This window comes from Pseudomonas sp. JZ114 (assembly GCF_051027705.1).
Lineage (GTDB): Bacteria > Pseudomonadota > Gammaproteobacteria > Pseudomonadales > Pseudomonadaceae > Chryseomonas > Chryseomonas luteola.
In genome coordinates, this window is the sequence record NZ_CP069256.1 from 574,739 (window position 1) to 631,446 (window position 56,708).

At 57.1% G+C, this 56,708-nt stretch carries 51 protein-coding genes, 1 tRNA gene and 1 riboswitch (2 of these 53 running past the window's edge); of the genes, 32 read left to right on the forward strand and 20 right to left on the reverse strand.

What is annotated here, in order from left to right; genetic code table 11:
* The 4 genes from ispA to JQR90_RS02805 all read right to left on the reverse strand — a co-directional run.
* Positions 1-406: the 5' portion of a (2E,6E)-farnesyl diphosphate synthase gene (gene ispA, locus JQR90_RS02790; RefSeq protein WP_010796885.1), read on the reverse strand. It extends 473 nt beyond the left edge of the window; the window shows 406 of its 879 coding nt (coding positions 1-406); the start codon lies at positions 404-406; the stop codon falls past the left edge of the window.
* The gene (locus JQR90_RS02795) at positions 403-645 is read right to left on the reverse strand and encodes an exodeoxyribonuclease VII small subunit (RefSeq protein ID WP_010796886.1); all 243 of its coding nucleotides are present in this window, start codon (positions 643-645) and stop codon (positions 403-405) included. Before JQR90_RS02795 ends, ispA begins: the two co-directional genes overlap by 4 nt.
* Positions 646-1,074: 429 nt before the next feature.
* Positions 1,075-1,806, reverse strand: a complete 732-nt coding sequence (locus tag JQR90_RS02800; protein ID WP_010796887.1) for a TrmH family RNA methyltransferase — start codon at positions 1,804-1,806, stop codon at positions 1,075-1,077.
* Positions 1,806-3,455, reverse strand: coding sequence for an NAD(P)/FAD-dependent oxidoreductase (locus JQR90_RS02805; RefSeq protein ID WP_434140389.1), 1,650 nt, complete (start codon positions 3,453-3,455; stop codon positions 1,806-1,808). Before JQR90_RS02805 ends, JQR90_RS02800 begins: the two co-directional genes overlap by 1 nt.
* Positions 3,456-3,695: 240 nt before the next feature.
* On the opposite strand from JQR90_RS02805, the gene rlmE reads away from it, so the two are divergent.
* The gene (gene rlmE, locus JQR90_RS02810) at positions 3,696-4,316 is read left to right on the forward strand and encodes a 23S rRNA (uridine(2552)-2'-O)-methyltransferase RlmE (protein ID WP_019366818.1); all 621 of its coding nucleotides are present in this window, start codon (positions 3,696-3,698) and stop codon (positions 4,314-4,316) included.
* Positions 4,317-4,571: 255 nt separating this feature from the next.
* Here rlmE and ppa read toward each other — a convergent pair whose 3' ends face one another.
* Positions 4,572-5,099, reverse strand: coding sequence for an inorganic diphosphatase (gene ppa, locus JQR90_RS02815; RefSeq protein WP_010796890.1), 528 nt, complete (start codon positions 5,097-5,099; stop codon positions 4,572-4,574).
* A gap of 190 nt (positions 5,100-5,289) precedes the next feature.
* Between ppa and JQR90_RS02820 the strand changes: the two genes are divergently transcribed.
* Positions 5,290-6,399, forward strand: a complete 1,110-nt coding sequence (locus JQR90_RS02820) for a mechanosensitive ion channel family protein (RefSeq protein ID WP_074823385.1) — start codon at positions 5,290-5,292, stop codon at positions 6,397-6,399.
* Here the strand turns inward: JQR90_RS02820 and JQR90_RS02825 are convergent.
* Both JQR90_RS02825 and JQR90_RS02830 read right to left on the reverse strand, forming a co-directional pair.
* Positions 6,339-7,172, reverse strand: coding sequence for a zinc-dependent peptidase (locus JQR90_RS02825; protein WP_434140391.1), 834 nt, complete (start codon positions 7,170-7,172; stop codon positions 6,339-6,341). The two genes, JQR90_RS02820 and JQR90_RS02825, sit on opposite strands and share 61 nt — an antisense overlap.
* 3 nt (positions 7,173-7,175) lie before the next feature.
* On the reverse strand, positions 7,176-7,832 hold the full coding sequence (locus JQR90_RS02830) for a DedA family protein (protein ID WP_010796893.1): 657 nt from the start codon (positions 7,830-7,832) through the stop codon (positions 7,176-7,178).
* Positions 7,833-8,103: 271 nt separating this feature from the next.
* Here JQR90_RS02830 and mpl point away from each other — a divergent pair, with 271 nt between their 5' ends.
* The 5 genes from mpl to ribB all read left to right on the forward strand — a co-directional run bounded on the left by mpl (position 8,104) and on the right by ribB (position 11,985).
* Entirely contained in the window at positions 8,104-9,453 is a 1,350-nt protein-coding gene (mpl, locus tag JQR90_RS02835) for a UDP-N-acetylmuramate:L-alanyl-gamma-D-glutamyl-meso-diaminopimelate ligase (RefSeq protein ID WP_434140393.1), read from the forward strand.
* Between the two features lie 45 nt (positions 9,454-9,498).
* Entirely contained in the window at positions 9,499-10,137 is a 639-nt protein-coding gene (locus JQR90_RS02840) for a LemA family protein (RefSeq protein WP_074823375.1), read from the forward strand.
* A 9-nt stretch (positions 10,138-10,146) separates the two neighbouring features.
* Complete coding sequence (ubiX, locus tag JQR90_RS02845) at positions 10,147-10,776, forward strand: flavin prenyltransferase UbiX (protein WP_074823373.1); 630 nt, start codon at positions 10,147-10,149, stop codon at positions 10,774-10,776.
* Positions 10,769-11,053, forward strand: coding sequence for a YceK/YidQ family lipoprotein (locus JQR90_RS02850; protein WP_010796896.1), 285 nt, complete (start codon positions 10,769-10,771; stop codon positions 11,051-11,053). Before ubiX ends, JQR90_RS02850 begins: the two co-directional genes overlap by 8 nt.
* A gap of 47 nt (positions 11,054-11,100) precedes the next feature.
* A riboswitch (FMN riboswitch) is annotated at positions 11,101-11,244 on the forward strand.
* Between the two features lie 81 nt (positions 11,245-11,325).
* Complete coding sequence (gene ribB / locus JQR90_RS02855) at positions 11,326-11,985, forward strand: 3,4-dihydroxy-2-butanone-4-phosphate synthase (protein ID WP_434140395.1); 660 nt, start codon at positions 11,326-11,328, stop codon at positions 11,983-11,985.
* Between the two features lie 21 nt (positions 11,986-12,006).
* On the opposite strand, the gene JQR90_RS02860 is transcribed toward ribB, so the two are convergent.
* Both JQR90_RS02860 and JQR90_RS02865 read right to left on the reverse strand, forming a co-directional pair.
* Positions 12,007-12,477 (reverse strand): YbaK/EbsC family protein, encoded by a 471-nt coding sequence (locus tag JQR90_RS02860; protein WP_404625242.1) that lies wholly within the window; start codon positions 12,475-12,477, stop codon positions 12,007-12,009.
* Positions 12,478-12,540: 63 nt separating this feature from the next.
* Entirely contained in the window at positions 12,541-13,917 is a 1,377-nt protein-coding gene (locus tag JQR90_RS02865) for an L-serine ammonia-lyase (protein WP_404625243.1), read from the reverse strand.
* A gap of 128 nt (positions 13,918-14,045) precedes the next feature.
* Here JQR90_RS02865 and JQR90_RS02870 point away from each other — a divergent pair, with 128 nt between their 5' ends.
* Positions 14,046-14,981 (forward strand): LysR substrate-binding domain-containing protein, encoded by a 936-nt coding sequence (locus JQR90_RS02870; protein ID WP_404625245.1) that lies wholly within the window; start codon positions 14,046-14,048, stop codon positions 14,979-14,981.
* Here JQR90_RS02870 and JQR90_RS02875 read toward each other — a convergent pair.
* From JQR90_RS02875 to JQR90_RS02885, 3 genes are all read right to left on the reverse strand, one after another.
* Positions 14,961-15,602: an oxidoreductase gene (locus tag JQR90_RS02875; protein ID WP_010796901.1), complete on the reverse strand. Its 642-nt coding sequence runs from the start codon at positions 15,600-15,602 to the stop codon at positions 14,961-14,963. The two genes, JQR90_RS02870 and JQR90_RS02875, sit on opposite strands and share 21 nt — an antisense overlap.
* 121 nt (positions 15,603-15,723) lie before the next feature.
* Entirely contained in the window at positions 15,724-17,487 is a 1,764-nt protein-coding gene (locus tag JQR90_RS02880) for a C13 family peptidase (RefSeq protein ID WP_286788253.1), read from the reverse strand.
* Complete coding sequence (locus tag JQR90_RS02885; RefSeq protein ID WP_010796903.1) at positions 17,417-18,979, reverse strand: HAMP domain-containing protein; 1,563 nt, start codon at positions 18,977-18,979, stop codon at positions 17,417-17,419. The genes JQR90_RS02880 and JQR90_RS02885 overlap by 71 nt, the downstream gene beginning before the upstream one ends.
* A gap of 167 nt (positions 18,980-19,146) precedes the next feature.
* Between JQR90_RS02885 and serB the strand changes: the two genes are divergently transcribed.
* The gene (serB, locus tag JQR90_RS02890) at positions 19,147-20,343 is read left to right on the forward strand and encodes a phosphoserine phosphatase SerB (protein WP_010796904.1); all 1,197 of its coding nucleotides are present in this window, start codon (positions 19,147-19,149) and stop codon (positions 20,341-20,343) included.
* Positions 20,344-20,394: 51 nt separating this feature from the next.
* Here serB and JQR90_RS02895 read toward each other — a convergent pair whose 3' ends face one another.
* From JQR90_RS02895 to JQR90_RS02915, 5 genes are all read right to left on the reverse strand, one after another.
* Complete coding sequence (locus JQR90_RS02895; protein WP_010796905.1) at positions 20,395-22,479, reverse strand: EAL domain-containing response regulator; 2,085 nt, start codon at positions 22,477-22,479, stop codon at positions 20,395-20,397.
* Between the two features lie 56 nt (positions 22,480-22,535).
* The gene (locus JQR90_RS02900) at positions 22,536-24,332 is read right to left on the reverse strand and encodes a hypothetical protein (protein WP_010796906.1); all 1,797 of its coding nucleotides are present in this window, start codon (positions 24,330-24,332) and stop codon (positions 22,536-22,538) included.
* Between the two features lie 103 nt (positions 24,333-24,435).
* Positions 24,436-25,329, reverse strand: coding sequence for an archaetidylserine decarboxylase (asd, locus tag JQR90_RS02905; RefSeq protein WP_037030727.1), 894 nt, complete (start codon positions 25,327-25,329; stop codon positions 24,436-24,438).
* Positions 25,330-25,479: 150 nt separating this feature from the next.
* The gene (rhdA, locus tag JQR90_RS02910; protein WP_010796908.1) at positions 25,480-26,292 is read right to left on the reverse strand and encodes a thiosulfate sulfurtransferase; all 813 of its coding nucleotides are present in this window, start codon (positions 26,290-26,292) and stop codon (positions 25,480-25,482) included.
* A 42-nt stretch (positions 26,293-26,334) separates the two neighbouring features.
* Positions 26,335-27,885, reverse strand: coding sequence for an HDOD domain-containing protein (locus tag JQR90_RS02915; protein WP_407362797.1), 1,551 nt, complete (start codon positions 27,883-27,885; stop codon positions 26,335-26,337).
* A 114-nt stretch (positions 27,886-27,999) separates the two neighbouring features.
* Between JQR90_RS02915 and motA the strand changes: the two genes are divergently transcribed.
* Positions 28,000-28,851, forward strand: a complete 852-nt coding sequence (motA, locus tag JQR90_RS02920; protein WP_010796910.1) for a flagellar motor stator protein MotA — start codon at positions 28,000-28,002, stop codon at positions 28,849-28,851.
* Positions 28,852-28,863: 12 nt separating this feature from the next.
* A complete protein-coding gene (gene motB / locus JQR90_RS02925) occupies positions 28,864-29,973 on the forward strand; it encodes a flagellar motor protein MotB (protein ID WP_010796911.1) in 1,110 nt (369 codons plus the stop codon).
* Positions 29,974-29,996: 23 nt separating this feature from the next.
* On the opposite strand, the gene rsgA is transcribed toward motB, so the two are convergent.
* On the reverse strand, positions 29,997-31,016 hold the full coding sequence (gene rsgA, locus JQR90_RS02930; protein WP_073449592.1) for a small ribosomal subunit biogenesis GTPase RsgA: 1,020 nt from the start codon (positions 31,014-31,016) through the stop codon (positions 29,997-29,999).
* Positions 31,017-31,144: 128 nt separating this feature from the next.
* Between rsgA and JQR90_RS02935 the strand changes: the two genes are divergently transcribed.
* Both JQR90_RS02935 and orn read left to right on the forward strand, forming a co-directional pair.
* Complete coding sequence (locus tag JQR90_RS02935; protein ID WP_073449590.1) at positions 31,145-31,915, forward strand: trans-aconitate methyltransferase; 771 nt, start codon at positions 31,145-31,147, stop codon at positions 31,913-31,915.
* 71 nt (positions 31,916-31,986) lie between these two features.
* Positions 31,987-32,529, forward strand: a complete 543-nt coding sequence (gene orn / locus JQR90_RS02940) for an oligoribonuclease (protein WP_434140402.1) — start codon at positions 31,987-31,989, stop codon at positions 32,527-32,529.
* On the opposite strand, the gene queG is transcribed toward orn, so the two are convergent.
* Positions 32,526-33,590 carry a tRNA epoxyqueuosine(34) reductase QueG gene (queG, locus tag JQR90_RS02945; RefSeq protein ID WP_010796915.1) on the reverse strand — a complete coding sequence of 355 codons (1,065 nt, stop codon included), beginning with the start codon at positions 33,588-33,590 and terminating at the stop codon, positions 32,526-32,528. The two genes, orn and queG, sit on opposite strands and share 4 nt — an antisense overlap.
* 58 nt (positions 33,591-33,648) lie before the next feature.
* Here queG and JQR90_RS02950 point away from each other — a divergent pair, with 58 nt between their 5' ends.
* The 11 genes from JQR90_RS02950 (at position 33,649) to JQR90_RS03000 (ending at position 46,592) form a co-directional block, all read left to right on the forward strand.
* Positions 33,649-35,136 (forward strand): NAD(P)H-hydrate dehydratase, encoded by a 1,488-nt coding sequence (locus tag JQR90_RS02950; protein WP_312270583.1) that lies wholly within the window; start codon positions 33,649-33,651, stop codon positions 35,134-35,136.
* A complete protein-coding gene (gene tsaE, locus JQR90_RS02955) occupies positions 35,124-35,612 on the forward strand; it encodes a tRNA (adenosine(37)-N6)-threonylcarbamoyltransferase complex ATPase subunit type 1 TsaE (RefSeq protein ID WP_010796917.1) in 489 nt (162 codons plus the stop codon). Before JQR90_RS02950 ends, tsaE begins: the two co-directional genes overlap by 13 nt.
* A gap of 5 nt (positions 35,613-35,617) precedes the next feature.
* Entirely contained in the window at positions 35,618-36,895 is a 1,278-nt protein-coding gene (locus tag JQR90_RS02960) for an N-acetylmuramoyl-L-alanine amidase (protein ID WP_010796918.1), read from the forward strand.
* 122 nt (positions 36,896-37,017) lie between these two features.
* Positions 37,018-38,982, forward strand: a complete 1,965-nt coding sequence (gene mutL / locus JQR90_RS02965; RefSeq protein ID WP_010796919.1) for a DNA mismatch repair endonuclease MutL — start codon at positions 37,018-37,020, stop codon at positions 38,980-38,982.
* A 42-nt stretch (positions 38,983-39,024) separates the two neighbouring features.
* Positions 39,025-39,993 carry a tRNA (adenosine(37)-N6)-dimethylallyltransferase MiaA gene (gene miaA, locus JQR90_RS02970; RefSeq protein WP_037029960.1) on the forward strand — a complete coding sequence of 323 codons (969 nt, stop codon included), beginning with the start codon at positions 39,025-39,027 and terminating at the stop codon, positions 39,991-39,993.
* An 83-nt stretch (positions 39,994-40,076) separates the two neighbouring features.
* Positions 40,077-40,325 carry an RNA chaperone Hfq gene (hfq, locus tag JQR90_RS02975; protein ID WP_026003896.1) on the forward strand — a complete coding sequence of 83 codons (249 nt, stop codon included), beginning with the start codon at positions 40,077-40,079 and terminating at the stop codon, positions 40,323-40,325.
* A gap of 13 nt (positions 40,326-40,338) precedes the next feature.
* Positions 40,339-41,643 carry a ribosome rescue GTPase HflX gene (hflX, locus tag JQR90_RS02980; protein ID WP_010796922.1) on the forward strand — a complete coding sequence of 435 codons (1,305 nt, stop codon included), beginning with the start codon at positions 40,339-40,341 and terminating at the stop codon, positions 41,641-41,643.
* 99 nt (positions 41,644-41,742) lie between these two features.
* Positions 41,743-42,933, forward strand: a complete 1,191-nt coding sequence (gene hflK / locus JQR90_RS02985; protein ID WP_010796923.1) for an FtsH protease activity modulator HflK — start codon at positions 41,743-41,745, stop codon at positions 42,931-42,933.
* On the forward strand, positions 42,933-43,802 hold the full coding sequence (hflC, locus tag JQR90_RS02990) for a protease modulator HflC (RefSeq protein WP_010796924.1): 870 nt from the start codon (positions 42,933-42,935) through the stop codon (positions 43,800-43,802). The genes hflK and hflC overlap by 1 nt, the downstream gene beginning before the upstream one ends.
* Positions 43,803-44,063: 261 nt before the next feature.
* Positions 44,064-45,251 carry an ATP phosphoribosyltransferase regulatory subunit gene (locus JQR90_RS02995; RefSeq protein WP_010796925.1) on the forward strand — a complete coding sequence of 396 codons (1,188 nt, stop codon included), beginning with the start codon at positions 44,064-44,066 and terminating at the stop codon, positions 45,249-45,251.
* 48 nt (positions 45,252-45,299) lie between these two features.
* The gene (locus JQR90_RS03000) at positions 45,300-46,592 is read left to right on the forward strand and encodes an adenylosuccinate synthase (RefSeq protein ID WP_010796926.1); all 1,293 of its coding nucleotides are present in this window, start codon (positions 45,300-45,302) and stop codon (positions 46,590-46,592) included.
* Between the two features lie 145 nt (positions 46,593-46,737).
* On the opposite strand, the gene JQR90_RS03005 is transcribed toward JQR90_RS03000, so the two are convergent.
* A tRNA-Leu gene (locus tag JQR90_RS03005) sits at positions 46,738-46,824 on the reverse strand.
* A gap of 205 nt (positions 46,825-47,029) precedes the next feature.
* Between JQR90_RS03005 and rnr the strand changes: the two genes are divergently transcribed.
* The 8 genes from rnr to dnaB form a co-directional block, all read left to right on the forward strand.
* Positions 47,030-49,696 (forward strand): ribonuclease R, encoded by a 2,667-nt coding sequence (gene rnr / locus JQR90_RS03010; protein ID WP_112297612.1) that lies wholly within the window; start codon positions 47,030-47,032, stop codon positions 49,694-49,696.
* On the forward strand, positions 49,693-50,436 hold the full coding sequence (gene rlmB, locus JQR90_RS03015) for a 23S rRNA (guanosine(2251)-2'-O)-methyltransferase RlmB (protein ID WP_010796928.1): 744 nt from the start codon (positions 49,693-49,695) through the stop codon (positions 50,434-50,436). The genes rnr and rlmB overlap by 4 nt, the downstream gene beginning before the upstream one ends.
* 36 nt (positions 50,437-50,472) lie before the next feature.
* On the forward strand, positions 50,473-52,989 hold the full coding sequence (locus JQR90_RS03020; protein WP_434140407.1) for a response regulator: 2,517 nt from the start codon (positions 50,473-50,475) through the stop codon (positions 52,987-52,989).
* A 171-nt stretch (positions 52,990-53,160) separates the two neighbouring features.
* Entirely contained in the window at positions 53,161-53,583 is a 423-nt protein-coding gene (gene rpsF, locus JQR90_RS03025; protein WP_010796930.1) for a 30S ribosomal protein S6, read from the forward strand.
* Positions 53,584-53,609: 26 nt separating this feature from the next.
* A complete protein-coding gene (gene rpsR / locus JQR90_RS03030) occupies positions 53,610-53,840 on the forward strand; it encodes a 30S ribosomal protein S18 (RefSeq protein ID WP_007161145.1) in 231 nt (76 codons plus the stop codon).
* A gap of 35 nt (positions 53,841-53,875) precedes the next feature.
* Positions 53,876-54,766 carry a hypothetical protein gene (locus JQR90_RS03035; RefSeq protein ID WP_010796931.1) on the forward strand — a complete coding sequence of 297 codons (891 nt, stop codon included), beginning with the start codon at positions 53,876-53,878 and terminating at the stop codon, positions 54,764-54,766.
* A 21-nt stretch (positions 54,767-54,787) separates the two neighbouring features.
* Entirely contained in the window at positions 54,788-55,234 is a 447-nt protein-coding gene (gene rplI, locus JQR90_RS03040) for a 50S ribosomal protein L9 (RefSeq protein ID WP_010796932.1), read from the forward strand.
* A gap of 149 nt (positions 55,235-55,383) precedes the next feature.
* Positions 55,384-56,708, forward strand: the 5' portion of a protein-coding gene (gene dnaB / locus JQR90_RS03045) for a replicative DNA helicase (RefSeq protein WP_010796933.1). It continues 70 nt past the right edge of the window; the window shows 1,325 of its 1,395 coding nt (coding positions 1-1,325); its start codon is at positions 55,384-55,386; the stop codon falls past the right edge of the window.

Sequence of the window (56,708 nt, forward strand, 5' to 3'; positions counted from 1 at the left end):
CCAAACGTGTCTCGGCCGTTTGCGGTGCGTTGGTCAGTATTTCAACTGCAAATGTTTGCAGTGCATCGCCTGCCAGAATGGCACACGCTTCGTCGTAAGCCTTGTGCGTAGTCGGACGGCCACGACGCAAGTCGTCGTCATCCATAGCCGGCAAGTCGTCATGCACAAGTGAGTATGCGTGGATCAGCTCGACGGCGCACGCAGCATTGTCGGCCTGAGAGGGCTCTCCCCCAAGGGCTTCGCAGGCGGCATAAACCAACAGGGGGCGCACACGCTTGCCGCCACCCATGACGCTATAACGCATTGCCTCATACAGGCGATCGAGCTCCGGACGTGGCGAGACGAACAGGGTGTCCAGCATGGCGTCGACACGTGCCTGACTGCGAGCCTGATAATCCTTGATCATGTGTCGTCGCCCTGTACGTCGAAGGGGGCTTCGGTCATGACTCCGTCGCGCTCGAGCAGAATCTGGACTTTCTGCTCAGCCTGACTCAGTGCACTCTGGCATTCACGGGTCAGGCGAATACCCTGTTCGAAGGCGCCCAGTGATTCTTCGAGGGAAAGCTCACCGCTTTCCAGGCGCTCGACCAGGGTTTGCAGTTCTGCCAGGGAGTGTTCGAAATCGGGAGCTTTCTTGCGGGCCATTGGCAATCTCGGGGGTGATACACAATCGCGGGACACTAGCAGAGGCGTGGAAGCCGAGTAAATACTTGCAGCGGAAATAAGAACGGCCCTGTCCAGGAGCCGATGGGGTAAGCGCCAGGACAAGGCCGTATACGGCTGGACAGACGCCAAGGCATCGGTCCGGGAGGAAGTGCACTCTATAAGGTGTTACCAAGCGAAACTGTTTGCTCGCTGGCCAATACACATAGCAACTATCGCGCCAGGGCATGACAATTTGATTTCAGGGGCTTTCTACCTGAAAAAATAGAAAACAGATGCGCTTTTGTGGAGCAAAAACCGCTGTCTGAGTATTTCATGGCGCAGTTGAAACTATCTCCTCGCTACAGCGTTACGTGAGCGTCGAGCACGGGATCTGCTTTTTGCTAAGCGAGGTGACGTTCCTGATATCGGCTATCGACTCAGCTCATACGCACACATGTTGACTGTTGATGCCAGGTTCAGCGATTCGATAGCGCCGCATCCGGGAATGGTAAAAGGTCGCGCATTAAGTACGGTCAATTGCTCATGGGGTACGCCGCGTGCTTCATTGCCGAACAGATAGCAATCGAATGTCTTAAACGCTGCCGATTGAACGTGATCACCACTCATATCCAGACAGGCAATGCGGTCAAACCGTGTGCGCAGCGAATCTATTTTCACGTCCAACTCAATGGATGCATGAAAAATGGCGCCCATGCTGGAGCGAACAACTTTAGGGTTGTACGGATCAACACTGCCAGGGCTAAGCAAGCAGCGAAAGTTACCGAACCATACCAGCGTGCGCAGGATGGTGCCGAGATTGCCCGGATCCTGAATTTCATGCAGGTAAATGGCGCGCTCGTTATCAGCAAGCGCGCAACCCGGTGCGTTAGTGGCCGGCATCGGTACCAGCGCAATAACGCCTTGCGGTGTTTTGGTATCGGATATCTGCGCCATTTGGCGGTCACTGATCACATGGGTTTCAAACGAGCTTGCCCAGTGTTCATAGGCCTCGGTTACATAGAGCTGACTGCTCTGTAGCAGCGGATTCTGTAGCGCCGCCTTTTGTAACTCCAGCAGCAGGTGTTCGCCCTCCACCAGAAAATAACCGAACTCGGCCCGGTATTTCTTCTGGTGAAGTTTTTTGACGTCATCGAATTTCATCAAGACGCCGCTCGGCTGGGCTGCATGTTCGCCATCTCAAAGTCCGATAGAAGCGATTTGGCCAAAGCCTCGGCAACTTTAATTCCATCTACGCCCGCCGACAAAATGCCCCCCGCATAACCGGCACCTTCACCAGCCGGATACAGGCCGCGCAGGTTGAGGCTTTGCAAGGTCTCGTTGTCGCGAGTAATGCGGACTGGAGAGGACGTGCGGGTTTCGATACCTGTGAGAATGGCATCATCACGATCAAAGCCACGAATCTGCTTGCCGAATGCCGGCAACGCTTCGCGGATGGCCTCGATGGCATAGTCTGGCAGCGAGGGCGCAAGATCACCCAAGCGTACGCCGGGTTTGTAGGAGGGCTCTACCTCGCCAAGTTCGGTCGACGGCACTCCACGGATGAAGTCGCCCACCAATTGTGCTGGTGCGCAGTAATCGCTGCCCCCCAGCTCGTAGGCCCGGGACTCAAGGCGTTCTTGCAGATCCAGGCCAGCCAACGGGTCGCCTGGGAAATCCTGCTCCGGGTTGATACCCACAACAATGCCTGAGTTTGCATTGCGCTCGTTGCGCGAGTACTGGCTCATGCCATTGGTCACGACGCGCCCCGGCTCGGAGGTGGCGGCCACTACGGTTCCGCCGGGACACATGCAGAAACTGTAGACGGCACGACCGTTTTTGGCGTGATGCACTAATTTGTAATCGGCGGCGCCCAGCTCCGGATGGCCGGCGTATTTGCCCAGGCGAGCCTGATCGATCATGCCTTGCGGATGCTCGATGCGGAAACCCACCGCAAAAGGTTTGGCTTCGATATATACGCCCTGGCGATGTAGCATGCGGAAGGTATCGCGAGAGCTGTGGCCCAGCGCGAGCACCACATGGCGGCTGCGGATTGTCTCGCCATTGGCTAACACCACACCTTCAAGCTGGCCGTTGTCGATCAGCAGATCGGTCACTTTACTCTCGAAGCGCACCTCGCCACCCAAGGCGATGATCTCCTCACGCATCGCTGCGACCACGCCAGTGAGACGGAAGGTGCCGATATGCGGCTTGCTCACATACATGATCTCTTCCGGCGCGCCAGCGCGGACGAACTCGTGCATCACTTTGCGGGCGTAGAACTTGGGGTCCTTGATCTGGCTATAAAGTTTACCGTCCGAGAACAGGCCGGCTCCTCCCTCACCAAACTGCACGTTGGATTCCGGCGTCAGGATCTTTTTACGCCACAGCGCCCAGGTATCCTTGGTGCGTTTACGTACATCCTTGCCGCGCTCCAGTACGATGGGCTTGAATCCCATCTGTGCGAGCAGCAGCGCTGCGAACAATCCACAAGGACCAAAGCCTACGATTATCGGGCGCTCCCACAAGTGGGCGGGCGCCTGAGCTACTGGGTAGTAGTGGGTATCCGGTGCTGGACGTACATGATTGTCATCGGCAAAGCGCGCCAGGATTGCCGCCTCGTTGCGTGCCTCTAGATCGATGATATAGATGAACAGAATGACGCTGTTTTTCTTGCGTGCATCGTAGCTGCGCTTGAATACAGTGAAGTTCAGCAAGTCGGCGTCGCTGATGCCCAGGCGTTTGACAATAGTCTTGCGCAACTCATCCGAGGAGTGATCAAGAGGCAGGGACAGTTCGTTGATGCGAATCATGGCGGTAATCCTGGCCGGTGACTCCGGCAAAGGAAGCTTTAGAAGGGATGGGGTAAGAGGAGAATTATACATCTCTCTATCCATCCCCGACAGCCCTGCCTAAGAAAGTGCTGCACGATCCCCGCCCACCAGTCGTGCATTATCGGTTTATAATTATCGCTATTGTGCGTCCAATCGCTTTCTGTTTTTTCCAGGCGTTGGTCTGCTTCTCCCATTGAATTTTCCGTGCTTGGCTCCCTCATGAAACGATCCAAAAGCAGCCGCCGTTGGCTGGATGAACACGTCAACGATCCTTATGTTAAGCGGGCTCAGAAGGATGGCTTGCGTTCTCGTGCCAGTTACAAGCTGATCGAGCTGAACGAGAAGGACAAGCTGATACGTCCCGGCATGCTGGTCATGGACCTTGGCTCCGCACCGGGCGGTTGGTCACAGGTGGCTGGCGGTCTCGTAGGCGAGAAGGGACGGGTTCTGGCTAGTGACATTCTGCCGATGGACCCGCTGGAGAACGTCGACTTCATCCAGGGCGATTTCACCGACGACGCGGTGTTCCAACAGATCCTCGACAAGCTCGATGGCAATCAACCTGATCTGATCATTTCTGACATCGCTCCCAATATCAGTGGCATCGCTGCTGCCGACCAGGCGTCCTCGATGTATCTGGTCGAGCTCGTCCTTGATATGGCGCGTCAGGTCCTCAAGCCCAACGGCAATCTTGTAGCCAAGGTATTCCAGGGAGAGGGCTCCGACGAGTTTCTGAAAGACGTTCGCACCTCATTCGAGAAGGTGATGATACGCAAGCCAGAGGCATCTCGGCCGCGCTCAAGGGAGGTCTATCTGGTGGCAAAGGGGTTTAAAGGATAAGGCCCCGCGGTGTGCTCTTCAGAGCTTGACGCATCGCTGGATTGCGCACAGTCCAGCGATGACAAAAAAACAAAAGGGCACCTTTCGCTGAGCGTTATGCCCTCCCGCACTATTCGCTAGATGACCGCCTTGGATAGCGCTCAACGAGTCGATGCAGAACTAAAGGTCTGGCTTTGTTCAGGTTTGACCGAAACCGGGTAAAACGATAGGCATTAAAAAGCCGGCTTGTGGCCGGCTTCGTGAGGTAGTAGCGACTTATTTTTGGTAAGCCGCGACTGCCTTTAAGATCTCCGCACGGGCTTCTTCAGCATTGCCCCAGCGTTCAACTTTTACCCACTTGCCTTTTTCAAGATCCTTGTAGTTCTCGAAGAAGTGCTTGATCTGCTCCAACAGCAGAGCCGGCAAGTCGGTATATTCCTTTACATCATGGTACAGCACAGACAGTTTGTCATGCGGAACGGCAACTAATTTTGCATCGCCACCGGCTTCGTCGGTCATGTGCAGTACGCCAACCGGACGTGCGCGAATGACGGCGCCTGGTGTAACCGGGTAAGGCGTTACGACGAGCACGTCGAGGGGATCGCCATCATCAGCCAGCGTGTTGGGGATATAGCCATAGTTGGCCGGATAGAACATCGGGGTCGCCATGAACCGGTCGACAAACAGAGTATCGCTATCCTTGTCGATTTCGTATTTGATGGGTGCATGGTTAGCCGGGATTTCAATCGCGACGTAGATGTCGTTCGGCACGTCTTTGCCGGCCGGAATCTTGCTATAGCTCATAGAGCGACTCACCTTTGTTGGTAGGCCAAATTGATGTGGTTTGGAGTATAGGCATATTTGACTCGCGATTCGAGCCTTGGGGTGGGATAAGGTTCAAAGCAGGAACTTTGTAACGGTAAAGGACCCGAAAAAAGAGGCCTGCCTGTTAGAGGGTGGGGCAGCTTTCCTCTGAATCGGAGACAACATCGGCATGTTCCAATGGATCAATGAGGCGACAGCCATCAACTTGGCGCTTGCACTTGTCATTACTATCATCAGCTATGGCGTCATTCGCCGGCTCGTTACAGCCGTTACCAGTCGCGTTGTGAATTGGTCCTCCCGAGCAAACAGCGGTTGGGCACATTACGTAGGCGAGATCATTGGTCGAACCAGTCGCTTGCTGATTCTGCTCATGGCTATTCAGATCGGACTGTATGTCATTGATCTGAGCCCAAGCTGGGAGGCACGCGTCAGCCATATCTGGTTCCTGGTCCTGGCTCTACAGTTCGGGCTGTGGGTCGATGGCGCAATTCTGCTGTGGGCACGTTCGGCACTGCAGAACAGGAATGGCCATCAGCGCAGTCAGCTCACCATGACCATGATTTCGCTGATGGTCCGGGTAGCCTTGTGGACGGTGGTTCTGCTTGCAGTACTCTCCAACCTGGGTGTGGATATCACGGCGTTCGTCGCCAGCCTGGGTATTGGTGGTATTGCCGTCGCGCTGGCCGTTCAGAATGTGCTGAGTGACCTGTTTGCCTCGCTGTCCATTGGTATCGACAAGCCTTTCGAACAGGGTGATTTCGTCGTATTTGGCGATATTGCCGGCTCCATTGAATACATCGGTCTCAAGACCACGCGGATTCGCAGCCTTAGCGGTGAGCAGGTGGTTTGCTCCAACACGAAGCTGCTGCAGCAGACGATCCATAACTATAAGCGGATGTCCGAACGGCGGGTGCTGTTCCAGTTCGATATCAGTTACCGTACACCTGCCGATCAAGTGGGTGAAATTGCTCCACTCGTAAAGCAGATTGTCACGTCATTGGAGAACACCCGTTTCGATCGTGCGCATCTGCTGGCACTGGAAAGCAGCGCCTTGAAATTCGAGGTGGTGTATTACGTGTTGAGCGCGGACTACAACCAGTACATGGATATTCAACAGAACATCAATCTGGCACTGCTCAAGGAACTGGACCAGCGTGGCATCAAGTTCGGTATGCCTGTTCGGTCGCTGGAGTTTCTGGAGGAGGTTCCCTTGGCCTATCAGAGTTCGCCGGACGCTCCTCGTGGAGGTGACTCGGCTGCGGGAATTGAAATCCGCTGAGCCAATGTCTGTAGCCGCGTCAGTGGATCCTGACGGAAAAACTGACGTAGCTGCATATAAACATCTGGGTATGCCTGATCGAGTACATCGGGTGCGGTAAAGAAGTATTCACAGCAGACGGCAAAGAACTCAGCAGGATGCTCGCTGGCATAGGGATCGATCAGTGTTTCCTTATGGGTATCAATCTGTCGGTTGAGGTCATCGTAAGCAGCCTGCATGACCTCAGCCCAGCGAGGAAGCGACATGTCCCGGTGCAGTGGGGGCAGGCCATTGGCATCGCCGTTGAGCATGTCGAGCTTATGCGCCAATTCATGAATGACCAAGTTGTAACCCGTCCAGTCACCGCTCTCCTGAACACCCGACCACGCCAGAATCACTGGACCTTGTAGCCAAGCCTCACCGCTATGGCTTTCGCTTTCCTCATGTTCGATTCCGCTATCGTCACGGTAGCGTTGTGGGCTGACAAAGTCCGAGGGGTAGAGGATCAGCTCGTGGAAGTTGCCATACCAGTCTTCCTCAGGCAGGTATAGCAAGGGCAGTTGGGCCTGGGCAGCCAGGGCCAGGCGGTCAACGTCAGCAAGCGCAATGTCACCCAGTAGCGTCAGGCGTTTATGCGCCAGAAAAAGGATGCTGCGCTGTTGAAGCCGTTGATCAGATTCAGGCGGGAGTCCGTCGAGGAAAGGCAGGCGGGAATGAACTTCATCCCAGAGCGCCGGCGGGATAACGGTCCGTTCAAGGACACGTCGATCCCGCCAGGCGCGCAGGGACCACATGCGTTAGCCGATTTCGCTGCGGCTGGGGCTCGGCCGCAGGCGACGGCTGACCATGCTGATGACCATGGGCAGCAGCGAGATGGCAATGATGGCGATAACAAGCATGGACAGGTGCTGCTTGATGAACGGCACATTGCCAAAGAAGTAACCCAGCGTGACCAGGCCGCCTACCCAGAGGAACGTGCCCAGGACGCTGAAGCCCAGAAAACGGAGATAGTGCATGCGACCGATGCCCGCCACGAATGGCGCGAACGTTCGGATGATGGGCAGGAATCGCGCCAGGGTAATGGTCTTGCCGCCATGCAGGGCATAGAACGCCTGGGTGCGCTCCAGATAGTCACGACGGAATATCTTGGAGTTTGGTCGCGAGAAAAGCTTTTCACCCAGGGTTCGGCCAATGACATAGTTTGTACTGTCACCGGCAACGGCCGCAAAGGCAAGAAGACTACCCAGAAGCCAAGGGTCCATGCCGCCTGTTGCGCAAATGGCACCAGCAATGAACAGCAATGAGTCACCGGGCAGGAAGGGCATGACTACCAAGCCCGTTTCGCAAAAAATGACCAGGAACAGGATGAAATAGATCCATGACCCATAGTTGCTGACCAGCATTTCCAGGTAAACGTCGAGGTGGAGGATCAGATCGATCGGGTTAAAGTCCATGTACAGCCTATCTATGGCAGCGGGTCGAAGCTCCATTATAGGGCGAAGGCTCTAGGTCGCGAGTAGCCATTAGGGTAAACGGTAGGGTGGGATTTGCGATCTACCGCACGGATATCTGCTTTCTTCTCTTTCAAGGTCGGAGCTCGGCTGGGATCAGATGGAATTTCGTGATTCACGAGGCGGATGAACCCATAGAGTCCTGACGGCGCTGTGCTAACCTTCGGCTCGTTTTCAATGGGGCTGCCAGGGCCTCGCTTGTCAGGGGTTATTCATGCATATCCACATTCTCGGCATCTGCGGGACATTCATGGGCTCTCTGGCCGTGCTGGCCAAGGAGTTGGGTCATCGGGTGACCGGTTCCGATGCCAATGTCTATCCGCCCATGAGTACGCAGCTGGAGGCACAGGGTATCGAGCTGATGCAGGGATACGAGCCTGCCCACCTTGAACCGGCGCCGGATCTGGTCGTGATCGGCAACGCACTCTCCCGGGGTAATCCGGCTGTGGAGCATGTCCTGAACAAGGGGTTGCCCTATGTATCCGGACCGCAATGGCTGGCAGATCATGTATTGCAGGGACGCTGGGTTCTGGCTGTAGCGGGTACCCACGGCAAGACCACCACCACGAGCATGCTAGCCTGGGTGCTGGAGCATGCAGGCATGAGCCCGGGCTTCTTGATTGGCGGTGTACCCCAAAATTTTGGGATATCCGCCCGGCTGGGCGGAACGCCTTTCTTTGTCGTAGAGGCTGACGAGTACGATAGCGCCTTTTTCGATAAGCGCTCCAAGTTCGTCCATTATCGACCGCGCACCGCTATCCTGAATAATCTTGAGTTCGATCATGCCGATATCTTTCCTGATCTGGCAGCGATCGAGCGGCAGTTTCATCATCTGGTGCGTACGATTCCAAGTGAAGGACTCATCATTCATCCAACTGCTGAAAAAGCGCTGTCTCATGTCCTGACGATGGGGTGCTGGACGCCGGTTCAGACGACAGGAGAGGGCGGGCAGTGGCAGGCCCGCTTGCTCCATGAGGACGGCTCGTGGTTTGAGGTAATCTTCGATGGGAAGACACAGGGAACGGTTGAGTGGAGTCTGACCGGCCAGCATAACGTAGCCAATGCTCTGGCCACCTTGGCCGCCGCGCGGCATGTAGGCGTCGTGCCGCCTCAAGGGATCGAGGCGTTGAATGCATTCAAGAGCGTCAAGCGCCGAATGGAAACGGTTGCCGAAATCAACGGCGTCACGATCTATGATGACTTCGCCCATCATCCCACGGCCATTGCCACTACGCTTCAGGGATTGCGAGCACGTGTAGGAGAGGAATCCATCATTGCAGTCATCGAGCCTCGGTCCAACTCGATGAAGTTGGGCGCCCACCGTGACGGCCTGCCGGACAGTGTTCGACAGGCCGACTCCGTTATCTGGTATGCGCCGCCGAACCTGGGGTGGGATCTGGCCGAGACAGCAGCGAATTGCCCTGTGCCGGCGGTTGTTTGCGACTCGCTTGAGGCCATTATCGCGCGCGTTAAAGAGGCGGCGAAAGGCAGGACCCATGTAGTCATCATGAGTAACGGCGGGTTTGGTGGCTTACATAAAAAATTAGCTGAAGCATTGCGTTAAGCTTTGCATTACGCTGCTGCCTTTTGTCTTCAATGGAGTGAAATCATGGAGTATTTGTTGATTCTGTTAGCCCTAGTCGTGGCGCTAGCAGTTTGGGTCGTCTCGCAATACAACAGCCTGCAAGCGGCAATGCAGGCGATTCGCGAAGCCTCCTCAAACTTGCAGGCTTCGATGCGCAAGCGGGTCGACTTGGCTAATCAGGTGATCGATATAGCCTCTGGGTATGGCGAGCACGAAAAGCTAACCCACGTTACCCTTTCAAACAATATTGAGGGCGCGATGGAGCGGGTATCTGCGTTGGCGCAGAATTATCCGCAATTGCGTGCCAATGAAACCTACCAGACGCTAATGGAGCAGCTAGAGCGGCTGGAGCAGACAATCTTCGAGAGGCGCGAGTTCTATAACGAGCAGGTCAAAGGCTATAACGTCAAGCGCAACAGCTTTCCTACTGTGTTGATTGCCAACAAACTGAATTTCGACACGGTGCCTTACTTTGATAGCGAAGACCCAGAAGCGTTAAACAATATCAAGTTATTTGCACGGGATGACTCTGAGGCCCTACGGTTAGCTTTAAATAAAGGAAGTGATGCTGTAGTCCGCTCAGTTGCGACAGCTAAAACTAAACTAGCCAGCAAGCTTGAGGACAAGCGCGATACATCTTCTACCCCCAGTAATCCGGAGTAAGGAGACATGATGGCTGGCCCTGAACGCATTACTTTGGCAATGACCGGCGCTTCTGGTGCTCAATACGGATTACGGCTGCTTGACTGTCTGGTGCAGGAGGAGCGTGAGGTTCACTTCCTGATCTCCAAGGCTGCACAGCTGGTCATGGCCACTGAGACCGATGTGGCGCTACCGGCTAAACCTCAGGCCATGCAGGCGTTTTTGACGGAATACACTGGTGCTGCGCCCGGGCAGATTCGAGTCTTTGGCCAGAGCGACTGGATGGCGCCTCCGGCGTCAGGTTCCAGTGCGCCGGCAGCCATGGTGGTTTGCCCATGCTCGACCGGTACGCTGTCCGCCATTGCAACTGGTGCCTGCAATAACCTGATCGAGCGCGCTGCCGATGTGGCCATCAAGGAGCGGCGTACCTTGGTTCTAGTGCCTAGGGAATCACCGTTTTCCAGTATTCATCTGGAAAACATGCTCAAGCTGTCCAACCTGGGCGCGACGATTCTCCCGGCTGCGCCAGGCTTCTATCACCAGCCGCAAACGGTGGATGATCTGATCGACTTTGTCGTGGCCCGGATTCTTAATACATTGAGTATTCCCCAAGACATGCTGCCCCGGTGGGGCGAGCATCATCTGGTGAGCGATGAGTAAGTTCCTCTGTGCGTGCCTGGTGCTTGTGCTGAGTGGCTGCGCCAGCGTCAGCACGCTCAACGCCAGCAAGCCGGGCGCTCCGATCGTTTACTCGGGAACCCGGCTGGACTGGTATGCCATTCAAGGGGGCTGCTGTCCAACGGAGCGCTTTGGCGTAGAGGCTCCCGCCTATCCCGGGTTCGATCTGCCGGGCAGTCTGCTGGTGGACACGGTGTTATTCCCCCTTGCCCTGGCAAAGGTGTTGGGTATCGGGCTGAACGTTCGCGGAGGCAGTTGAGCTATCCCCAGGCATTGGCGAAGGCGGCTTCACTTCGTTATAGTCGGTCGGGTCTTCAGGGCGGGGTGAGATTCCCCACCGGCGGTAAACCACATGGTGGCAAGCCCGCGAGCGCTCCGATACGTCGGAGGTCAGCAGACCTGGTGTGATTCCAGGGCCGACGGTTATAGTCCGGATGAAAGAAGATGCGTTTGTCTGCCTATGCCGCCTGGCATAAGTAGCGTCTGCGCTTTTTGCCCTGAAACGTTCACTCACTCCAACGAGGACGTTTCATGCCTATGCTCGACCCACAACGCCATTCCCGCCTGCATGCTGCTGTAGCAGCCTACCGCGAGGGGCGTCCAGTGCTTCTGCTTGATGATGCCGACCGCGAAAACGAAGCTGATCTGGTAGCCGCTGCCGAAAACCTCACCTTGAGCACGATGGTAAAGATGATCCGGGATGGCAGCGGTATTGTCTGCCTGTGCCTGGATGATGCCAGTGTGCGGTGCCTAGACCTGCCGCCCATGGTCAAGAATAACCAGGCGCGCCATGGTACGGGATTTACAGTATCCATCGAGGCGGCTGAGGGCGTGACAACCGGTGTGTCGGCGGCTGATCGCATGACGACTATTCGCGCGGCGCTGGCTTCTTGTGAAGGTAAGAGCCGGATTGTCAGCCCGGGGCATATCTTCCCATTGCGTGCACGAGAGGGCGGCGTTCTGACGCGGCGAGGGCATACCGAGGGCTCGGTGGAGCTGGCCATGCTGGCAGGGCTACGTCCGGCGGCCGTATTGTGCGAGCTGATGAACCCTGATGGCAGCATGGCGCGTGGTACTGATGTCGAGCACTACGCGCAGCAGCACGGGATACCGGTGCTGACCATTGAGGAGATCGTGCGTTACCGTGAGGAGGAAGCACTATTGGCATCCCAGTCGGTCAGCCTCGTCTGATGTAGCGCCAATGTCTGCCAGCTACTCGGTCGGTTCCTGGCAGACATCCACCCATTGGGCCTCGACCAGTTCGGCCAGCCGTTGCGGGGTAATGCGCACGGCGCTGTGGATTGCGCCAGCTGCCGGCAGGACCTCATCAAAAGCTTTGAGCGAGCAATCGCAATATACCGGCATGGGCGTTGCCAGTCCGAATGGGCAAACGCCGCCTACCGGATGGCTGGTCAGCAGCTGCACGCGCTCGCCATCCAGCATCTTGGCTTTGCCGCCAAACGTAGCCTTGAGCTTTTTATTGTCCAATCGTGCATCGCCTCGTGCCACGAGCAGCACCTCACGCTCACCAATCTTCAGTCCAAGCGTTTTGGCAATTCGCCCCGGTTCGACGCCATGTGCCTCGGCCGCCAAGGCAACGGTTGCGGTGCTGGTTTCAAGCTCAATGATGTGAATATCCGGGGCGTAGGTCGTGAAAAAGTCGCGGACTGAATCCAGGCTCATGAGGGGCTCCCATTCGGTAGAGCCTGGATTCTTGAAAAGCCGGGCGCGTGCGTCAACCCTTGATCAGCATTCAACCATGCTGACAGCGAGCCCGCCCCGAGAGGTTTCCTTGTATTTGTCCTGCATGTCGGCACCGGTATCACGCATGGTGCGAATGACTCGATCCAGCGAGATGAAATGTTCTCCGTCACCGCGTAGCGCCATCTGGGCGGCATTGATAGCTTTCACGGCGGCAATGGCATTGCGCTCGATACAGGGCACCTGAACCAGTCCTCCCACCGGGTCGCATGTCAGGCCTAGGTTATGCTCGAGGCCGATTTCCGCAGCATTTTCCACCTGTTCTGGCGTTGCGCCCAGCAGCTCGGCCAGCCCGGCAGCCGCCATGGCACAGGCCGAGCCCACTTCGCCCTGACACCCCACCTCGGCGCCCGAGATCGAGGCATTCTTTTTACACAGAATACCTACTGCGGCTGCGGCCAGCAGATAGCGCACAACATCTTCATCGTTAGCATCCGGGTTGAATTTCATGTAGTACATCAGTACCGCAGGAATGATGCCCGCCGCGCCGTTGGTAGGCGCCGTTACCATGCGACCTCCCGCGGCATTTTCCTCGTTGACCGCCAAGGCGAACAGGTTGACCCACTCCATGGCTGAAAGCGTCGAGCTGATAACGCTCGGGTTGGTCATCGCCCGCAGGCTACGGTGTAGGCGAGCAGCGCGACGTGGGACTTTAAGGCCGCCCGGCAGTACACCTTCGTGAGCCAGCCCATTCCGGATACATTCGCGCATGGTCTGCCAGATATGTAAAAGGTTTGCGCGAATGTCATCCTCGCTGCGCCAGGCTTTTTCATTGGCGAGCATGAGGGCGGAAATGGATAACCCATGCTCACGGCACAGGCGTAGCAGTTCTGCTGCGCTGGAGAAGTCATAGGGCAGGGCAGTGGTATCCTGATCACGCTGACCGCTGGCCGCCTGTTGGCTGTCGATAACAAAACCGCCGCCCACGGAATAGTAGGTTTCCTCGAACAGCTCTCCAGTCTCGCCAAATGCGGTAAGGGTCATTGCATTGGGATGGTAAGGCAGGTTCTCATGGAGCAGATGCAGGTCTCGTGTCCAAACGAACTCTATGGGGTGGCTACCCCCGAGCATAAGCGTGTTTTCAAGCTTGAGCGTCTGGATACAGGGCTCGATCCGGTCGGGATCAACCCGGTCTGGCCACTCTCCCATCAGCCCCATCAACGTTGCACGGTCAGTCCCGTGCCCGACACCTGTTGCGGACAGGGAGCCATACAGGCGTACTTCTACCCGGCGAGTCTGCTCCAGGCATTGTTGCTCACGTAAGGTGGAGACGAATAATGCACCGGCTCGCATGGGGCCTACCGTGTGAGAGCTGGAAGGACCCACGCCGATTTTAAACAGGTCGAATACGCTGATGGCCATGCTGAAGTCCTGAATATGAGGTTCAATGGTGACCGTAACGTACGTAACAGTCTGAGGATCATCATGGGAAAAGCGGCCTCCCTGCACAATCGATACGTTCTAAGCGACCCTTTAGTAGAGCTAAACCCATGAGCCGGATCCTAAACGCGCAAACGCAAGCTTGGCTTCAAGTATTTGCCTGTGCGGCACGCCACCTGTCCTTTACCCGCTGTGCCGAGGAGTTGCACGTAACGCCAGGCGCCATTAGCCAGCAGATGCGACAGCTGGAAGAGCGGTTGGGGTTCAAGCTGTTTCACCGAATAGCCCGTGGGCTGGAGCTGACGGCGGAGGGGCAACGGCTGGCCTCAACGGTCAATCAGGCCTCAGGACTTGTGGATGCGGAGCTGCGACGGCTGAATGCCGGTCAGTTTGGCGGCGTGCTCCGGCTACGCTCGATTCCTTCCTTTCTCGGCAAATGGGTCATGCCGCGGCTACCCAAGCTGCAGGCTCGCTTTCCGGATATCCAGCTTCGGGTCGTTGCTGAGGACAGTTCATGGTCGCTGCGCGAGGGCGAGTTTGACCTTGCCATTGATCTTAATGACGGTAGTTATCCTGGTCTTGCATCCACGTCGTTGCTGGACGAGCAGATATTTCCGGTGTGTGCTCCTTCGCTGTTGGAGGGGCGCCCGTCACTTGATCGTCCCGAGGCGCTGGATCATTACCCATTGCTGCATGACATCACTGCCTGGCGCGGCAGTTATGAGTATGCCGAGTGGGAGTTTTACCTAGCGTCCATTGGCGCCCCTGCACTGGATGTCAGGCGAGGTCATACGTTCAATCGCAATCACCTGACTATTGAGGCGGCCATTGCCGGCATGGGGGTTGCCATCGCGCGGCGCCATTTGATCACTAACGAGCTGGAGCGGGGTGCGTTGGTTATTCCCTTCGGGGTATCCGTACCGGCGCGCAAGCGTTATGTTCTGCTTTATGCGCAAGGTGCTCTCGCTGATCCACGTGTACGTTCACTGCATGACTGGCTGGTTGAGGAGGCCCTGGCCAGTGCGTCAACGCCCCAGCCGGCGTAACTCGTCCGACTCGACAAAACGAACACCGTCGCCTTCCTCCAACGCGAGTCGCCAGAGTGCTCGTGCCAACACGCAGACCTCAATGCCATGCCACTTGCCAGGCAGCAGCTGGGAGAGCGGGGCGGCAATCTGCTCGCCCAACCGCGGCTCGTTACGGGGGCCGAGCAACAGCGAGGGGCGTGCAAAGGTGATCTGCGGCCAGCCTTGATCCTGTAGTGCCTCTTCAAGCTCACCTTTTACCCGGTTGTAAAAGATCGAAGAGGAAGCATCGGCACCAATGGCACTGATAACCACAAAGTGTCTGGCACCCAGTTCGCGTGCGCGACGTCCGACAGCGATGGGCAGGTCATAATCAATGGCGCGAAAGGCTTCCTGTGAGCCAGCTTTCTTGATCGTGGTGCCCAGGCAGCAAAAGGCCGTGTCCAGCGGGCCGGTGAGCTGAGACAGCATATCCAGCAATTCGCCGACCGGGTTTTCCAGGCGTGGATGAGCAGGAAGTGGTCGGCGGGTGGGCGCCAGGACACGTTGAATGGTTGGCTCATTCAGCAGGCGATCCAGTAAGTGTTCGCCGGTAAGCCCCGTGGCGCCTGCAATCAGGACATGTTGCGGAGTCAGGTGCATCGCAAAGCTCCTTTCGATGAGCATGACTGGCGGAGCAGGTAGGCGGCCCGCGCTTCTGTCCGGTCCGCTTCGTTGTAATGCCCGCCCTTATCCCATCGGACAACATTTAAGGGCGAAAGGCTCATTGCTCTGCAACGTGGCTGGTTGATCCGGCGCGATAGGCCTGCCATTTTTTCAGAACAGCAGGCGGCGCCCAGATCTGCGGCTCCGATGGCTCGAACCCTTGTGCCGCCTCGCGCTCGGCGACACGCTTGCTGGCGATCGAAAATGCCTGCTCGGGATCGTCTGTTGCCTGGAAGGCTTCTGCAAACAAGGCCTTGCCAAAATAAGTGAAGTCCGCTTCGTCCGTGCAGCCAAAAGACGTCCGGTCCGCGCGTGAGGCGGTAATGACCATGGTATGGTCATCCTGCAGCGGGGGAAGGAAGCCGCCGCTGTAGCAGGCTGAAACGACAACGATCTTGTCACGGTTCTTCAGCGGCTCAAGCAGGGACGCAAACTCAATGGCCGGCAAGCTGGCCAGTTGCAGACCCGGCTCGCTCAAGGATAAACGATGGTCGGAGGAGCCATGGCTGGTGAGGTAGACAAAGATCAAATCCTCAGGCCCTGAGCGCTCGGCCAGGGTGGCAATGGCGCGATGAAGATTTTCCCGCGTTGCCAGTGGGGTTACGCTTTTAAGATCACGCTGATTGATCAGGCGAACCACGCTACGGGCATTAAAACGATTGACCATCAGCTTGGCGACATAATCGGCTTCACGTTGAAACACGCGCTGATCGCCATCGCCTGCTAGAGTAATACCGTAAAGCTCGGTACTGGCCGTAGAGGGACGGACGTTATTGAGTTCCTGACCCAGGCGCTCGCCTTGTTCCAGTAGCGCAACTTCCATGGGGTCAGGTTGGTAAACACCGTCATCGCTGCGGATGAACTGGCCTTCGCTCCAGAGCCCGCTTTCGCGGCGCCCATCGGCATGGGTGTAGGTGCCATTGCCATCGAACTGGCCGTTCAGGAAGTCACCGATATACACGCTGCCGTCTGCCTCGGTGTATTGCCCCAGCCCATGGTACTGCCAGCTTTTGAAGCTGCCGCTGTAACGGCTGCCATCGCTGCCATGGTACTTGCCTTGGCCGGTCATTTCCCCTTTCTGGAAGGACCCTTCCCAGACATTACCATCTACGCTTTGATAGCGACCCTGGCCGGAGAAAGCACTGTCAACAAAGTTGCCTTCGTACAGATTGCCTTCCTGATCGACCCATTGACCTCTGCCGTTCAGGCGGCCATCCGTGAAAATGCCGTTATATTGACTGCCGTCGCTTTCAGTCCGCGCGCCGCGGCCCTGCATGCGGCCCTCGAAGAAATCACCTTCGTAACGCCAGCCGTCATTGGACTCCAAGACCCCTTTGCCATGGTACATCCCCCGGTGGAAGGAGCCTTCGTAACGTCCGCTGGGGGAGGTCAGCTGCCCCTGGCCTTCATAGAGGCCATGGTGAAAGCGGCCTCGATAGCGGGTGCCATCCACAAAAAACCGCTCGCCCAGGCCTTCGGCCAGGCCGTCTCTGAACGAGGCCCGCAGCCAGTTGCCATTGGCCCAATCGAGGCGCCCCTCACCTTGCAGGCGTCCGCGCTCCACATCGCCGTGGTAGACCGAGCCATCCGGCAGACGGATCTCGGCTGCCTGAGCGAAAGGGGCGGGAAGAATTACGAGGCTCATGGCGAGCCCCAGGGGAAGAAGCGCTCGGGTCGCCCGATAGGGCGGCCTTACCATCCAGAGGGAACGGCCCTGATGGATGCGGGCCGCCAGCCGGCGTGTGCCGGCTTTAACGGGATTCGAGACGAACCAGATGGCGTTCAAGGGTAGACGAATAGGGTTCAAGCAGGCGTTCGACACAGCTGGCACCTTCTGGACTCGCAATAGAGCGGATTCGGGCACGCTGGCGCAGCAGTTCATCATCGGCGATGCTGTGCTCGACCAGGAGCAGGTTGCGACTGTGCCGACTGAGTGCGATAGCGTTCCGGACCGTATCGTTATTGAGCAGCTCGGGCAGCTTCAGGTTCACCAGACGTTCGCCCTGCGTCAGACCCAGCTGCAGCTGCAGCGTGATCCCGCTGTCGGCTACTTCGACCTGAAGGGCATGGCCTAGCGCTCGCATGATTTCACCGCAGCACAAGGCATGAGTCAGATAATCATCTTCGCCCTGGGTTTCGTGGAAAAGGATCAGGCTGCCGCCATCGATGAGGCTATGCAGTTCACCCTTGTACAGCGAGGTGGCCTGCTCCAGGCAATCCCTGTAACGCTCCAGAAGACTGACCAGGCGCGCACGGGGCAGCTTGCGTAACTGCTCTTGAGACCCGAGCTGGATCGCCAGTACCGCGCTGGAAACGATGTCGGGTTCTGACGCCATGGCCGGTGTAACGGGCTCGGCGGCTGCCGCTGTCTCTACAACTTCGTTTTCTGCCTCGTCCGGCATGACATCGGCAAAGGCGTCTTCGTCGAACTCGTCGTCACCGTCTTCGGTAGTCACCGGTGCTTTGGCCGGTTTCTTAGCGGCTGCGGCAGCCTTGCGTGGTGAGGTGGAGCGAACCTTGATACCGGCGCTTTCATCGAGGAACGGGTTGTCCTCGTCGCCTTCTACCGGAGCTGCTGCCTTAGCTTTCTTGGACGGTTTAACCGGTGCCGGTTTGGGTTTTTCCGGGACCAACCGCGCCTGGAGCTGACGTGCCAAGTCACCAATTTCATCCTGACGACCAACGCTGGGAGCCGGATCATCCGGGTCACGCAGCCAGACGCGCAGCTCCAGCAGGGGCGTGGAAATGTTGCGGCCCAGGCGAAGGCTGAGAATCAGAGTCAGCATTAACAGGATAAGCGCCAACAATCCCATGTTTTGCAGGCTGATCACCATGGGTTGCTGGAACTGATTCATGTCCAGACTGATACGCAGCTGGCCAGTGGTCACGTCTTGAAACTTGATTGATGTGGAGTAGATGCCTTCCGCCTCGCCCAGAAGATTGCGCGTCGGGCGGGTGCCTGCTTCGGCCAGTACACGATTATCCGGGCTGAACACTGCCGCATGGGCAACCAGCGGATTACGCGCCAGATTGCCCAAGAGCACGTTGAGGCTCAGCGTATCGTTGGATACCAGCAGCTCCGTCGCTGAGGCGGCCGTCTGGGTAACCAGCGTCTGACCTACGGCATCGGCCTGTTGCTGCATGGCATGCCGGAACTGCAAGGCCACGACAACGGCATAGATCACCAGGGCGGCGATGACGAGAATAAGGCTATGGGAAACAATGCGGAGCGCGATAGGAACACGGCGCTGGCGCATTGCACGAAACAGCAGAACGAAGAAATTGTCGGGCTTGACGGTCGCGTGCCGGGTCACTGGTGAATTCTTTGGGCAAAAATGTGGAGCGAAGTATAACCAGCGACCAGAGGTCGTTAAAGCGTACTAACCGAGTCCGTCAACCACTCGTCTGCGTATGGGTGGTTCTGCACCGTTTTCGGAAACAGGTAGAATCGAGTTTTTGACCCCTTGGTGGAGGCTGCGCCTTGCGAGACATTCTTCTCATTACCAGCACCGGGTATGCCGGCCCCGGCTTGAGTGCTGCATTGACGAGCGTAGTGGCCGAGTCAGGCGCAGCGTTGCTGGATATTCGTCAGAGTCGTGTGCAGGGGGCCGTAACACTTGCGTTGCTCATCAAGTTGCCCGAAGGCGCTGATGCCGCTGCCTTGGGTGAAGCGCTCGAACTACGCGCTGCGGCCGTGGGGGCCAGAGTGCACCTGGCTGCTCTGGATGCAGAGGCTTATGCCGCGTGGCAGGCCAACGAGTTGGCTCCTCGCCATATCCTGACGCTCATGGGACGCCAGCTGGACGCCCACCAGGTTCAACATGTGAGCGAACTTGTCGAGTCCCACGGTATGACCATTGAGCGTATCGAGCGGCTGTCGGCACCTGACGCCAGGGAGCGTGCTGCGCTGGAATTCACGCTGGCGGGTGAGCCGCAGGATCTGGAGGGGCTCAAGGCTGCCTTTTTCACTGCGACCCAGAACCTTGAGATGGATATCGGATTTCAGGCTGACACGCTGTTCCGCCGCCATCGGCGACTGGCCGTATTCGACATGGATTCAACATTGATCCAGGCGGAAGTCATTGATGAGCTGGCCAAGGCCGCTGGTATCGGAGAGCGGGTTGCCGCCATCACCGAGCGAGCCATGCGCGGTGAGCTCGATTTCAGGGCCAGCTTCAAGGAGCGACTCGCCCTGCTCAACGGCCTGCCTGAAACGGTACTCGAAGACATCGGTGCAGGGCTGCGTCTGACCGAAGGCGCCGAGCGACTGTTTTCCGAGCTCAAGCGATTGGGATACAAGACCGCCATCCTGTCCGGCGGTTTTACTTACTTTGCCCGTCAGATCCAGGCTCGGCTGGGCATCGATTATGTCTATGCCAACGAGTTGGAAACAGTGGACGGCAAGGTGACCGGTGTGGCGGTAGAGCCCATTGTGGACGCGCAGCGCAAGGCCGATCTGCTGCGTGAACTGGCCATGAAGGAAGGGCTGAGCCTTGAACAGACCATTGCCGTAGGGGATGGGGCAAACGACTTGCCTATGCTGGGTCTGGCCGGGTTGGGCGTTGCCTTTCGCGCCAAGCCGCTTGTGCGTCAGTCGGCGCGCCAGTCAATTACAACACTGGGTTTGGATGGCGTGCTGTATCTGCTGGGTGTCAGAGACCGAGACCACGTGCTTTGATCAGGCGCTGAAAGAAAAGCCGGCTATTGCCGGCTTTTTCATGTCTGTCGCTTATTCGTCCGCGACGAATTCATAGTTCATTGCCTGGCTGGGTTCCTGCAGGTAGTAACCCTGGATGTAATTCACACCGGACTGCCAGAGCGTTGCGAGGATCGTGGCGTTTTCAACGAACGGCACGATGCACAGCTTTTTGTGTTCCTGAATGCCGCTAATGAGGTTTTTCAGCGTTTCCTGGTTTTCCGGATTGCCCAGGTCGCGGACAAACGAGCCGTCTACCTTGAGGAAATCGATTGGAACCTGCTTGAGAATATTGAACGGCGCCAATGCACAGCCGAATTGACCCAGAGTGACGCGATGCCCCAGCTTTTTCAGGCCGTTGGCCATGATCTTGGTCTGGTTGAGGTGAGCCAGAGCATTGGCCTCGCTAATTTGGAAGATCAGGGATTCAGACGGTAAGCGAGCGGCCTGCAAGGCCGCCTGCAGCCAGAGCAGGAGTCTTGCGTCCTGTAGCGAGGCGGCGGACAGGTGAATGAACAGGCAGGTATCGTGCCCACGGGCGCGGTGGTCGACCAATACCTTGATGGCGTTATGGATTACCCATCGGTCTATCTTTGCACTTAGTCCGCTTTCTTCCGCTACCCGGAAGAACTCGGCCGGCGGTACTTCTTCGTTCTGAGTATTGTTCAGGCGGAGCAGCACTTCATAGTGCTCGCGGCTGTCACCACGCAGGCTGATGAGTGGCTGGAAGAGCAGGCGGAAACGGCTCTGTTCCAGCGCCTGTTGCACAATGGCAATCAGGCTGCCTCGGCTGGCTGCTGCGGCCAGTTCTTCTGCCGGGTCGTATCGTTTGATGGCATTACCGCCCTGTTTAGCAATCGCCAGGGCGCAGCGGTGAGCGCGGTCCATGATTTCGTGCGCATTGACGGTCTGCTCATCAAGAGCCGTCAAGCCAATGGAATAGGAGGGTTGCAAGGCCCGCTTGTTGATTTCGATAGGCTGTGACACCGCTTGACGGAGCAGTGGTTTCAGGCGGCTTTCAAGCTGCTCGGCAGTGCTGCCCTGAACCAGGACGGCAAATGCATCGTCGCTGAACCGTGCAAGCAGTGCTGGCGGTGCGAAGTGCTCTTTCAGCTGGTTGGCCAGGGCGGCCAGCAGCGCATCAATGTCGGAAATGCCGATTTCAGCGAGGATGGCCGCGTACCGGTCCAGCTGCAGGTAGGCGAAGCTGGCTGTCTGACCGTGCTGGACCACTTTCTCCATTTCCGCTTCCAGCGCCTCTACAAGCCGGGTGCGATTCAGCAGGCCGGTGACAGGGTCTACGCTGGTGGCTTCCCGCAACTTTTCTTCCAGCTCGGCATCGTTCTGGTTGCCGTCACGGATGACAACCTGAATGCAGGGCTCATCTTCGTAGGTGGCTGGAGAGAAGCTCATGTCCGCCGTGAAGGTAGAGCCATCGGCGCGCAAGCCCTGGCAGAGGAATCGGGCTGTGCCGTTGGCTTCGGGATCGTTGGAGTATTGCTTGAGAAAATCGCGAAACGCCTGCTGATCATCGCTTGCCACCAGATCAATGACCGGCATCCCTTCCAGTTCTTCCACATCCGTATACCCGAATAGCTGCAGGTAAATGGGATTGGCATGAACATGCATCCCGTCATGGACATAGGCGATGGCATCTTCGGAGCTTTGCAAAAGTAATTGGCATCGCTTTTCTGCTTCATGCAGGGCTAGTTCGGCGGTGCGATAGGCACGCCGCACTTCCAGATTGCCAATCTCGCGCCGGGATACGAGCACGAGTCGTTCGTCTTCACCCAGCGGAACGGCATCCTGAGCCCCATTCAGTAAAGCCTGGGTAATCGCGTCGGGCTCTTCAGGGTCGACCAGCTGGATAACCGGAATATCCTTGGCCTGGCGCTTGATGGTCTTGAGCGCCTCGTGAGGAGAAAGCTCTTCACAGTTGGGCGCCGCAATGAGCAGGTCCCAACTCTGCTGAAGTGCAGTGGCCAGCTCGTCCGGCTCTGTGACGCACTGTGCCCGGGTTGCGCAGCCCGCATTTCGAAACAGACTTACCAGTCGCTCGGCTTCATTCTGTGACTCCTCAACAATGAGCAGGCGGATGGTCTTCTTTTCGATAGCCATAGGTCTACGTATGAACCCGGACAGTTAAAGCGGTTAATAATCGAAGAGGCTGGAATCTACAGAGACTTCCATAAGGAGTCAAAATCGTCCTCTGTGTTGGAGGACGGTCCCTGGCTTCCCGGCCTGGGTGTTTCTGGCGTCGGTCGCGCCTGCTCCAGCAGACGGTATTCGAAGACGCTGAAGCTAACGGTAGCATTTTGACGCCTTGTCAGCATGCCTTGTTGCTCGACTCCCTTCTGATTGATCTGAATCTTGCTGCCTTCTTGGAAGGGCAGACGCGGGGCAACGAGAGAGGGAGACTGGTCTATGGCCTTGATTTCTGGAAGCAGCAGGCCTCTCAGATATTGGCTGTGTTGCTCGGTCTTGCGAAGCAGCTGCAATCCACAGGGGCGAGCCGTAGGCGCCAACAGCTCGACGCCCATCTGGGTACCGCTGCCAGGGACCTGGCGTATCCAGCGAATGACTGCAATCCCCCAGCTGTTCTCGTTCAGGCCGCGCAGCCCCAGCACTTCACCCGCTTGCAGTTGGTCCGGCACTTCCCCAGGCCAGCTGACGCAGTAGCCGCCCGGACTGTGATTGACGATGGGCAGCGAGAAGAGGGGGTAGGTTTTATCCAGCTCAATCTGTTCGCTTTTCACATCCACAGGCGTGTCGTAGTGGATTTCCTCATGCGCGTCCAAACTTGTATTGTGCTCGGCATCGAAGGCCAGTGACCATACATCCGACGTCTTCTCGGCCGGGGCAAAGTCCGGCTTGGACTTGGGCGGTTCCGGCAGGTTGAGCGTCTGGGCAAAGGCTACGCGACCCGAAAGGTGATAGTGCAGCGCACTCATGCCAATGCAGATCTCCAGGCGTCCTTGACCCGGGGTGCGCTGAAAGGCCCGGTCGGATTCCTGCCCCCATGCCGCGCGCAGGTGTTGCAGCAGGTCCGTGCTGATGTCCGGCTGCACTGGCAGGCGTGCACGGCTGCGCTCCTCCGGTGGCAATGCCAGATAATCAGAAATCTGGCTGACCAATACCTGTGTTGACAGGCCTAGCAGGCCGCTCAGGCTGGCCTCCTTGAGGAGGGTTCGGTAACGTGGCGGCGCATCGATCTGAGGTGCGACTACAAACAGTACGCCTGGCTGGTCAGCGGGTTTTATCTGCACGAGATTTGCCCATTGATCGAGGTACTCGACCAGCTGGGCAATCTGACGCTGGCGCATCTGGTTACACCGCGCTGCCCCAAATAACAGCGGGACAGCATAGGCCTCCTGCAAACTCTGGCCGTCAGGGCGCGTCAGTAGGTCGTCCCGTACACGCTGGCCCTGCAGGTTGAGACGCAGGGCGATCTGGAAGAGCTGATGCAGCTCCAGCCAGAGATGATCGGCTGCTGGGGTATACAATTGGGCTGCGCGAATCAGCGGGCCGTAAAGGCCTTTCATGGCGCGCTGTAGGGCCAATGGCAACAGGCTGGCCCGATCACGCGAGGGCGTATTGAGTTCGTCGACCACCACCAACTTGTAGCCTGCCGCCATATGGTTCTGTAGCGCCTGACACAGGTTGGCTACCTTGCGTGAGCGCTCGTCCAGCACAATGGGCTGGTCAAGAACATGGCGTTCGAGCATGACACACGTCCGGTTCACTTCCGGTCGCAATAACTCAAGCATGCGCAGACGTTGATCGTTCGACTGGATCAGCTGGTTGATTTCCAGCATCCCCTGGTACAACAGACGCGCCACTTCCCCGAGCTTTGCTCGCGGCAATTGGTCCAGCCAGCGTTTCAATCCGGCGGGGCTGGCTTCGCAGAACGTAAGGCTCCGCTGCGTGGGCGTCGGTACCCGCAGCAACTGCTGAGGGCCTTTACTATCCATTGACTGTCGGTTCTCCAGACTGAGCGGCGATAACAGTCATTATCCCCAATATTCAACTACTGGACGCCAGCGGTATCGGGCTAGCGTCCCTGTGTCGCAGGTGTCAGACGTCTCCCAACAGAGGCTCGATAACCTCGGCGACCTTGGGCGAGCCAATCTGCTGTCCCATATTGACCGTGCTGAAGGCGCCTAGCTCCTGAGCCCAGTTCACTTGATCAGGGCCAAACAGGACGATAACCGTGGAGCCCAGCTTGAAACGGCCCATTTCTTCACCTTTTTCCAGATGAATGAGCGCACGTGCCGCTTCGTCGTAACGTGTTGTTTTCAACATGCGCTTGGGTGGTGTCACCATACCGGCCCAAACGGTCTCGATACTGGCCACGATCATGGCACCGACCAGAATCATGGCCATCGGACCGCGTTCGGTATCGAAGATGCACACGACACGTTCATTGCGGGCAAACAATTCCGGAACGTTCTCGGCGGTCAGGTGATTGACCGAAAAGATTCGCCCGGGCACATACACCATCTCTTTCAGCGTGCCGGAAATGGGCATGTGTACGCGGTGATAGTCCTTGGGCGATAAGTAGATCGTCGCGAACGATCCACCCATGAACGGTGCAGCCCGTTGGGCATCACCACCTACAAGCTCCAGCAGACTGTAGCTATGCCCCTTGGCCTGAAAAATACGGCCATGCTCGACCTGACCGATCTGGCTGACTTCGCCGTCGCTCGGGCTAACAATGGCTGTCGGATCTTCCGGTAGCGGACGTGCATCTGGCTTTAAGCTGCGGGTAAAGAATGCATTGAAGTTTTCGTATGCCGTCAGGTCTTCGACCTGAGCCTGGCGCATATCCACGTCGTAGCGACGGGCAAACCATGCCGTCAGGGCATTCTTGAACCAAGGCATCCGGCACTCGGCGAAGCCGCCAATCAACCGTGAAAGGAAGTGATGAGGCAGTACGTGCTGGCTAAGAATGAACAGGCGGTCTTTCAAATTCATGGTGTGTCCTTGAGCGGCAATATATGAAGCGTGAACCCGCGGGCGAGGCCAGACAAGGCAAAACAGAAAAGGCCGGGTCAGATTGCTGTGACCCGGTTCTCGTTTCATTGTACAGCCATTCGGCTCGCCGCTGGAAACCCGCTATCAGCGTTCGACCGGTGTATCCGGATGATTTCCCCATTCTCCCCAGGAGCCGGCATAACCCTTGATTCGGGGGTAGCCCAGCGCCTTGGCGACCAGATAGGTAAATCCCGAGCGGTGGTGCGTCTGGCAATGGGTAATCACTTCCTTATCGGGCGTGATCCCCAAGGCATTAAGTGTTTCGGCCATATCGCTGCGGATACGCAGGCTATGTGCCGGGTCCATGCCGGCCGTCCACTCGAAATTGATGGCGCCCGGGATATGCCCGCCCTTGGCTGCCAGGACTTTTTCGCCTCGATATTCCTGTGGCCCGCGTGCATCCCAGATGGCCAGATCTTCCGCACCCAAGCGGCTCTGCAGATACTCACGCGTTGCAGTAGGCTCATCATGCAGCGTGAGGTTAACCGGCGTATCCACCGGCGGTGGCACATCCTGCGTCAATGGCAGGCCCGCTTCGATCCAGGCATGACGGCCGCCGTTAAGGTAATGGTAGCGGTGATGACCGATCACATCCAGCAACCAGATGAACCGTCCTGCCCAGCCACCGCCTTCGTCGTCATACACGACATAAACGGCCTCAGGGCGATGGCCCAGTTCGCTGAACAACATTTCCAGGTCGGCTTTTTCAGGGAGAAGCCCTGGCGCTGGAGGTTTGCCCAATTGTGTACGCTGGGGCGCAATGAAGTGGGCGCCGGGCACATGCCCCTCGGCATAATGCGCAGCGCTGGATAGATCGACCAGAATCAGCTCCGGCGTGTCGAGGCGGGCGGCAAGGTCGGCAGGCTCGATCACGAGCGGCAGGTCTGTAAAGGACATATCAGGTCATCCGGTCTGAAATCATGGGTTCGATTGTAGCGATCATGTGAGTCGTTGGGCGTAACTCGTCACGCCACGCTCGATGCAGGTGACAGTTTTATTGATAGCCTGCTGGTCGCGCTCGGAAAACGGCTCGCCTCCGTTGTCAATGATAGCCAGCATCGAAACGCGACCTTTGTTGCCCATCGAGCGCAGCACCATGTGTGAGTGTGGAAACAGGGCTTGCAGATTACCAGGCAGGTGAGGGCGAAACTGAGCGCTGTTCTCCGGGGTAATACGAAGTTGGGCGGGATCGCTCATCAGCTTGCGCAGCAGGGGATGATTGTTGATAGGCAGCTGAAGCCCCTTGGCTGCCTCGGGCAGGCCATGGATGCCTTGGGCCATGAGCACTGTTTGGTCCGCATCGGGTGTCAACAGGAGCAGGCGTGGCAGGCCGGTTGCCGCCAAGGCATCCCTGGCGCAAGCCGTCAGCTGGATGCCGTTGCTAAAGGAACTGGGCGTCTTTACCAGTTCGGCACAATATCGGCGCCATGCGTCCAGCCCATCGCCTGGCGTTTGGTTATTGGCCGCGGCTGATTGGGTGTCAGGCGCGGCCTTCCTGTTTGAGTGCAGGCGTCTTGCATCCCAGGGCCAGATCAGGGCTTCGGCCGGATGCCAAAGGCCTGGAATGAACTGTTGGCGAGCATGCTGCGCGGCGGCCTGATGGGTGACCTGCTGAATATGATCCAGTGACTCATGCATATAGAGGCCGACCAGCCGTTGCCAGCGGAGGATGTGCGGGTTGCTCCAGCTCTGGTGGGCGGCCACGGCCAGGCCATTCGCCAACAGAATTGTGTTGCCGGGCTGGGTGAGCCACCGACGTAGCGGCAAGTCCTCATCCAGGCGCTGTTGCTGCTGAAGAGGATGGGCATCGTTGTGGGCAATGTGCAGCGCCTTGACCAGGCGGCGACGGTCCTTCACCAGCAGGCGATATCCGTCTACAACCCAGGCGGGCAGGCTCCAGCGCTCGGCTAGGGTCAGGCACAGGTCCAGAAGGGGTACGCCAAGCAGCTCCTGCTCGACCGTGATGGCCGGCTCGTTGTTGCCCAGTACCCGCTGCTCCCATTCTTCCCAGAGTTCTGGATAAGCCTGAGCCAGTGGCCACACGGGCGCCAGGAACAGAAGCGTAGAGAGACGAACCTCCTGGCGCAGGCGAGCCAGGGTATTGCCGAAGAGGCCATTGGCCTGCGCCATGGCGTGTTCGCTGATCAACAAGAGCTGCGAAAGGGCTGGCGAGTATTTCTCTTTAGCTTCCGACGGAAGTGCCGATAACAGGTACTCAGTAGGACCCAGCCCGAGCCGGCTCAAGGCTACTTCCAGCGAAACCGCAGGATTCTCCCGGCCAAGCTGGCTTCGATTGGACTCCCTTAGCAGCACCAGCGACAGGATCGGTGACTGAAGCGCCACCTCGGCAATTTCAGGAACGGTCTTGTTGCCATTGGCCAGAGCCCTGCGGACATCTTCCTTGACTTCCTGGGGTACGGATAAACGTACGCTTTCCAGCCTTTTCAGCCAGGCGTCGAGCGTATTTGGACGAGCGGTAGTAATGGACATAGAGAGCTCGCATGAATGGCTTACAGAAATACCTACAGTCTGGCGCAGATTATCCGATAACTAAATCAGCAGCCTCTTTGTGGGCCCTTGTTTAACTAGAAGTGTTTGAAAATCATGGTCAAGATCATCGGCATTATCGTTGTCATCGGTAGCATACTCGCAGGCTTCGTGCTATCGGGCGGCAGTATCATGGCTCTCGTGCATCCTTACGAAGTGCTGACGATTGGTGGCGCTTCGTTGGGTGCCTTTTTACAGGCCAACTCGGGCAGCACCTTCAAGATCGTGTTTAAGAAGTCTTTGTCCATGTTTGGTCATCGCTTCACTCATGCGTACTACCTGGACGTGCTCAAGCTACTCTACGAAATCCTCAACAAGAGCCGTCGTGAGGGCATGATGTCCATCGAGGGCGATATTGAAGAGCCTAACGAAAGCCCAATCTTCAGCAAATACCCAGCCATCCTCAAAGATGCACGGATGACAGCCTTCATCACTGATTATCTGCGTCTGATGTCGTCTGGCAATATGGCTCCGCACGAATTGGAAGGGTTATTCGACATGGAGCTGAACAGCACCAAGGCTGACCTTGAGCACCCCTCTCATGCCGTAGCCAAGATCGCCGACGGTATGCCAGCCATGGGTATTGTGGCAGCGGTACTGGGTATCGTAATTACCATGGGCCTGTTGGCCGAAGGGGACACCATCAAGATTGGTGCGAGCGTAGGTACTGCCCTGGTAGGTACTTTCCTGGGTATTCTGGCGTCCTACGGCTTCTTTGCACCCTTGGCTGCCTCGCTCGAGCATGACGCCAAGGAAGAACTGAACGTTCTCGAGTCCATCAAGGCCACCCTGGTTGCTTCCGCATCGGGCATGCCGCCAACCGTGGCTGTCGAGTTCGGTCGTAAAGTCCTGTATCCCGCCCATCGCCCAAGCTTCATCGAGCTTGAGCAAGCAATGCGCGGCGCGTGAGGTTAAGCCGTCATGGATAACAACCAGCCCATTATCATAAAGCGCGTCAAGAAAGTTGAAGGCGGGCACCATGGCGGCGCCTGGAAGATTGCCTTCGCCGACTTCATGACAGCCCTGATGGCGTTCTTCCTGGTGATGTGGCTGTTGATTTCGACCACTCCCGAGCAGCGGATCGCCATTTCAGGCTACTTTCAGGACCCGATCGGGTTTACGGAAAGCGGAAGTCCTTATGTGATCGACCTTGGCGGTACGCCAACACCGTCTCCCAATCAGACGCTGAACCCGACGATGGAAAATGACCCCAAGACGCCGGATTCACCTGATAGCACTGATGAGGAACAGATCGACCAGACTACCAAGCCGAGTCCGGCTGATGCGGGCGGCATTGATGCTCAGCAGGCCGAGAACATCGCGGAGAAGATCGACAAGGAGCGCCTGCAACTGCTCCTGCAGGAATTGCAGAACAAGATCAACGATAACCCGGATCTGCAGCGTTTCAAGGATCAGATCCTGCTCGAGATCACTCAGGACGGCCTGCGTATCCAGATCGTCGATGCGGAAAATCGGCCGATGTTCGACTCGGGCAGTGCTGAGCTGAAGATGTACTTCGAGAATATCCTGCTGGCCATGGCGGATACGATCAGGGAAGTTCCGAACAAGATCAGCATCAGCGGTCACACCGATGCCAAGCCGTTCGTAGGGAAGGGGTACTACGGCAACTGGGAATTGTCGGCTGCTCGTGCCAATGCGGCCCGTCGAGCGCTGGTGGCAGGTAGTTACCCAGAGAACCAGGTGGCCCGTGTAGTAGGGTATGCCTCGTCGGCACTGTTCGATCGCAAGGACCCGCTCGACCCGGTCAACCGTCGTATCGACATTGTTGTTCTGACCAAGAAGGCTCAGAAGGCCATCGAGGGTGACAATGGCGGCCAAGCCGATACCCCGCCGACCGCGACTCCGGGCCAGGCTCCGGCAGGCAGCGACACGGGTGCCTCGACCGATAGCCCCGGTAGCGTGAAGGCTACGAGTAATCTGGCCAACCCGCTCAAGGGCATCGACCTGAAGAAGGAAATCAATGCCTTCGACGACGGTGCTCTGCAAATGAGCCCGCCGCCTAAGCCCTAGCGGTAAAGAGGGTCTGCCCGGACCTAGTACTCAGGTTCGGGCAGGCTGGCGATAATGTGACGGTAACTGGCCATGCGTTGAGGGTGAATTCGTCCCTCTTCCTGCGCCGCTAGAAAAGCACAGCCCGGCTCCCGGTCGTGCTTACAGTCACGGAAGCGGCAATGCCCGATAAGGTCGGCGAACTCGATAAAGCCGGCTTCCACATCCTGACGGCTTACATGACCCAGGCCGAACTCGCGGATACCGGGTGAGTCGATCAGATCGCCACCGCCCGGGAAGTGGAACAGGCGGGCAGTGGTGGTCGTATGCGTTCCTTTGCCAGTTATCTCGGACAAAGCCCCGACACGCGTGTCCACGCCCGGCAGCAAGGCGTTTACCAGCGATGATTTGCCTACACCGGACTGCCCTACGAAAACACTGATGTGTCCATCGAGCGTCTCTTTCAGCTTGTCCAGGCTTAGGCCGTTCAACGCCGATACTTCGAGCAAGGGGTAGCCCAGGTTGTTGTAGATGCCCAGCAGGTTATCCATCCGCTCGGCATTACTTTCATCGATCAGATCAGCCTTGTTCAACAGTAGAATAGGCTGAATGCTGGCATGCTCGGCTGCGACCAGATAGCGGTCGATCAGGTTGCTGTGGGGCTCGGGAATCGGCGCAAATACAATGATCAATCGATCGACGTTGGCCGCAACTGGCTTCAGGACACCCCGCATGTCGGGACGGCACAGCTCCGAAATTCGAGGCAGCTGGGCGACGATAACGCCAATGCCCTGATTACCCGCCCGCCAGACTACCCTGTCTCCCGTCACCAGGGCTGGCAGGTTGGCGCGCAAGTGGCAGCGCTGGAGCTGGCCGTCTTCGCCCTCCACCTCTACCTGTACACCAAAGTGGGCAATGATCCGACCCGTCAACTCCGGGCCCAGGTCGCCACCCTCAAGCTCTTCGATCAACCGGGACTCCCGACGCTCGGCGCGAGCCGCACGTTCGGTCTGAATCTTTTCAATACGCCAGCTTTGCCGGCGAGTGAGGTGGCGTTTGGCCATTAAGTAGCTCGATAAACCTGAAGTAAAGATAAAGTCTAACAGGCGGTTCGTCTGCCGGGGCAGAGATCGTCCAGCGGTCGGATCTTGGCTAGACTGCACAGCATTATCCGCTGTTATGACTTGGCCATATGCTCGACACCTTACGCCGCCGATATCCCGCTATCCTTGCATTACTGGTGCAGGTGCTTGCACTGCTTGTTACCTGGATTGTTCTACAGGTTGGTCTGGTTACGCTCCATTACCGCGCACCGTTGATCGGTGCGGCGTGCCTGCAAGGGGTCCTGGCCGCAGCGCTTGGGCAGTGGATGGGCCTGCACCGTTGGTGGCTCTTCATCAATCTGGCTTTCGTACCAGCCCTGGTTGCCTTCGCCGGTTATGCCATTCCCGGTTGGGTCTTTCTCGCAGGATTTTTCGTTATTCTGCTCTTGAACTGGAACAGCCTGACCGAACGGGTTCCGCTCTATCTGACCGGGCATGAGACACAGCGAAAGCTCAGTGAGCTGATAGCTGAACGATCAGACAAGGTGTCTTTCATCGACCTGGGAAGCGGTCTGGCCGGAACGCTCGTCTATCTGTCGCGTTTACACCCTAAGAGCCATTTTACGGGCGTCGAGACCGCGCCGATGAGTTTTCTGCTCTCCTGGCTGCGCTGCCTACCGCGGCGTAACTGTCGGATTCGTTATCAGAGCCTCTGGAAAGTCGATCTGGCTGAATACGATGTCGTCTACTGTTTTCTCTCGCCCGCCCCAATGCCTGACCTATGGAAAAAAGCGCAGGCCGAAATGCGTCCGGGTGCGCTGTTTGTCAGCAACACGTTCGAGATTCCGGGTGTGCCTCCCCGGCAGGTCATCGAGCTGAATGACTGGCGCCAGTCAAAAATTCTCATCTGGCAACGCTGACGGCGTGGCGCAAGGCCAGCCGAGCTGTATTTATTCCGCTAAACTGCCTGCATTGCTTAAGGAGTATTGCCATGCAGAATGACCAGAACCTGATCTGGATCGACCTCGAAATGACCGGCCTGGATCCGGAAAACGATGTGATCATAGAAATGGCCACCATCGTGACGGACAGTGAGCTGAACACCTTGGCCGAAGGTCCGGTCATCGCGATTCATCAGCCGGACGAGATTCTGAACGGCATGGACGAGTGGAACACACGTCAGCACGGCCAGTCAGGCCTGACCCAGCGGGTCCGCGAAAGCACCATCAGCATGGCGGAGGCCGAGCGCCAGACCCTGGCCTTCCTCGAGCAGTGGGTGCCGGCGCGCAAGTCGCCTATTTGCGGAAACAGCATTTGCCAGGACCGCCGCTTTCTTTATCGGCACATGCCGCAGCTGGAAGCCTATTTCCACTATCGCAACCTGGATGTTTCAACCCTGAAAGAGCTGGCGGCGCGATGGGCTCCTCATGTCCGTGATGGCGTAAAGAAGACCGGCAGTCATCTGGCGTTGGACGATATCCGTGACTCCATTGAGGAGCTGCGCTACTACCGCAAGCATTTCATCAAGGTCTAGGCATAGCCGTGACGACCCAGCGCCCACTCCACATGTTCACGTACAAGTGGGGATGGGTGTTGCTGGTGCACCTTCAATGCTTCGACCACCGGAATGCTGGTAGGCGCGTTGCCCAGCGCCACCGCCAGGTTGCGCAGCCAGCGCTCGTAGCCTGCCCGGCGCAAGGGCGAACCCTCCGTACGGCTTAGAAATTCGTCTTCCGTCCAACGAAATAGCGTCACCAGATCACTGTTGTCCAGGTTATGCCGTGGCTGGAAGTCCGGTTGCGCGGTGGGTTTGGCGAATCGGTTCCAGGGGCAGACAATCTGGCAGTCATCGCAGCCAAAGACCCGGTTGCCGATCAACGGGCGCAGTTCCTCGGGAATCGAGCCCTTGAACTCGATCGTCAGGTAGGAAATGCAGCGCCGCGCATCCAGTACATAGGGGGCAACGAACGCCTGTGTCGGACAGATATCCATGCAGGCGCTGCATCGGCCACAGTGATTGCTGGGATGAGGCTCATCGACAGGTAAGGGTAGGTCGGTAAAGAGTTCTCCCAGAAAGAAATAACTGCCTGCCTTGCGGTTGAGCACCAGCGTGTTCTTGCCGATCCAGCCCAGGCCGGCCTTTTCCGCCAGCGCTTTCTCAAGCACAGGGGCGCTGTCGACGAATGCACGGTAGCCGAACGGGCCAATCGCGGCTTGAATACGTTCGGCCAGCTGTTGCAGCCGTTTGCGGATCAGTTTGTGATAATCGCGGCCCAGAGCGTAGCGAGAGATATAGGCGTGTGCAGGGTCCGCCAGTCGCTTCGCCATGTCGGTATCGCCCGGCAGATAATCCATACGAAGCGAAACGATCCGTAGCGTACCTGGCACCAGTTCGTCCGGGCGCGAACGTTTTTGCCCGTGTGCGGCCATATAGTCCATCTCGCCGTGATAGCCCGCGGCCAGCCAGCGCTCGAGGTACGCTTCGTGGTCGCCCAGCGCTACACCGGTAATGCCGGTCTGCTGAAAGCCCAGCTCGCGACCCCATTCCTTGATGGAGGCTGCTAGCGTATCGAGATCGAGTGCGTAAGAAGACATGACGTGTTTAAGTTACTGACGAGAACCTATTTTGCCAGACCTTGGAGCTTGGTATCGCATGCACGACGAACTGCCGCTTTCCCTCTATAGCGCTGCGCAGGTACGAGCGCTCGACGCGCGTCTGATCGAATCGGGTACTTCCGGTTTCGAACTTATGCACCGTGCCGCGCGAGCCGCCTGGCGGTCCCTGCGTCAACGCTGGCCCGATGCCGGTGCACTGACTGTTTTTGCCGGGGGCGGTAACAATGGCGCAGACGGTTATCTAATCGCCTCGCTTGCTCAGCGGAGTGGCTGGCCGGTAAACGTGTATTACCTGAGCGACCCTGAAAAGCTCGAAGGCGATGCGGCCAAGGCATATATGGAGGCCAAGGGTACCGGTATCAACCCGGAGCCTTGGCGAGCGGGCGTAAAGCTGACAGGCGTTGTAGTGGACGCCCTGCTGGGTACCGGCTTTTCCGGCGAGGTACGTGAGCCGTATGCCAAGGCCATCGAGCAGATCAATAGCTGCGACCTTCCGGTCGTGGCCGTCGATATTCCCTCGGGGCTCAACGCTGATACAGGCTTTGTCAAGGATCAAGCCGTCAAAGCCAACCTTACCATTACCTTTATCGGTCTCAAGCTTGGCCTGTTGACAGGCAATGGGCCTGACTACTGCGGCAGTATCGAGTTTGCCGCCCTGGTTGAGGAACCCCAGAATCCTGCCGATGCCATGGCGCAACGCCTGGCGCCCCGTAATCTGCCCAAGCTTAAGCCGCGTAAGCGCAGCTCGCACAAGGGCAACTTCGGCCATGTGTTGGTCATTGGAGGGGATGAGGGCACTGGAGGCGCTGCGCTCATGACCTCCGAGGCAGCGCTCCGCTGCGGCGCCGGCATGATTTCCCTGGCTACGCGACCTTCGAATGTGGCGCCTGTGCTGGCACGTCGACCTGAAGTGATGGTGGCAGGTGTCGAGTCCGCGGGTAAAGTCATTGCCCTGGCAGAAAAAGCCGATGTCCTGGCCGTCGGGCCTGGTCTGGGGCAGGGCGCCTGGAGCCGCAGTGTGATCAGCGTGGCGGCGTCCCGAGAAGTACCTCAGGTATGGGATGCCGATGCGCTCAACCTGCTGGCCAGCCAGGCGGTCACCAAGCCCAGGGGCGAGTGGATCATGACCCCTCACCCAGGTGAGGCTGCGCGCCTGTTGCGCAGCGATATTGCCACGATTCAGAGTCGACGCCCGGCCGCAGCCCGAAAGCTGGCGGAGCACTATGGCGCAGTGGTACTGCTCAAAGGCCTCGGGACGCTTATTGCTGCACCGGATGGCCGCATGGCGCTCTGCGGGCGTGGTCACCCGGCGATGTCTACCGGTGGCGCAGGTGATGTGCTCACAGGCATTATTGCTGCCTTACTGGCACAACACCTCTCGGTGTTCGATGCTGCCTGCCTGGGCGCCTGGCTACATGGCCGTGCAGGAGAGCTGCTGGGACAGCATGGTCGAGGACTGGCTGCCAGTGATTTACCCGATACCGTTCGTCAGCTTTTAGAGAGTTACAATCCATGTCTGCAGTAACGCCTTCGTCCGAGACGATAACCCTGTTCGCGCCTGACGAGGACGCCATGACAGCCCTGGGCAGCATGATAGCCCAGGCCAGCGGCGGCCGTGGAACGCTTTATCTTCACGGAGACCTCGGAGCCGGCAAGACGACCTTGTCACGCGGCATCGTGCGGGGTCTAGGCCATACAGGTGCGGTCAAGAGCCCTACCTTTACGCTGGTCGAGCCGTACGAGATCGGTGAGATCCGGGTCTACCATTTCGATCTGTATCGTCTGGCTGATCCGGAAGAACTCGAGTTCATGGGAATCCGGGATTACTTCACCGGTGATGCCCTTTGTCTGATCGAATGGCCTGAACGGGGCATGGGGCTTTTGCCAAAGCCGGACCTGGACATTACCATTACGCCGCATGCGGGCGGCCGTAACGTGCAGTTGGTTTTTCAAGGCTCACATGGTGATGCCTGGCGTGCCGCCCTATCCACAGGAGTTTGATGCAAATGGGGTGGGGGAAGCGTGTACGCCTGGGATGGGCAACGTTGGGAGTCATTTTGTGTTGTCTGGCCAGCCAAGTGTTGGCAGCGTCAGATATCAAGGATATGCGTGTCTGGCGTGCACCGGACAATACGCGCCTGGTATTCGATCTGTCAGGGCCGGTCAAAGCCAATGTCTTTACTCTGACGTCGCCCAACCGGATCGTCATTGATGTCAGCGGAGCCAAACTGGCGACCAAGCTCAACGAGGCTCGCCTGAAGGGTACACCGATTACCGGACTGCGCTCGGCCCAACGCTCAGCCGACGAGCTGCGCATGGTGCTCGATGTGTCCCAGCAGGTTACGCCCAAGAGCTTTACGCTTGCGCCTAATCAGCAGTACGGAAATCGTCTGGTAGTCGATCTGTTCGATCAGGGCGCGGACCTGTCATCCGACATTCCCGCGACGCCTACGCCGGGTGAGCCATCTGCGCCGGTAACCCCTGCGCAGCCCAAGGTCACCGTGCCGGCTGGTCCCTCTGGCAAGCGCGACATCATTGTAGTGATCGACCCTGGTCATGGCGGTGAAGACCCTGGTGCAATTGCCAAGGGTGGCGGCCTTTATGAAAAGAACATCACGTTGGCCATCGGGCGAAAACTGCAAGCCCAGATCAACAGCATGAAGGGCTTCAAGGCCGAGCTGACCCGTACGGGTGACTATTACATCCCCTTGCGCAAGCGTACCGAGATAGCGCGTAAGAAAGGGGCTGATCTGTTTGTGTCCATTCATGCCGACGCAGCGCCCAACCGAACCGCCTCGGGTGTATCGGTATTTGCGCTTTCTCAGCGGGGCGCCACGTCTGAAACAGCGCGCTGGCTGGCAGATACTGAAAACAGCTCGGACCTTGTAGGCGGGGTGGGCAGTGCTCTGGACAACAAGGATCAGATGCTTGCCGGTGTTTTGCTGGATCTGTCCATGACCTCTACCATGTCCGCAAGTCTGGATGTCGGGCAGAAGGTTCTGGCCAACATCGGGCAACAGACCAAGCTCCTGCATAATCGCGTGGAGCAGGCTGCCTTCGTGGTGTTGAAATCGCCGGATATTCCTTCGATCCTGGTTGAAACCGGGTTCATCTCCAACCCGACCGAGTCCGTCAAGCTTGCAACGGCCTCACATCAGGAGTTGCTGGCACGGCAGATCCGCAGCGGTATTTCCACGTACTTCCAGAAGAGTCCGCCGCCAGGTACATACCTGGCCTGGCTGCGTGACCAAAAAGCACAGCAAGTGGCAACCGGCTCGCGCTAAAATAGCGAGATGCCTACGCCATAGCGGTTCGAATCGGCCGGCTGCCACTGCCTCGGGCAGCGCGGCCGGTTTCGTTTTGGCACTGCTTTCCATTCGACTCTCAGACCAGCCTGGCTAATTCCATGACTGAACTTCGTCGTATTCAACTGCTCAGCCCACGTCTGGCTAACCAGATTGCCGCCGGCGAGGTGGTTGAGCGCCCGGCCTCGGTAGCCAAGGAACTGTTGGAAAACAGTCTGGATGCCGGGGCACGCCGTATCGACATCGATGTCGAGCAGGGCGGTGTCAAGCTGCTGCGAATCAGGGACGATGGTAGCGGTATTCCCTCTGACGACCTGCCTCTGGCGCTGGAGCGCCATGCGACCAGCAAGATCTATAACCTGGATGAACTTGAGCATGTCATCAGCCTGGGCTTTCGAGGAGAAGCGCTTGCCTCGATCAGCTCGGTCTCGCGCCTGACCCTTACATCACGCCACCAGGATGCCGATCAGGCGTGGCAGGTCGAGACCGAAGGGCGAGAAATGCACTCATCAGTCAAACCGGCCGCGCATCCGCAAGGCACCACGGTCGAAGTGCGCGACCTTTTCTTCAATACACCGGCGCGTCGTAAATTCCTGCGTTCGGAAAAAACTGAATTCGATCATCTGCAGGAAGTTATCAAGCGCCTGGCCCTGGCCCGCTTTGACGTGGGGTTCAATCTTCGCCACAACGGCAAGAGCATTCTAGCCCTGCGTGAGGCTACGGATGACCTTACCCAGGCCCGCCGTGTCGCGGCGGTCTGTGGGCCGAATTTTCTGGAGCAGGCCCTGCCTATTCAGAATGAACGCGGCGAGCTGCGCCTGTGGGGCTGGGTCGGCATGCCGACCTTCTCTCGCAGCCAGGCGGACCTGCAGTACTTCTATGTGAATGGTCGCATGGTGCGCGACAAGCTGGTCGCGCATGCTATCCGGCAGGCCTATCGTGATGTGCTCTATAACGGGCGGCACCCTGCATTCGTGTTGTTTCTCGAACTCGACCCAGGCGTGGTGGATGTGAACGTACATCCCACCAAGCATGAAGTTCGGTTCCGGGATACGCGGATGGTGCATGATTTCCTTTACGGCACCTTGCACCGTGCGCTGGCCGATGTGCGTCCGGACGATCAGGTGACGGCACCGGCATCGGCTGTTACCGTGCCGCCTCGCGCCACAGGCTCCGCTGCAGGGGAATTTGGTCCCCAAGGTGAGATGAGCCTGGCGGCGCATGCACTGGAAAGTAGCCAGCCTGCGCCTGCATCGTATCGCATCGAACCGGCCATGCCGGAAACATCGCCACGGCCAGTTGCTGGCGGTGGTTCTGGTGGAAGCTACGGCGGCTCCGGCAGCTATTCGCCCAAGCCGGCATACCCTACCCAGAGTGTGGCCGAGCTGCAGGGAGCCTACCAGACCTTTTTTGCTCCGTTGCCTTCTACAGTCAGTAGCACAGGAGCTGCGCCAGCTGCCTTGCCGGAAAGCCAGGGTGATATTCCTCCATTGGGCTATGCACTGGCTCAACTCAAGGGCATTTATATCCTGGCGGAAAATGCTCACGGTCTGGTGCTGGTCGACATGCACGCCGCCCATGAGCGTATTACCTATGAGCGTCTAAAGGTTGCCATGGCCAGCGAAGGCCTGCGTGGACAGCCACTTCTGGTGCCTGAGTCATTGGCGGTCAGCGAGCGGGAGGCCGATTGTGCAGAAGAGCATGCCCAATGGTTTTCCAAGCTGGGTTTTGAGCTGCAGCGGCTAGGGCCGGAAACCCTGGCTATCCGACAAATACCTGCGCTGCTGAAACAAGCCGAAGCAGGTGATCTGGTTCGAGATGTTCTAACAGATCTCTTAGAGTACGGCACGAGTGATCGTATCCAGGCGCATATCAACGAACTGCTGGGCACCATGGCCTGTCACGGCTCCGTCAGAGCCAACCGGCGTTTGACAGTGCCTGAAATGAACGCTTTGCTACGGGATATGGAGATCACCGAGCGAAGCGGCCAATGCAATCATGGTCGACCCACATGGGCGCAGATGGGCCTTGATGATCTCGATAAATTATTCCTGCGTGGCAGGTAATCGATGTCGCATGACGCGGCGTCGACTTTCATGAGAGTTTCCATGTCTTTTCCACCTGCCATTTTTCTGATGGGACCTACAGCCTCCGGCAAGACCGATCTAGCCCTTGAGCTTGCCAGGGTTCTGCCGTGCGACTTGATCAGTGTCGACTCGGCGCTGGTGTATCGCGAGATGGATATCGGTACGGCCAAGCCCTCGAAAGCACTTCTGGAGGCTTTTCCCCATCGTCTGATCGACATCCGCGAGCCCAGCGAGACCTATTCGGCAGCTAATTTCTGTGCCGATGCCCGTCAGGCAATGGCAGACATCACGGCGGCAGGGCGTATTCCTCTGCTGGTAGGCGGCACCATGCTGTATTTCAAGGCGCTCCTTGAGGGGTTAGCGGACATGCCCAGCGCCGATCCAACCATTCGTGCCGAAATCGAAGCCGTTGCGGCAGAGCAGGGGTGGGGTGAGGTTCATCGGCAACTGGCAGAGGTCGATCCTGAGTCAGCGGCGCGCATCCATCCCAATGACCCCCAGCGCCTGACCCGTGCACTGGAAGTCCATCGCGTCAGTGGAATGACGATGACCGAGCATCGGGAGCGTCAAAGACAAGGAAATGCAGATTCCGACGCGCCGTTTGTCGCACATTTCCCGTATACTGCCGTTCATCTGGCTATTGCTCCTCAAGAGCGTGCGCTGTTGCATGCGCGAATAGCCCAGCGTTTCCGCCACATGCTGGAACAGGGCTTTGTCGATGAGGTCTCACGTCTACGGGCGCGAGGTGATTTGCAGCCTGAACTACCCTCCATGCGTGCCGTAGGCTACCGTCAAGTATGGGAGTATCTGGACGGCGGAATGAGTTACGACGAAATGACAGAGCGCGGCATTATCGCCACGCGTCAGCTGGCTAAACGGCAGCTTACCTGGCTACGCAGCTGGGGCCAGCTACAGTGGTTGGACAGTATGGCCCGTGACAATGTGTCGCGTGTCTTGAAAAGCCTTAAGGCGGTCTCCATATGCAGTTGAGTCTCAAGAAGAACCACGCCGGTGATGGCGAACCTTCTGACCTTGCAACAAACGAATCTTTTACCTTTGAGGAGAGCGGCACAATGTCAAAAGGGCATTCGCTACAAGACCCTTACCTGAATACTTTGCGTAAGGAACGCGTTCCAGTTTCCATTTACCTGGTCAATGGCATCAAGTTGCAAGGTCAGATCGAGTCCTTTGATCAGTTCGTCATCCTGCTGAAAAACACTGTCAGCCAGATGGTTTACAAGCACGCAATCTCAACGGTAGTTCCTAGTCGTCCTGTTCGTCTGCCTAGCAGTGATCAGCCGGCTGAACCCGGTAACATGTAAATAGGAGTCGCCTTTGTTCTTTGAACGCCCGGGTGGTGGTGAACGGGCCATTCTGGTCCATCTCGAAGGCCAAGATCCTGAATCCCGCGAGGATCCTCAGGAGTTCCAAGAACTTGCGCACTCTGCTGGCGCTGACACGGTGGCGATGGTTACCGTGTCGCGACATCAGCCTTCTGCACGTTTTCTCATCGGTACCGGCAAGGTCGATGAACTCCATGACTTGGTGAAGGCCGATGAAGCCGAACTGGTCATCTTTAACCATACCCTTACGCCCAGTCAGGAGCGCAACCTCGAGCGCGCCCTGGAGTGCCGGGTGCTTGATCGTACTGGGTTGATTCTCGATATCTTTGCCCAGCGTGCTCGAACCCATGAAGGTAAGCTTCAGGTTGAGCTGGCACAGCTTGAGCACATGAGTACTCGTCTGGTGCGTGGCTGGACCCACCTTGAGCGACAAAAAGGTGGTATCGGTCTTCGAGGGCCGGGCGAAACACAGCTCGAGACGGACCGTCGCCTTTTGCGTGTTCGTATCCGCCAGATCAAACAGCGCCTTGAAAAGGTACGCAGTCAACGTGAGCAGGCCCGAAGAGGGCGGCGACGTGCCGAAGTTCCAGCGGTATCGCTTGTTGGCTATACCAACGCTGGCAAGTCTACGCTATTCAACACCCTGACCTCTTCCGAGGTCTATGCAGCGAATCAGTTGTTCGCGACGTTGGATCCTACATTGCGTCGTCTAGAACTGGCTGACCTGGGACCGGTGGTACTGGCTGATACCGTGGGTTTCATCCGACATCTGCCACACAAGCTGGTTGAGGCGTTTCGCGCCACGCTGGAAGAATCAAGCAACGCGGATCTGCTACTGCATGTGATCGACTCTCACGAAGAGGATCGCATGCTGCAAATCGAGCAGGTGAACGTCGTGCTGGAAGAGATCGGTGCTAACGAGATTCCCATGCTGGAGGTCTATAACAAGATCGACCTGCTTGAGAATGTCGAGCCGCACATCCAGCGCGACGAGGAAACTGGTCGTCCGATCAGAGTTTGGGCTTCTGCTCGGGAAAACCGGGGCTTGGAACTGATTCGTCAAGCTGTGGCCGAATTGTTGGGCGACGACCTGTTCGTAGGTAAATTGCGGCTGCCTCAGGCTATGGGACGTCTGCGTGCGCTATTGTTCAGTCAAGGTGCTGTACAGGAAGAATCGCATGACGAAGAAGGGTATACGGTGTTGTCAGTACGTTTACCTCGTGCAGAACTTAATCGTCTCGTCAGTCGTGAAGGTTTCAAGCCGGATGACTTCGTGGCGCAACATACTTTGCAATAAAGCCTTTATCGACGTTTTTGGTCCGGGTGCCCGGCATCCGGTAGCATTGGTCGGCGCGCCAACCGGCGCGTTTTCGCTTTAGTCAGTAGGGAGAGCGCTATGGCTTGGAACGAGCCGGGTGGCAACTCAAATAATCAAGACCCCTGGGGCGATCGCCGTGGCGGTGGTAATGGTAATGGTGGCGGCCGTCAAGGTCCACCGGACTTGGATGAAGCGCTTCGTAAGCTGCAGAACAAGCTGAATCGCTTGTTTGGCGGTAAAAAGCGCCCGGATTCCAGCGGAGGTAACCGTCAGGCGGGCAGCAGTGCGGGTCTGATTTTAATTGGCTTGGCCTTGCTGTTTGGCTTGTGGCTATACAACGCTATTTATGTCGTTGACGAGCAGGAGCAAGCAGTTGTGCTGCGCTTCGGCAAGTATTACGAAACGGTAGGTCCTGGCCTGAATATTTACTTCCCTCCAATGGATCGCAAGTTCCAGGAAAACGTGACGCGTGAGCGTGCGTATAGCAAGCAGGGGCAAATGCTGACTCAGGACGAGAATATCGTCGAGGTACCGCTGACCGTTCAGTACAAGATTACCGATTTGGAGTCTTTTGTATTAAACGTGGATCAGCCGGAACTCAGTCTTCAGCATGCTACTGATAGTGCTCTGCGTCATGTGGCTGGCTCTTCGACCATGGATCAGCTGCTGACATCTGGCCGTGAGCAGGTCGCAGGTGAGGTGCGTGAGCGCTTACAGCGTTTCCTGGATACCTACAAAACAGGTATTACGGTAACTCAGGTAAACATCCAGAGTGCTGCTGCACCTCGCGAGGTGCAGGAAGCATTTGATGATGTTATTCGTGCACGTGAAGACGAGCAGCGTGAGCGTAACCAAGCCGAAGCTTATGCTAACGGCGTGATTCCCGAGGCGCGTGGTCAGGCTCAGCGTTTAATTGAAGATGCCAATGGTTACCGTGAGGAGGTCATTGCACGCGCTCAGGGTGAAGCGGATCGCTTTAATAACTTGGTAGCCGAGTATGAGAAAGCACCTCAGGTAACGCGCGAGCGTCTGTATCTTGAGGCTATGCAAGATATGCTGAGCCAATCGAGCAAGGTTCTGATCACAGCACAGGGCGGTCAGAATAATATGCTCTATCTGCCGCTAGATAAGATGGTGCAAAACCGTCCTGCCGAATCGAGTGATTCATCGACCTCGCCTTCTTCAGGCAATAACAGCTCGAATAATCCTTCGCCATCGGTAAGGGCTTTGCCGCAGCTGCCTGAAGTACGGACAAGGGAGAGCCGCTGATGAGTAACAAGTCTATCGCCGCTCTGGTTGTAGTGGTCATTCTAGGACTATTTGCCTGGAGCAGCCTGTTTATCGTTCAGCAGACCGAACGTGCAGTTATGTTGCAGTTTGGTCGTGTAGTAGATGCTGACCTTAAGCCTGGTTTGCACTTCAAGCTGCCCTTTGTAAATAAGGTGCGTAAGTTCGATGCCCGTCTTATGACGCTAGACTCTCCAACACAGCGGTTTTTGACCTTGGAAAAGAAAGCTGTGATGGTTGATGCCTATGCCAAATGGCGTGTCTTTAATGCTGAGCGTTTCTATACGGCAACCTCAGGTATGAAGCAGATTGCCGATGAGCGTCTGATGCGTCGTTTAGAAGCCGGACTGCGTGATCAGTTTGGTAAGCGTACTTTGCATGAAGTGGTTTCTGGCGAGCGTGATGCCATGGTGGCCGAGTTAACAGGCTCACTTAACAAAATGGCTAATGCAGAGCTGGGCATCGAAGTATTGGATGTCCGAGTCAAGGCTATTGATCTGCCGAAAGAGGTGAGCCGTAGCGTCTATGAGCGTATGGGCACTGAGCGTGAGCGTGAAGCGCGTGAGCACCGTGCCAAGGGGCGTGAGCTGGCTGAAGGTATTCGTGCAGATGCAGATCGTCAGCGTCGCGTTATTCTGGCGGAAGCCTATCGCGAGGCAGAAGAAACACGAGGCGATGGTGATGCTCGTGCTGCTGCGATCTATGCCCAGGCTTATACAAAAAACCCTGAGTTCTACTCTTTTACGCGTAGCTTGCAGGCTTATCGCAACAGTTTCTCTAATAAGAGCGACATCTTAGTGATGGATCCGAAGAACGAGTTCTTCAAATACTTGGGTGATCCAACCCCGTAAAAAGGTTGGCGGGCGCTCGTCGCCCGCCGCTGACCTTTTTGTATTTCGTGGTATCATGAGTCAGCCGGGAACATCCCGGCTTTTTTGCGTCTGCATGAACCATTGCATGGCGGCGAGGTTGTATCACGGGGATGGCTTAGGCGATCTACCGTCGCTGCGCGCTTTGCTCGCTACTGTACCGTGCTCTGTGCGGCAGGTTTTGCCTGCGCGTGCATAAGGTCTTCATGACAGGCTGCTGCTCGCATGATGGAGAAAGGCTAAATGGCAACGGTAGACCGCTGGCTGCTGCCTGACGGAATTGAAGAAATCCTGCCTCCCGAGGCTGCCAGCATCGAGATCGCGCGTCGACGGGTGTTGGAGTTGTTTCAACAGTGGGGATACGAATTTGTCGTAACGCCCCATGTCGAGTTTATGGAGTCGTTGCTGACGGCGGCGGGCCAGGATCTGGAGCTGCGCACCTTCAAGGTAACCGATCCGCTGTCGGGGCGCCTGATGGGATTCCGCGCCGATATCACACCCCAGGTCGCTCGAATGGATGCCCATGCGTTGCATAGGGAAGGCCCGAGTCGCCTGTGCTATGCCGGCAGTGTCCTGCATTCCCGTCCGCGCGCGCTGTCTACGTCGCGCAGTCCGATTCAGATCGGGGCTGAGTTATATGGTGCCAAGGACACGGCCGGTGATCTTGAAATCATCAGCCTGATGCTGGGTGTGCTTGAACTGGCTCAAATCCCGGATGTGCACATGGACCTTGGACATGTCGGAATCTATCGTGGTTTGTGCGAAGCGGCAGGCCTATCCGGCGCAGCAGAAGAGGCGCTTTTTGATGCGCTGCAGCGCAAGGCGGTAGATGAAGTTATTACCCTGACCCAAGAGCTTTCTGCGCCTTATGGCGACATGTTGCGTAGCCTGGTTGAGCTGTGCGGTGGGCGTCAGGCCCTGGAGGCTGCGCGTCAGCGCCTGGCGGAAGCGCCGCCTGCCGTTGTCTCTGCCCTGGAGGCGCTGTGCTCCCTGGCTGATACGTTAGCTCAACGGTTTCCAGATATTCCGCTGTATTTTGATCTGGGCGAGCTGCGTGGGTATCACTATCACACCGGCGTTGTTTTCGCGGCGTTTGTCCCAGGTAGCGGTCAGGCTATTGCTCAAGGGGGGCGCTACGACAATATCGGCGCGAATTTTGGCCGGGCACGCCCAGCAACAGGCTTTTCTACCGATCTGAAAACATTGGTTATGCTGGGTCAGGCGGAAATGACCGAGCCGCTAACAGGTATCTGGGCACCTCATGGCGAGGATGCTCAGCTATGGAATGCGATTCGCCAGTTACGTTCAGGCGGTGAGCGCGTGGTGCAGGCGTTGCCTGGCCAGGCGGATTCGGATGCGCGCGAGTCGGGCTGTGACCGACAGCTGACGTGGCAGGATGGAAGTTGGCAGGTGGCGCCCCTGGCGTCGTGAGAGTTCGCCGGGTTAGCCGGCTCCAGAGATTCCTATAGGGGAAAGGTTATGGGTAAGAATGTCGTCGTCCTGGGCACCCAATGGGGTGATGAGGGCAAAGGCAAAATTGTCGATCTGTTGACTGATCAGGCGGCAGCGGTTGTTCGTTACCAAGGTGGCCACAATGCTGGGCATACATTGGTTATCGATGGTGAAAAAACCATTCTGCGATTGATTCCGTCCGGTATTTTGCGTGCCGACACGCAGTGCCTGATCGGTAACGGCGTGGTGCTGGCGCCGGACGCCTTGTTCAAGGAAGTTGCCGAGCTTGAGGCGAGAGGCGTTCCGGTTCGTGAGCGACTGCGTATCAGTTCGGCCTGCCAATTGATTCTGCCTTATCACGTGGCGCTTGATCAGGCGCGCGAAAAGGCCCGAGGTGATGCCAAGATCGGAACGACCGGTCGTGGAATCGGCCCGGCTTATGAAGACAAGATTGCCCGTCGCGGCTTGCGCGTAGGTGATCTGTTCCATCCTGAGCGCTTCGCTCAAAAGCTGCGTGAAGTGCTGGAGTATCATAACTTTGTGCTGCAGAACTTCTTCAACGAGCAGCCTGTTGATTTCCAGAAGACCTATGATGATGCAATGGAGCACGCCAAGGTACTCAAGCCGCTGATGTTGGATGTAGTGTCGCGTTTGCACGAGCTGCGTAGAGCCGGCGAGAACATCATGTTCGAAGGGGCTCAGGGTACGCTGCTGGATATCGATCACGGTACTTATCCATTTGTTACCAGTTCTAACACCACGGCAGGCGGTGTAGCGACGGGTTCTGGCGTAGGGCCTTTGTACCTGGATTACATCCTTGGAATCACCAAGGCCTATACCACGCGTGTAGGTTCCGGTCCGTTCCCAACGGAACTGTTTGACGAGACTGGCGCTTATCTGGCCAAGAAAGGTCATGAGTTTGGTTCGGTAACAGGTCGTCCGCGTCGTTGTGGTTGGTTCGATGCAGTCATCCTGCGTCGCTCTATCGAGGTAAACAGCATTTCTGGTCTATGCCTGACCAAGCTGGACGTTCTCGATGGTCTGGAAACCGTGCGTATCTGTGTAGGTTATCGCAATGCTGAAGGCGAGCTGACCGAAGCGCCGACCGATGCTGACAGCTATATCGGCTTGGAGCCTATCTATGAGGAAATGCCGGGCTGGTCCGAGTCTACCGTAGGTGCTCGCAGCATGGATGAGCTGCCTGCAAATGCGCGCGCTTATATTGCGCGTATTCAAGAGCTGGTTGGTGCGCCTATCGATATTATCTCGACAGGCCCTGACCGCAACGAAACGATTACGCTTCGTCATCCGTTTGCCTGATCTGATCGGGTAGATAGAAGGGAGGGTCGCTTAGGCGGCCCTTTTTTATAGGCGTCAGTAAAAGCAACTGAGAAAGGGGAGGGAATTAAAAAGCATAACCCCAGAAACGACAAAACCGAGCTATTTAGCTCGGTTGTCTGTAAAGTGGTGCCCAGGAGAAGACTCGAACTTCCACGGTGTTGCCACCGCTAGGACCTGAACCTAGTGCGTCTACCAATTCCGCCACCTGGGCACTCTGCGATATGCGATGATCTCATCGTATTTCGCGTTAGCAACGTTGTTGCCGTTGCTGTGGCGCGAACTATACGAGGCTTTTTTAAACCTGTAAACCCTTGAAGTGGAAAATTTTTATTATTTTTCGAAGACTAACCTTTAAGGCATTTTCGAGCTTCAATATATAGAGAGCTCTTAACCAGACAAAAGGTAACTCTAAACTGATGGCCGATTGGCAATCCCTCGATCCCGAGGCCGCTAGAGAAGCGGAAAAATATGAAAACCCTGTTCCAAGTCGCGAGCTTATTCTGGCGCATCTGGCGCAGCGGGGCGGCCCTGCCTCGCGCACGCAGCTGATAGAAGAGTTCGGTTTGACGGAAGAGGATCAGTTTGAAGCATTGCGCCGTCGCCTTCGTGCCATGGAGCGGGATGGGCAGCTTCTTTATACGCGTCGCGGAGCTTACGCCCCCGTTGATAAGCTCGATCTTGTCTGTGGGCGAGTCAGCGGTCACCGTGACGGCTTTGGCTTTCTTATCCCGGACGACGGCAGTGATGACCTTTTCCTGAGCCCTGCGCAAATGCGGCTCGTGTTCGATGGTGACAAGGCGCTGGCGCGTGTGTCCGGTCTGGATCGTCGAGGCCGCCGTGAAGGCGCTCTGGTCGAAGTCGTACACCGTGCCCATGAGAGCGTGGTCGGCCGGTTCTTTGAAGAGAGCGGCATCGCGTATGTAGTGGCGGACAGCCCCAGGATCCAACAGCAGGTGCTGGTCCCCGCTGGCAAGCATGGCGGAGCGCAGCATGGGCAGTTTGTTCAGGTTCATATCACCGACTGGCCTACCACTCATCGCCAGGCTCAGGGCGAGGTGGTTGAGGTGCTGGGTGATTACCTCGCGCCGGGGATGGAAATCGAAGTGGCATTGCGCAGCTACGATATTCCCCATGAGTGGCCGGCCGATGTAGAGAAAGAGGCGGCCAAGCTCAAGCCTGAAGTCTCTGAGAAAGATAAGGAAAAGCGGGTCGATCTGCGCAACGTACCGTTCGTGACAATTGACGGTGAAGATGCGCGTGACTTTGATGACGCGGTCTATGCCGAGAAGAAAAAGTCCGGAGGCTGGCGGCTCTTCGTCGCGATTGCAGACGTGTCTCATTATGTGAAGGTCGGCTCTGCGCTAGACACCGAGGCCGCACGCCGGGGCAACTCGGTATATTTCCCGGGGCGCGTAGTGCCCATGCTGCCTGAGATATTGTCCAATGGGCTGTGCTCCCTGAACCCCTTGGTGGATCGCCTGGCCATGGTATGCGAGATGACCATCTCGGCTACGGGCAAGCTTACGGGCTATCAGTTCTACGAGGCGGTGATCCACTCCCATGCGCGCCTGACCTATACCCGGGTCAGTCAGTTACTGGAAACGCCGGAAAGCACTGAGGCGCAGCAGTTCCGTGAGCAGCTGCCGCAGCTGGTGCCGCATATCCAGGAACTGTATGCCTTATATGAGGTGCTCGTGATTACCCGGCAGGAGCGGGGTGCTATCGATTTCGAGACACAGGAGACGCGAATCGTCTTTGGTGCCGACAAGAAGATTTCGGAAATCCGGCCTACTCAGCGTAACGACGCCCACAAGCTGATCGAAGAATGCATGCTGTGCGCGAACGTAGCGACAGCCAAGTTTCTCGAGAAGCACAGCATTCCAGCCCTGTACCGGGTTCACGATGCGCCGCCGCTTGAGAAACAGACCAAGTTGCGGCAGTTCCTGGGTGAGATCGGCCTGACTTTGACGAAGGGCAAGGCTACACCGACGCCCAAAGACTACCAGGCGCTACTCAAAGCCGTTCATGACCGTCCCGATTACCGTCTGATCCAGACGGTAATGCTGCGCTCACTGAGCCAAGCGGTTTACAGCCCGGACAATGAGGGCCATTTTGGTCTCAATTACGAAGCCTATACACACTTCACATCGCCCATTCGGCGTTATCCGGACCTATTGGTTCACCGTGCAATTCGCAGCGTCATTCGTTCCAAGCTTGAAACACGGCATGTGAAGCGTGCCGGCGCCGCTGCCATGCCCAAGTCGCGTATCTATCCGTATGATGAGGCGCAGCTGGATCAGCTGGGTGAGCAGTGCTCCATGACCGAACGCCGTGCCGACGAAGCTACACGAGACGTTGCGAACTGGCTCAAGTGCGAGTACATGCGTGATCGGGTCGGCGAGACGTACCCGGGTGTCATCACCGCTGTGACGGGATTTGGCGTGTTTGTCGAGCTGAGCGATATCTACGTCGAGGGGCTTGTTCACGTCACGGCGCTGCCAAGCGACTATTATCATTTCGATGCCGTACACCATAGGCTTTCAGGTGAGCGTAGCGGGCGCAGTTATCGGCTGGGTGACTTGGTCGAAATCGTGGTGGCGCGTGTGGATCTGGATGAGCGCAAGATCGACTTCGAGCTGTCCGAGACGGCACAATCGGCTCCGGCAGGTCGTCGCCAGCGAGGCGATGCCAAGTCCTCAAGAGATAAGTCTCGAAAGCGCGAGAAAACCCAGGTACCTGCCCAGAATTCAGCAGTAGGGATCGAGGTCTCGCCTGAATTGCTCAAGCAGGCAGAAGTGTTGTTGGGCAATACGGACGTCAAGCGCAGTCGTGCAGTCAAGCGCGCCCTGCTGGATGAGGCCAAGACCGGTGGAGAAAAGCCCGGCAGGGCGCAACCTGCCAGACAGGAGGCCACCCCGGCGCGCACGCCAGCAAAGAAAGGTAAAAAGGCAGACAGCGCTAAACCCGGCAAGCCAGCTAAATCGGCCAAGGCAACGAAGCCGGGCAAACATCGCAAGGGGCCTTCCAAGGCCAAGGCACAGGCGGCTTCTGGTGAAGTCCGTAAACGTAAGGTCAAGTCATGAGTCAGTGGGAAATGGTCTATGGCATCCATGCCGTAGAAGCGTTGTTGCGTCATCATCCAAAGCGGGTGAAGCAACTATGGATAGCCGAAGGTCGTCAGGAACCGCGCATACAGGCAGTGGTCACATTGGCCGATGCTGCACGTGTGCCGGTGCAGACCCATAGCCGTCAATCGCTCGACGAGCAGGTGGACGGTGTGCATCAGGGGATCGTGGCGCATGTAAGTCCGAGCCAGATCTGGGGCGAGGCGATGCTTGAAGAACTTTTGGATAGAGCCGAAGGCCCGCCGCTGCTTCTGATGCTGGATGGGGTGACGGATCCGCATAACCTGGGGGCCTGCCTGCGTACAGCCGACGCGGCAGGTGTTCAGGCGGTCATCATACCCAAGGACAAGTCAGCCAGTCTGAATGCTACGGTTCGTAAGGTAGCGTGTGGTGCCGCTGAGGTTATTCCATTGGTAGCGGTTACCAATCTGGCGCGTACGCTGGAAAAGCTCAAGAAGCGAGGGCTGTGGGTTGTGGGCACGGCAGGAGAAGCAGAACAGGATGTCTATGATGTAGACATGACCGGACCGACCGTTCTCGTCATGGGTGCAGAGGGCAAGGGAATGCGCCGATTGACACGTGAGCTGTGCGATTTTCTGGTGCGTTTGCCTATGTCCGGCAGTGTCAGCAGTTTGAACGTCTCCGTAGCGACAGGGGTTTGCCTGTTCGAAGCCGTTCGTCAACGTCGTTCTCGCTAGAGGGATCGGCTCGCCCGCTGAAAGTAGTTAGGTTACATGCTCGATTTTGAAAGCATTTTCAGGGCTTCGCCGAATTCGTATGTTCTGCTGAACAGCGCTTTGACCGTCGTGGACGCCAACGAGGCGTACCTGAGGGCCGTGGGGCGGCAGCGTCAGGAGTTGCTTGGGGTCCATTTGTTCGAGGCCTTTCCTGTCGATCCGTTGCAGGGCAACGTGCCATCACAGCAGGCCCTGAAAGCCTCCATCGAGCGAGCTGTTACGCTCAGGCAGGAAGATGCCCTCCCTGTCATTCGTTACGCGATACCGCGTAGCAGTGCCAGGGGGGTAATGTTTGAAGACCATGTCTGGAGTGTTACGCATACGCCACTCTTCGATGCTGAAGGTCGATTGCAGCATGTCCTCCAGCACGCTACGGATATCAGTGAACTCCAGGCCATGCGTGCCGATGTAGTTCGTTCTCCCAGCCTGACATCGACGAACATTCAACTGGGGCAGCGCCTGATCAATCGAGCGAAAGCCTTACAGGATGAAGGGGCCCAGCTGAGACGGCTGTTTCAGCAGGCGCCGGGTTTCATCTGTGTCTTGAGCGGGCCTGACCATGTGTTTGAGCTGGCTAACGATGCGTTTCTGCACCTTGTAGCGCGAGGAGACGTTGTCGGTCATCCTCTTCGTACTGTCTTTCCCGAATTGGTAGAGCAAGGTGCTCTCAGGTTATTTGATGAGGCGCTAGTCTCTCTCAAAACGTTTTCCGGACGCGGCGTTCGCCTGGATATTCAACGTACCGCCTTGGGGCCTTCTAACGAAATCTATGTAGACTTCATCCTGCAGCCGATTATTGATAACGGGCAGGTGGCAGGGCTTTTTATCCAGGGTAACGATGTCACCCAGCAGAAGCGGGCGGAAACCGAGCTGGCCAATTACCGGCTGCACCTTGAAGATCTGGTGCAGGAGCGGACGCGCGAGCTCAAACGCAGTGAAGATGAGCGACAGGCCGCTATGGTTCAGGCGCAAAAGCTGGAAGCCGTTGCCAAACTGACGGGGGGCGTTGCCCATGATTTCAATAACGTCCTGCAGATCATCGGAGGCAACCTGCAGTTGCTGAAAACCCGACTGGCAGGCGATGAGGTTGGCCAGCGTCGGCTGCAGGCGGCCAATACAGCCGTAGAGCGGGGTGCAAGCCTTGCTTCTCAGCTCTTGTCCTTTGCGCGGCGGCAGCCCCTGCAGCCAATGTCAGTCGATACGAAGAGTCTCCTGGATGGCATGAGTGATTTGCTGCATCAGGCGTTGGGCGAGTCCATCACGCTGACTGTGCTTGCTGACCCTGATGTCTGGTCGATATTTGTCGATGCAGGTCAGTTGGAAAACGTGCTGGTCAGTCTGTTACTCAATGCCCGCGAAGCAATGGCTAATGAGGGGCATGTCACTGTTGAGCTACATAACGTGTTGCTTTCCCAGGAGCAGTGGCAGACCGCTGACGAGTTGATTCCAGGCGAGTACGTGCAGCTGATCATCACGGATACCGGGCGCGGAATGTCCGAAGAGGTCAAGGCGCAAGCCTTCGAGCCCTTTTTCTCGACCAAGCGTGAAGAGCATGGCACCGGGCTTGGCCTGTCCATGGTCTATGGTTTCGTGAAGCAGAGTGGCGGACATATCTTGATCAACAGTACCTTGGGCAAGGGAACATCGATCACTCTTTATCTGCCACGCTCGCTACCGAATACCGATACAGCCGATAGTTCCATGGCCTTGCCGTCGGTTGAGGAAGGTGGAAGCGAATGTATCCTTGTAGTGGAAGACGACCCTGATGTTCGTCACATCGTGGTGGATATGCTGAGTGAGCTAGGCTATGACGTGCTGGAAGCCGGTGATGGGCAGGCTGCCCTGACGATGCTTGAGCAGGGGGCGCCTGTAGATTTATTGTTTACAGACATTGTGATGCCGGGCCCGGTACGCAGCACCGAGCTGGCACGCAGAGCAGGGGCGCTCAGGCCTTCCTTGAAGGTACTGTTTACCTCGGGCTATACACAGGACGCTGTAATACAGGGCGGACGGCTCGAGGCAGGAGGCAACCTGCTCAGTAAACCCTATCGTCGGGATGAGTTAGCCCAAAAGGTGCGTATGATGCTCGGTATGCACAGACAGCACACCCCTACTACAGCTGTAACAGAAGAGGACATGGCGTTGGAGGAAACCGCAAGTAACAAGGTATTGAATATTCTGCTGGTCGAGGATGACCTGACGCTACGTAGCCTGACTAGCGAGGTGATGGAAGAGCTGGGCTATCAGGTTACGGCCGTGGCTTCTGCCGAAGAGGCACTGGACGCGCTGCAGAGCAGTACCTTTGATGTCCTTTTCACAGATATCGGGCTTGGAGGCATGTCAGGGCTGGACCTGAGCCGTCAGGCGCTCAAGCGTTATCCCGGACTGCATGTCGTAGTGGCTTCCGGTTATGCCTTTGACAAGGACGACGAACTCAAACATGTAAAGGCGCTGCTCAAGCCATACGATCTTTTCAAGATCCGGCAGCTGCTCGATGATCTGTCCGTCAGATAGTTGTACCGGCGAGCCGGTTGGCTCGTGATCTTCCTTGCGCCACCCGGTGCCCTTCTCTAGAATACCGCCCCTTGCCTGTAGCGGGCCTCCGCTTGCAGGCAAGTCAAAACGAAACATTCACTCCTTGTCTGACCGCATCATGTGGCAGGCTATAACCCGTAAGGAGCATTTATGCGTCATTACGAAGTTGTGTTTCTGGTTCATCCTGACCAGAGCGAACAGGTGGGCGGCATGGTTGAGCGCTACACCAAAGCGATTGAAGAAGACGGTGGCAAGGTTCATCGTCTGGAAGACTGGGGCCGTCGTCAGCTGGCTTACGCTATCGACAACGTGCACAAGGCTCACTATGTTCTGATGAACATTGAGTGCAGCGCCAAAGCACTGGCTGAACTGGAAGACAACTTCCGTTACAACGACGCCGTGATCCGTAACATGATCCTCCGTCGCGATGAAGCCGTTACCGGCCAGTCTGAAATGCTCAAGGCCGAAGAGAACCGTAGCGAGCGCCGTGAGCGTCGCGAGCGTCCTGCCGAGTCCGAGTCCGCCGATGGCAGCGACAATGCTGACGTCGATGGCGACGATAGCGCCGAGTAAGCCTGGATTATTGAGGAATCATTGTTATGGCACGTTTCTTCCGTCGTCGTAAATTCTGCCGTTTCACCGCTGAAGGCGTGAAAGAGATCGATTACAAAGATCTGAACACCCTGAAAGCCTACGTCTCCGAAACCGGCAAGATCGTTCCGAGCCGTATCACTGGCACCAAGGCCAAGTACCAGCGTCAGCTGGGTACTGCCATCAAGCGTGCTCGTTATCTGGCCCTGTTGCCCTACACCGACAGCCACGGCCGTTGAGACCGGGCATCGACACGAACTAACGGATAATTCGCATGCGAGCCCTTGCTGATTTCATCATGCGCGGTCGCATGCAAGCCACCCTTACGGTGGTGATTGCAGCGGTTGTGCCATTTCTGTACTGGCTCAGCGCTGCAGCAGGGAGTCTGGTCGTCCTGCGCCGTGGCGCAAGTGACGCTGCAGGTGTAGTGGTCTGGGCATTGCTGCCGGCCGCGTTCTGGTGGTATCTGGGGGATCCGAGCATTGCGCTCGTATTCGTCGGTACCCTGGCGCTGGCGCTGGTTTTACGCAGCAGTGTTTCCTGGCCGCGTGTCCTGCTCGCCAGCATCCTGGTCGGTCTGGCGTTTGCTGTGACCATTGGTCATGTCTACGCAGAGCCCATCAACCTCTTGGCAGAGGAAATTCAAAAGCTTCTGCCTCAGATGGCGGGTCAGTCACCGGATGCTTTGCCGGAAGCCAAGCAGGCCCAGCTGCATGACATGCTGGTGCCTGTATTGACCGGTCTGATGGCGAGTCTTTTCCAGATTGTCTGTCTGCTGTGCCTGATGTTGGGACGTTATTGGCAAGCTGCGCTGTATAACCCAGGCGGTTTCGCGCGTGAGTTTCATGCGCTGAGATTGTCGCCCGCCCTGGCACTGGGAATGCTGTTGGTCATGCTACTGGCACCCAACATCAACCTGGGACTTGGGATGTTGACACCGCTGTGCAGTGTACCCCTGGCGATAGCTGGCGTTGCCCTGCTTCACGGACTGGTAAGACAGAAGCATATGGCCACGTTCTGGCTGGTGGGGTTGTACGTGACACTGCTGATTTTTGGGCAGTTGATCTATCCGTTGTTGGTGATCGTAGCCGTGGTCGACAGTCTGTTTGATTTTCGTGGGCGCCTGGGCAATACGCCCAAGGACTCCACGAACGGTGAAGGTTAAAAGTTAAGAGGTAAGACTCAAATGGAAGTCATCCTGCTGGAAAAGATCGCCAACCTGGGCAACCTGGGCGATAAAGTGAACGTCAAGGGCGGTTACGCTCGTAACTTCCTGCTGCCGCAGGGCAAGGCAACTGCCGCTACTGCTGACAACGTTGCTGCGTTCGAAGCACGTCGTGCAGAGCTCGAGAAGCAGGCTGCCGATAAGAAGGCTTCTGCTGAAGCTCGTGCTGCCAAGCTGAACGAACTGACCGTTACCATCGCTGCCAACTCTGGCGACGAAGGCAAGCTGTTCGGCTCTATCGGTACTCGCGATATCGCCGAAGCTGTTTCTGCTGCTGGCGTTGAGCTGGACAAGAGCGAAGTTCGTCTGCCCAACGGCGCTCTGCGTAACGTTGGCGAGTTCGACGTAGATGTGCAGCTGCACACCGACGTTGAAACTACCGTCAAGGTGGTCGTGGTTGCTGAATAAGCGGTCATGACAACTGACTAGCGGGCTTGCACGAACATGCAAGCCTGCCGACAATCGGGCACGTCATTCTCGTAATGACGTGCCCGTTTTTTTTCAGGCCATGAAGGCCTGTCTTCTCTGATCGAACTTTCGGTGCCAATCGCTACGCCATGAATGAGATCGCCATCGCTGAACAATACGATTTGCAAACTGCCGCGCTGAAGGTGCCACCGCACTCCATCGAGGCCGAGCAGGCCGTGCTGGGTGGCTTGATGCTGGATAACAATGCGTGGGAACGCGTCTCGGACCAGGTATCGGACGGCGACTTCTATCGCCATGACCATCGCCTGATCTTTCGTGCCATTGCTCGTCTGGCTGAAAGCAACCAGCCTTTCGATGTGGTTACGTTATCCGAGCAGCTCGACAAGGAAGGACAACTACCCCAGGTAGGGGGGCTGGCTTATCTGGGTGAGCTGGCAAAAAACACCCCCTCTGTTGCAAACATCAAGGCCTATGGCCAGATCGTGCGCGAGCGCGCCACGCTGCGCCAGCTGATCGGCATCAGCAATGACATTGCCGACAGTGCCTATAACCCTGAAGGTCGGGGCGCCAATGAGCTTCTTGATGAGGCGGAGCGCAAGATTTTCGAAATTGCCGAGGCCCGTCCCAAGACAGGAGGTCCGATTGGCGTTAATGACATCCTGACCAAGGCCATTGATCGAATCGATACCCTGTTCAACTCGGATAATGCCATTACGGGTGTTTCCACAGGATTCGTGGATCTGGATGATAAAACCAGCGGCCTTCAACCGTCGGACCTGGTTATCGTGGCGGGACGTCCCTCGATGGGTAAGACGACCTTTGCCATGAACCTGGTCGAAAATGCGGTACTGCGTACTGACAAGGCCGTGCTTGTATTTTCACTGGAAATGCCAGCTGATTCGATCGTGATGCGTATGTTGTCGTCCCTTGGGCGAATCGATCAGACCAAGGTCCGCTCGGGTAAGCTGGAGGACGATGACTGGCCAAGGCTGACCTCAGCGGTCAACCTCCTGAATGACCGCAAGCTGTTTATCGACGACACGGCAGGTATCAGCCCGTCGGAAATGCGTGCACGTACGCGGCGTTTGGTGCGTGAACACGGTGACTTGGCGCTGATCATGGTCGACTACCTGCAATTGATGCGGATTGGCGGGGCAGCCAGCGAAAACCGGACCAATGAGATTTCCGAAATTTCGCGCTCGCTCAAAGCGCTGGCCAAGGAGTTCAACTGTCCGGTGGTCGCGTTGTCCCAGCTTAACCGCTCGCTGGAACAGCGGCCGAACAAGCGCCCGGTGAACTCCGACTTGCGTGAATCCGGAGCGATCGAGCAGGACGCCGACGTAATCATGTTTGTGTACCGGGATGAGGTGTATCACCCTGAAACCGAGTACAAGGGTGTAGCCGAAATCATTATCGGTAAACAGCGTAACGGTCCTATCGGTACGGTGCGACT

What these genes read in the sequence shown, in the direction of transcription:
- JQR90_RS02850 (WP_010796896.1), top strand. Translation starts at nt 10,769, where the DNA reads ATGAGTAAGTTCCTCTGTGCGTGCCTGGTGCTTGTGCTGAGTGGCTGC.
- JQR90_RS02840 (WP_074823375.1), top strand. Translation starts at nt 9,499, where the DNA reads ATGGAGTATTTGTTGATTCTGTTAGCCCTAGTCGTGGCGCTAGCAGTT.
- JQR90_RS02805 (WP_434140389.1), bottom strand. Translation starts at nt 3,455, where the DNA reads ATGATTCGCATCAACGAACTGTCCCTGCCTCTTGATCACTCCTCGGAT.
- miaA (WP_037029960.1), top strand. Translation starts at nt 39,025, where the DNA reads ATGTCTTTTCCACCTGCCATTTTTCTGATGGGACCTACAGCCTCCGGC.
- rlmB (WP_010796928.1), top strand. Translation starts at nt 49,693, where the DNA reads ATGAGTCAGTGGGAAATGGTCTATGGCATCCATGCCGTAGAAGCGTTG.
- mutL (WP_010796919.1), top strand. Translation starts at nt 37,018, where the DNA reads ATGACTGAACTTCGTCGTATTCAACTGCTCAGCCCACGTCTGGCTAAC.
- ppa (WP_010796890.1), bottom strand. Translation starts at nt 5,099, where the DNA reads ATGAGCTATAGCAAGATTCCGGCCGGCAAAGACGTGCCGAACGACATC.
- orn (WP_434140402.1), top strand. Translation starts at nt 31,987, where the DNA reads ATGCAGAATGACCAGAACCTGATCTGGATCGACCTCGAAATGACCGGC.
- motB (WP_010796911.1), top strand. Translation starts at nt 28,864, where the DNA reads ATGGATAACAACCAGCCCATTATCATAAAGCGCGTCAAGAAAGTTGAA.
- JQR90_RS03035 (WP_010796931.1), top strand. Translation starts at nt 53,876, where the DNA reads ATGCGAGCCCTTGCTGATTTCATCATGCGCGGTCGCATGCAAGCCACC.
- rplI (WP_010796932.1), top strand. Translation starts at nt 54,788, where the DNA reads ATGGAAGTCATCCTGCTGGAAAAGATCGCCAACCTGGGCAACCTGGGC.
- mpl (WP_434140393.1), top strand. Translation starts at nt 8,104, where the DNA reads ATGCATATCCACATTCTCGGCATCTGCGGGACATTCATGGGCTCTCTG.
- motA (WP_010796910.1), top strand. Translation starts at nt 28,000, where the DNA reads ATGGTCAAGATCATCGGCATTATCGTTGTCATCGGTAGCATACTCGCA.
- queG (WP_010796915.1), bottom strand. Translation starts at nt 33,590, where the DNA reads ATGTCTTCTTACGCACTCGATCTCGATACGCTAGCAGCCTCCATCAAG.
- JQR90_RS03000 (WP_010796926.1), top strand. Translation starts at nt 45,300, where the DNA reads ATGGGTAAGAATGTCGTCGTCCTGGGCACCCAATGGGGTGATGAGGGC.
- hflC (WP_010796924.1), top strand. Translation starts at nt 42,933, where the DNA reads ATGAGTAACAAGTCTATCGCCGCTCTGGTTGTAGTGGTCATTCTAGGA.
- JQR90_RS02870 (WP_404625245.1), top strand. Translation starts at nt 14,046, where the DNA reads ATGAGCCGGATCCTAAACGCGCAAACGCAAGCTTGGCTTCAAGTATTT.
- rsgA (WP_073449592.1), bottom strand. Translation starts at nt 31,016, where the DNA reads ATGGCCAAACGCCACCTCACTCGCCGGCAAAGCTGGCGTATTGAAAAG.
- JQR90_RS03020 (WP_434140407.1), top strand. Translation starts at nt 50,473, where the DNA reads ATGCTCGATTTTGAAAGCATTTTCAGGGCTTCGCCGAATTCGTATGTT.
- rlmE (WP_019366818.1), top strand. Translation starts at nt 3,696, where the DNA reads ATGAAACGATCCAAAAGCAGCCGCCGTTGGCTGGATGAACACGTCAAC.
- JQR90_RS02800 (WP_010796887.1), bottom strand. Translation starts at nt 1,806, where the DNA reads ATGAAATTCGATGACGTCAAAAAACTTCACCAGAAGAAATACCGGGCC.
- rnr (WP_112297612.1), top strand. Translation starts at nt 47,030, where the DNA reads ATGGCCGATTGGCAATCCCTCGATCCCGAGGCCGCTAGAGAAGCGGAA.
- JQR90_RS02820 (WP_074823385.1), top strand. Translation starts at nt 5,290, where the DNA reads ATGTTCCAATGGATCAATGAGGCGACAGCCATCAACTTGGCGCTTGCA.
- JQR90_RS02895 (WP_010796905.1), bottom strand. Translation starts at nt 22,479, where the DNA reads ATGGCTATCGAAAAGAAGACCATCCGCCTGCTCATTGTTGAGGAGTCA.
- JQR90_RS02960 (WP_010796918.1), top strand. Translation starts at nt 35,618, where the DNA reads ATGGGGTGGGGGAAGCGTGTACGCCTGGGATGGGCAACGTTGGGAGTC.
- JQR90_RS02950 (WP_312270583.1), top strand. Translation starts at nt 33,649, where the DNA reads ATGCACGACGAACTGCCGCTTTCCCTCTATAGCGCTGCGCAGGTACGA.
- rhdA (WP_010796908.1), bottom strand. Translation starts at nt 26,292, where the DNA reads ATGTCCTTTACAGACCTGCCGCTCGTGATCGAGCCTGCCGACCTTGCC.
- JQR90_RS02995 (WP_010796925.1), top strand. Translation starts at nt 44,064, where the DNA reads ATGGCAACGGTAGACCGCTGGCTGCTGCCTGACGGAATTGAAGAAATC.
- JQR90_RS02795 (WP_010796886.1), bottom strand. Translation starts at nt 645, where the DNA reads ATGGCCCGCAAGAAAGCTCCCGATTTCGAACACTCCCTGGCAGAACTG.
- JQR90_RS02865 (WP_404625243.1), bottom strand. Translation starts at nt 13,917, where the DNA reads ATGGCCATCAGCGTATTCGACCTGTTTAAAATCGGCGTGGGTCCTTCC.
- hfq (WP_026003896.1), top strand. Translation starts at nt 40,077, where the DNA reads ATGTCAAAAGGGCATTCGCTACAAGACCCTTACCTGAATACTTTGCGT.
- JQR90_RS02860 (WP_404625242.1), bottom strand. Translation starts at nt 12,477, where the DNA reads ATGAGCCTGGATTCAGTCCGCGACTTTTTCACGACCTACGCCCCGGAT.
- tsaE (WP_010796917.1), top strand. Translation starts at nt 35,124, where the DNA reads ATGTCTGCAGTAACGCCTTCGTCCGAGACGATAACCCTGTTCGCGCCT.
- JQR90_RS02830 (WP_010796893.1), bottom strand. Translation starts at nt 7,832, where the DNA reads ATGGACTTTAACCCGATCGATCTGATCCTCCACCTCGACGTTTACCTG.
- JQR90_RS02900 (WP_010796906.1), bottom strand. Translation starts at nt 24,332, where the DNA reads ATGGATAGTAAAGGCCCTCAGCAGTTGCTGCGGGTACCGACGCCCACG.
- rpsF (WP_010796930.1), top strand. Translation starts at nt 53,161, where the DNA reads ATGCGTCATTACGAAGTTGTGTTTCTGGTTCATCCTGACCAGAGCGAA.
- ribB (WP_434140395.1), top strand. Translation starts at nt 11,326, where the DNA reads ATGCCTATGCTCGACCCACAACGCCATTCCCGCCTGCATGCTGCTGTA.
- JQR90_RS02875 (WP_010796901.1), bottom strand. Translation starts at nt 15,602, where the DNA reads ATGCACCTGACTCCGCAACATGTCCTGATTGCAGGCGCCACGGGGCTT.
- JQR90_RS02935 (WP_073449590.1), top strand. Translation starts at nt 31,145, where the DNA reads ATGCTCGACACCTTACGCCGCCGATATCCCGCTATCCTTGCATTACTG.
- hflK (WP_010796923.1), top strand. Translation starts at nt 41,743, where the DNA reads ATGGCTTGGAACGAGCCGGGTGGCAACTCAAATAATCAAGACCCCTGG.
- JQR90_RS02915 (WP_407362797.1), bottom strand. Translation starts at nt 27,885, where the DNA reads ATGTCCATTACTACCGCTCGTCCAAATACGCTCGACGCCTGGCTGAAA.
- ubiX (WP_074823373.1), top strand. Translation starts at nt 10,147, where the DNA reads ATGGCTGGCCCTGAACGCATTACTTTGGCAATGACCGGCGCTTCTGGT.
- JQR90_RS02825 (WP_434140391.1), bottom strand. Translation starts at nt 7,172, where the DNA reads ATGTGGTCCCTGCGCGCCTGGCGGGATCGACGTGTCCTTGAACGGACC.
- rpsR (WP_007161145.1), top strand. Translation starts at nt 53,610, where the DNA reads ATGGCACGTTTCTTCCGTCGTCGTAAATTCTGCCGTTTCACCGCTGAA.